The sequence below is a fragment of the Streptomyces sp. CC53 genome (assembly GCF_001865245.1).
Classification (GTDB): Bacteria; Actinomycetota; Actinomycetes; order Streptomycetales; family Streptomycetaceae; genus Streptomyces.
Window position 1 is genome coordinate 1 of sequence record NZ_MKXB01000155.1, and the last position, 47,044, is coordinate 47,044.

General features: G+C 76.2%; 39 protein-coding genes and 4 pseudogenes. 25 read left to right on the forward strand and 18 right to left on the reverse strand.

Annotation, left to right across the window (positions count from 1 at the left end):
* Positions 1 to 128: 128 nt before the first annotated feature.
* Both BJP40_RS17545 and BJP40_RS17550 read right to left on the reverse strand, forming a co-directional pair.
* Entirely contained in the window at positions 129 to 1,721 is a 1,593-nt protein-coding gene (locus BJP40_RS17545) for an alpha/beta hydrolase (RefSeq protein ID WP_071281181.1), read from the reverse strand.
* A gap of 223 nt (positions 1,722 to 1,944) precedes the next feature.
* Positions 1,945 to 2,250, reverse strand: a pseudogene (locus BJP40_RS17550) (radical SAM protein); the annotation flags it as partial.
* Position 2,251: 1 nt separating this feature from the next.
* Here BJP40_RS17550 and BJP40_RS36345 point away from each other — a divergent pair.
* Positions 2,252 to 2,458 (forward strand): annotated as a pseudogene (locus BJP40_RS36345) (transposase); the annotation flags it as partial.
* Positions 2,459 to 2,589: 131 nt separating this feature from the next.
* On the opposite strand, the pseudogene BJP40_RS17555 reads toward BJP40_RS36345, so the two are convergent.
* Positions 2,590 to 2,811, reverse strand: a pseudogene (locus BJP40_RS17555) (radical SAM protein); the annotation flags it as partial.
* 164 nt (positions 2,812 to 2,975) lie between these two features.
* Here BJP40_RS17555 and BJP40_RS17560 point away from each other — a divergent pair.
* From BJP40_RS17560 to BJP40_RS17575, 4 genes are all read left to right on the forward strand, one after another.
* Complete coding sequence (locus BJP40_RS17560; protein WP_071281184.1) at positions 2,976 to 3,431, forward strand: SRPBCC family protein; 456 nt, start codon at positions 2,976 to 2,978, stop codon at positions 3,429 to 3,431.
* A gap of 277 nt (positions 3,432 to 3,708) precedes the next feature.
* Positions 3,709 to 6,873 (forward strand): MFS transporter, encoded by a 3,165-nt coding sequence (locus BJP40_RS17565; protein WP_071281185.1) that lies wholly within the window; start codon positions 3,709 to 3,711, stop codon positions 6,871 to 6,873.
* A gap of 128 nt (positions 6,874 to 7,001) precedes the next feature.
* The gene (locus BJP40_RS17570; protein ID WP_071281186.1) at positions 7,002 to 9,572 is read left to right on the forward strand and encodes a SpoIIE family protein phosphatase; all 2,571 of its coding nucleotides are present in this window, start codon (positions 7,002 to 7,004) and stop codon (positions 9,570 to 9,572) included.
* A gap of 31 nt (positions 9,573 to 9,603) precedes the next feature.
* On the forward strand, positions 9,604 to 10,356 hold the full coding sequence (locus BJP40_RS17575) for a class I SAM-dependent methyltransferase (RefSeq protein ID WP_071281187.1): 753 nt from the start codon (positions 9,604 to 9,606) through the stop codon (positions 10,354 to 10,356).
* A gap of 139 nt (positions 10,357 to 10,495) precedes the next feature.
* Here BJP40_RS17575 and BJP40_RS17580 read toward each other — a convergent pair whose 3' ends face one another.
* Positions 10,496 to 11,053 (reverse strand): hemerythrin domain-containing protein, encoded by a 558-nt coding sequence (locus tag BJP40_RS17580; RefSeq protein WP_071281188.1) that lies wholly within the window; start codon positions 11,051 to 11,053, stop codon positions 10,496 to 10,498.
* A 111-nt stretch (positions 11,054 to 11,164) separates the two neighbouring features.
* Between BJP40_RS17580 and BJP40_RS17585 the strand changes: the two genes are divergently transcribed.
* Entirely contained in the window at positions 11,165 to 11,725 is a 561-nt protein-coding gene (locus BJP40_RS17585; RefSeq protein ID WP_071281189.1) for a hypothetical protein, read from the forward strand.
* 481 nt (positions 11,726 to 12,206) lie between these two features.
* Here the strand turns inward: BJP40_RS17585 and BJP40_RS17590 are convergent, their stop codons facing one another.
* Together BJP40_RS17590 and BJP40_RS17595 are read right to left on the reverse strand one after the other, a co-directional pair.
* The gene (locus tag BJP40_RS17590; RefSeq protein WP_071281190.1) at positions 12,207 to 13,382 is read right to left on the reverse strand and encodes an aromatic amino acid transaminase; all 1,176 of its coding nucleotides are present in this window, start codon (positions 13,380 to 13,382) and stop codon (positions 12,207 to 12,209) included.
* Entirely contained in the window at positions 13,375 to 14,508 is a 1,134-nt protein-coding gene (locus BJP40_RS17595) for an EamA family transporter (protein WP_226962364.1), read from the reverse strand. Before BJP40_RS17595 ends, BJP40_RS17590 begins: the two co-directional genes overlap by 8 nt.
* Positions 14,509 to 14,713: 205 nt before the next feature.
* Here BJP40_RS17595 and BJP40_RS17600 point away from each other — a divergent pair, with 205 nt between their 5' ends.
* The 5 genes from BJP40_RS17600 (at position 14,714) to BJP40_RS17620 (ending at position 20,950) form a co-directional block, all read left to right on the forward strand.
* Positions 14,714 to 15,181, forward strand: a complete 468-nt coding sequence (locus BJP40_RS17600) for an Lrp/AsnC family transcriptional regulator (protein WP_071269054.1) — start codon at positions 14,714 to 14,716, stop codon at positions 15,179 to 15,181.
* A gap of 540 nt (positions 15,182 to 15,721) precedes the next feature.
* Complete coding sequence (locus BJP40_RS17605) at positions 15,722 to 16,555, forward strand: M55 family metallopeptidase (RefSeq protein WP_071269053.1); 834 nt, start codon at positions 15,722 to 15,724, stop codon at positions 16,553 to 16,555.
* On the forward strand, positions 16,548 to 17,963 hold the full coding sequence (locus BJP40_RS17610; RefSeq protein WP_079171266.1) for a M20/M25/M40 family metallo-hydrolase: 1,416 nt from the start codon (positions 16,548 to 16,550) through the stop codon (positions 17,961 to 17,963). Before BJP40_RS17605 ends, BJP40_RS17610 begins: the two co-directional genes overlap by 8 nt.
* A 54-nt stretch (positions 17,964 to 18,017) precedes the next feature.
* On the forward strand, positions 18,018 to 20,009 hold the full coding sequence (locus tag BJP40_RS17615) for a prolyl oligopeptidase family serine peptidase (protein ID WP_071281191.1): 1,992 nt from the start codon (positions 18,018 to 18,020) through the stop codon (positions 20,007 to 20,009).
* Entirely contained in the window at positions 20,006 to 20,950 is a 945-nt protein-coding gene (locus BJP40_RS17620; protein ID WP_071281192.1) for an LD-carboxypeptidase, read from the forward strand. Before BJP40_RS17615 ends, BJP40_RS17620 begins: the two co-directional genes overlap by 4 nt.
* Positions 20,951 to 21,324: 374 nt before the next feature.
* On the opposite strand, the gene BJP40_RS17625 is transcribed toward BJP40_RS17620, so the two are convergent.
* Both BJP40_RS17625 and BJP40_RS17630 read right to left on the reverse strand, forming a co-directional pair.
* Entirely contained in the window at positions 21,325 to 22,404 is a 1,080-nt protein-coding gene (locus BJP40_RS17625; RefSeq protein ID WP_071281193.1) for an adenosine deaminase, read from the reverse strand.
* Positions 22,405 to 22,680: 276 nt separating this feature from the next.
* Positions 22,681 to 23,418, reverse strand: coding sequence for a GntR family transcriptional regulator (locus BJP40_RS17630; RefSeq protein ID WP_226962363.1), 738 nt, complete (start codon positions 23,416 to 23,418; stop codon positions 22,681 to 22,683).
* Between the two features lie 211 nt (positions 23,419 to 23,629).
* Here BJP40_RS17630 and BJP40_RS17635 point away from each other — a divergent pair, with 211 nt between their 5' ends.
* Complete coding sequence (locus BJP40_RS17635) at positions 23,630 to 25,096, forward strand: MFS transporter (RefSeq protein WP_071281194.1); 1,467 nt, start codon at positions 23,630 to 23,632, stop codon at positions 25,094 to 25,096.
* Positions 25,097 to 25,142: 46 nt separating this feature from the next.
* Here the strand turns inward: BJP40_RS17635 and BJP40_RS17640 are convergent, their stop codons facing one another.
* Both BJP40_RS17640 and BJP40_RS17645 read right to left on the reverse strand, forming a co-directional pair.
* Complete coding sequence (locus tag BJP40_RS17640) at positions 25,143 to 25,496, reverse strand: VOC family protein (RefSeq protein ID WP_071281195.1); 354 nt, start codon at positions 25,494 to 25,496, stop codon at positions 25,143 to 25,145.
* A gap of 117 nt (positions 25,497 to 25,613) precedes the next feature.
* Positions 25,614 to 26,453 carry a methyltransferase domain-containing protein gene (locus BJP40_RS17645; protein ID WP_226962362.1) on the reverse strand — a complete coding sequence of 280 codons (840 nt, stop codon included), beginning with the start codon at positions 26,451 to 26,453 and terminating at the stop codon, positions 25,614 to 25,616.
* Between the two features lie 153 nt (positions 26,454 to 26,606).
* Between BJP40_RS17645 and BJP40_RS17650 the strand changes: the two genes are divergently transcribed.
* The 3 genes from BJP40_RS17650 to BJP40_RS17660 all read left to right on the forward strand — a co-directional run bounded on the left by BJP40_RS17650 (position 26,607) and on the right by BJP40_RS17660 (position 30,274).
* A complete protein-coding gene (locus BJP40_RS17650; RefSeq protein WP_071281196.1) occupies positions 26,607 to 26,990 on the forward strand; it encodes a hypothetical protein in 384 nt (127 codons plus the stop codon).
* Between the two features lie 75 nt (positions 26,991 to 27,065).
* Positions 27,066 to 28,418, forward strand: a complete 1,353-nt coding sequence (locus BJP40_RS17655) for an NAD(P)/FAD-dependent oxidoreductase (RefSeq protein WP_071281197.1) — start codon at positions 27,066 to 27,068, stop codon at positions 28,416 to 28,418.
* Between the two features lie 5 nt (positions 28,419 to 28,423).
* Entirely contained in the window at positions 28,424 to 30,274 is a 1,851-nt protein-coding gene (locus BJP40_RS17660; RefSeq protein WP_071281198.1) for a transketolase, read from the forward strand.
* Positions 30,275 to 30,368: 94 nt separating this feature from the next.
* Here BJP40_RS17660 and BJP40_RS17665 read toward each other — a convergent pair whose 3' ends face one another.
* Together BJP40_RS17665 and BJP40_RS17675 are read right to left on the reverse strand one after the other, a co-directional pair.
* Complete coding sequence (locus tag BJP40_RS17665) at positions 30,369 to 30,536, reverse strand: hydrophobic protein (RefSeq protein WP_071281199.1); 168 nt, start codon at positions 30,534 to 30,536, stop codon at positions 30,369 to 30,371.
* Positions 30,537 to 31,162: 626 nt separating this feature from the next.
* A complete protein-coding gene (locus tag BJP40_RS17675; RefSeq protein WP_071281201.1) occupies positions 31,163 to 32,326 on the reverse strand; it encodes a Vms1/Ankzf1 family peptidyl-tRNA hydrolase in 1,164 nt (387 codons plus the stop codon).
* 144 nt (positions 32,327 to 32,470) lie between these two features.
* Between BJP40_RS17675 and BJP40_RS17680 the strand changes: the two genes are divergently transcribed.
* Positions 32,471 to 33,046: a TIGR03086 family metal-binding protein gene (locus tag BJP40_RS17680; protein ID WP_071281202.1), complete on the forward strand. Its 576-nt coding sequence runs from the start codon at positions 32,471 to 32,473 to the stop codon at positions 33,044 to 33,046.
* Between the two features lie 682 nt (positions 33,047 to 33,728).
* Here the strand turns inward: BJP40_RS17680 and BJP40_RS17685 are convergent.
* From BJP40_RS17685 to BJP40_RS17695, 3 genes are read right to left on the reverse strand one after another with little or no spacing between them, the layout of a single operon-like run.
* Positions 33,729 to 34,283 (reverse strand): type 1 glutamine amidotransferase domain-containing protein, encoded by a 555-nt coding sequence (locus BJP40_RS17685; RefSeq protein WP_071281203.1) that lies wholly within the window; start codon positions 34,281 to 34,283, stop codon positions 33,729 to 33,731.
* Between the two features lie 15 nt (positions 34,284 to 34,298).
* Positions 34,299 to 34,727, reverse strand: a complete 429-nt coding sequence (locus tag BJP40_RS17690; protein ID WP_071281204.1) for a CBS domain-containing protein — start codon at positions 34,725 to 34,727, stop codon at positions 34,299 to 34,301.
* Positions 34,728 to 34,771: 44 nt separating this feature from the next.
* On the reverse strand, positions 34,772 to 35,137 hold the full coding sequence (locus BJP40_RS17695; RefSeq protein ID WP_071272881.1) for a DUF2795 domain-containing protein: 366 nt from the start codon (positions 35,135 to 35,137) through the stop codon (positions 34,772 to 34,774).
* A 194-nt stretch (positions 35,138 to 35,331) separates the two neighbouring features.
* Between BJP40_RS17695 and BJP40_RS17700 the strand changes: the two genes are divergently transcribed.
* The 3 genes from BJP40_RS17700 (at position 35,332) to BJP40_RS17710 (ending at position 38,179) form a co-directional block, all read left to right on the forward strand.
* On the forward strand, positions 35,332 to 35,565 hold the full coding sequence (locus tag BJP40_RS17700) for a hypothetical protein (protein ID WP_071281205.1): 234 nt from the start codon (positions 35,332 to 35,334) through the stop codon (positions 35,563 to 35,565).
* A 333-nt stretch (positions 35,566 to 35,898) separates the two neighbouring features.
* Positions 35,899 to 36,690, forward strand: a complete 792-nt coding sequence (locus tag BJP40_RS17705; protein WP_071272887.1) for an RNA polymerase sigma factor SigF — start codon at positions 35,899 to 35,901, stop codon at positions 36,688 to 36,690.
* A 109-nt stretch (positions 36,691 to 36,799) separates the two neighbouring features.
* Positions 36,800 to 38,179, forward strand: coding sequence for an aminotransferase class I/II-fold pyridoxal phosphate-dependent enzyme (locus BJP40_RS17710; protein WP_107416805.1), 1,380 nt, complete (start codon positions 36,800 to 36,802; stop codon positions 38,177 to 38,179).
* Between the two features lie 237 nt (positions 38,180 to 38,416).
* Here the strand turns inward: BJP40_RS17710 and BJP40_RS17715 are convergent, their stop codons facing one another.
* Both BJP40_RS17715 and BJP40_RS17720 read right to left on the reverse strand, forming a co-directional pair.
* Positions 38,417 to 39,031 carry a DedA family protein gene (locus BJP40_RS17715; protein ID WP_071281214.1) on the reverse strand — a complete coding sequence of 205 codons (615 nt, stop codon included), beginning with the start codon at positions 39,029 to 39,031 and terminating at the stop codon, positions 38,417 to 38,419.
* 35 nt (positions 39,032 to 39,066) lie between these two features.
* Complete coding sequence (locus BJP40_RS17720) at positions 39,067 to 39,846, reverse strand: MBL fold metallo-hydrolase (RefSeq protein WP_071281206.1); 780 nt, start codon at positions 39,844 to 39,846, stop codon at positions 39,067 to 39,069.
* An 84-nt stretch (positions 39,847 to 39,930) separates the two neighbouring features.
* Here BJP40_RS17720 and BJP40_RS17725 point away from each other — a divergent pair, with 84 nt between their 5' ends.
* From BJP40_RS17725 to BJP40_RS17735, 3 genes are all read left to right on the forward strand, one after another.
* Positions 39,931 to 40,335 (forward strand): hypothetical protein, encoded by a 405-nt coding sequence (locus BJP40_RS17725; RefSeq protein ID WP_071272893.1) that lies wholly within the window; start codon positions 39,931 to 39,933, stop codon positions 40,333 to 40,335.
* Positions 40,336 to 40,501: 166 nt separating this feature from the next.
* Positions 40,502 to 42,814, forward strand: coding sequence for a phage holin family protein (locus BJP40_RS17730; RefSeq protein ID WP_226962361.1), 2,313 nt, complete (start codon positions 40,502 to 40,504; stop codon positions 42,812 to 42,814).
* Positions 42,815 to 42,880: 66 nt separating this feature from the next.
* Entirely contained in the window at positions 42,881 to 44,302 is a 1,422-nt protein-coding gene (locus tag BJP40_RS17735) for an amino acid permease (protein ID WP_071281207.1), read from the forward strand.
* 68 nt (positions 44,303 to 44,370) lie between these two features.
* Here the strand turns inward: BJP40_RS17735 and BJP40_RS17740 are convergent, their stop codons facing one another.
* Entirely contained in the window at positions 44,371 to 44,919 is a 549-nt protein-coding gene (locus BJP40_RS17740) for an ABATE domain-containing protein (RefSeq protein ID WP_071281208.1), read from the reverse strand.
* Between the two features lie 125 nt (positions 44,920 to 45,044).
* Between BJP40_RS17740 and BJP40_RS17745 the strand changes: the two genes are divergently transcribed.
* The 3 genes and pseudogenes from BJP40_RS17745 to BJP40_RS17755 all read left to right on the forward strand — a co-directional run.
* The gene (locus BJP40_RS17745; protein WP_071272901.1) at positions 45,045 to 45,347 is read left to right on the forward strand and encodes a hypothetical protein; all 303 of its coding nucleotides are present in this window, start codon (positions 45,045 to 45,047) and stop codon (positions 45,345 to 45,347) included.
* A 27-nt stretch (positions 45,348 to 45,374) separates the two neighbouring features.
* On the forward strand, positions 45,375 to 46,481 hold the full coding sequence (locus BJP40_RS17750; protein ID WP_071281209.1) for a DNA alkylation repair protein: 1,107 nt from the start codon (positions 45,375 to 45,377) through the stop codon (positions 46,479 to 46,481).
* 310 nt (positions 46,482 to 46,791) lie between these two features.
* Positions 46,792 to 47,044 (forward strand): annotated as a pseudogene (locus tag BJP40_RS17755) (hypothetical protein); the annotation flags it as partial.

The following is a 47,044-nucleotide window of genomic DNA, read 5'->3' on the forward strand; positions in this document are numbered from 1 at the left end:
CGCGAGGTGGCGGAGGAGACCGGCTACACCACGGAGGTCACGGCGCTCCTCGGCGTGGCGGGGCGAGGCGGGGCCGGGAGCCGCGGGCCCCGGGGCCTCCGTGCGGCCCGCCGGCCCGCCGCGCGGGGTCAGAAGCGGGCGAACAGCGGGGTGACGCCGCGGCCGGGACCGGCTGCGGCGCCGGGCGCCCGCGGGGCCTCGGCGGAGCGGGACTCCGCCTCGGGCCGCGGGTCCGGACGGGCCGCGCACACCGCGTCGGCCTCCGACCCCTCCGCGGCCCGCGGGAGTTCCCCGCTCTCCAGGTACCGGACCAGGTGCCGGTCCACGCAGGCGTTGCCGCGCAGGGTGACGCCGTGGTTGCCGCCGCCCTGCTCCACCACGAGCCGCGACCCGGCCATCAGCCGGTGCAGGGCGACCGCTCCCTCGTACGGCGTGGCCGCGTCCTCCGTCGCCTGGACCAGCAGCACGGGCGGCACGGCGTCGTTGGTCACGTCGACCGGGGTGCGCGAGGCCACCGGCCAGAACGCGCACGGCGCGTTGTACCAGGCGTTGTTCCAGGTGGAGAACGGCGCCTTCGCGTGCGTCGCCCAGGTGTCCCGGTGCCAGGTGCCCCACGCCCTGGGCCAGCGGGCGTCGCGGCACTCCACGGCCGTGTACACCGAGTAGCCGTTGCCGATGGCCTCGTCCGGTCCCGCCACGGCCTCGTACGCCGCGACCAGCGGGGCCGCGTCCGCGTCGTTCGCGTACGCGGAGAAGGCCGCGGCCAGGAGGGGCCAGAATCCGTTGTGGTAGCCGCCCGGCAGGTAGGTGTCCTCCAGCTCGGCGGCGCCGACCTTGCCGCCGGCCGGCTCCTCCCGCAGCTCCTCCCGCATCGCGTACCAGCGGGCCTCCACCGCCGCCGGGTCCGTGCCGAGCCCGTAGACGGCGTCGTGCCGGGCCACCCAGGCAGCGAACGCCCGGTGACGGGCGTCGAACGCGTGGTCCTGCGCCAGGTTCGCGTCGTACCAGACGCCGCCGGGGTGGACGACCGAGTCCAGGACGGCCCGCCGCACCCGGTGCGGGAACAGCTTCGCGTAGACGGCGCCGAGGTAGGTGCCGTACGAGTAGCCGAGGTAGGTGATGCGGGGGGCGCCGAGGGCGGCGCGGATCGCGTCCATGTCCCGTGCGGCGCTGACGGTGTCGACGTGCGGCAGCATCGCCCCGTGCCGGTCGCCGCACGCCCGGGCGAAGGCGGCGGCCCGGGCCGTGCCCTTCCGCTCCTCCGCCGCGTCCCGCGGCACCGACGCGTGCCGCACCGGCGCGAAGTGGCCGGGCAGGCAGTCCAGCGCGGGCCGGCTGCGGCCCACTCCGCGCGGGTCGAACCCGATCACGTCGTACTGCGCGGCCAGCCCCGGTGGCAGCGTCGCCGCCACGTAGCCGGCCAGCGTGCGGCCGCTCGCCCCGGGGCCGCCCGGGTTCACGAGCATCGGCCCCTGCGACGTGGTCGCGGTGTGCGGGATCCGGGAGAGGGCCAGCGTGATCCGCTCGCCGTCCGGGTAGTCGTGGTCGAGCGGCACCGGCACCGAGGCGCACTCCAGCTTGGGGAACTGCTTCGTGCCGCACTTCTCCCAGGCGAGGCGGGGCGGTTCGGCGCCGGGCGGTGCGGCGCTCGTCGGGGCCGCGGTGACCGCGCCCGCGACGAGCGCACCCGCGGCGATCAGGACTGCTGCGCGTTTCTGCATCCGGTCAGTGTCGACGCGCCGGACCGCCGATCCCCGGCGGACGGCGCCCGGACGCCAGGAGTTGACCCGAACGGGGGTCGGTCCGGCGCGCCTTCACGACGGTCCGCGGGTGGGCACTGCGCCGGCGCGCGTGACGGCGTCCGGCGGGCCGCCGCAGCCGGCCCGCCGCGGCCCGCCGCGGCCGGTCGCCGGGAGGTGCGCCGCTCCGCGGACCGCCGCGCTGTCACAACAGGCTGAGGTGCGTGCCCTCCTGCGCGGGCGGCGTGGGGACCGGCGGCCGTGCCGGGACACCGTCCCGGCGGGCCTCGCCGCGCCGGGTGGCGGGGCCGATGCCGTGCTCGGCGGCCAGCTCGTGGACCTGACGGGTGACCCTGCGCTGGTACCAGGTGGGAGCGTAGGCCCCGGAGGCGTACAACCGCTCGTAGCGGCCCACCAGTTCGGGATGGTGCCGGTGCAGCCCTGCCATGAACCACTCCCGTGCCCCCGGCCGCAGGTGCAGCACCAGCGGCGTGACGGAGGTGGCGCCGGACTGGCTCGCCGACCACAAGGACCGGGTCGAGCTGCACTTCCTGCCCTCGTACTCACCCGAGCTGAACCCCGACGAGCTGGTCAACGCCGACATCGAACGCAGCCTGCCCCACACCCACCGGGCCAGGAACCAGGCGGAACTCGCCACCGAAACCGGCAGGTTCTTCCACCGTCGACAACGCCAGCCCCACATCGTCACCGGCTACTTCTGGCTGGCCCCACCCGAGAGCGTGAAGTGCGCTTGGCGCCCCCATACGGCCCCGTCCGGCGACGGCGAGCAACACAGTCGGGCGGGGCTTTCTCGTGGTCATCGGATCCGTTGCGAGACGCTGCACTACGGGCAGGCGTGGGAGCAGCCGCGGTACGGGTTGACGGTCCACTCGAACGGCATGCGTGAGGCGCCGGGCACGCGGTTCAGGACCGAGCGGGAGCGCACCTCGTGGAAGGTGATTCCTCGGAACTCGGGCGTGTCGAAGGTGCGGGTCCGCACAGCGGCCGTGCCGAACAGCGCGGCGTCACCGGACGGGGCGGGGGAGTCGTCCGCCAGGTTGTCCCACCGCATGGCGCCCTCCTCGGCGGTCTCGGGAGGCCGCGTCCGTGCCCGTGCCTCGGGGACGCCGCAATAGAACAACTGCTCCCATGATCGCCTCCCGGTGGATTTGGGTCCGCCTCCCCGCAGGTGGTTGGCTGGTGCCCCCTGACGGACGAGTGCTGGAGGACAAGGCAATGGCGCAGGTCGAAGCCACGACGGAGCGGGTCATCGCGGCGGACGCGGAGACGGTGTTCGACGCCCTGGCCGACTACAAGGACACCCGCGCGAAGCTCCTGCCCGCGCACTTCAGCGAGTACGAGGTGCGCCAGGGCGGCGACGGCGAGGGCACCCTCGTCCACTGGAAGCTCCAGGCCACCAGCAAGCGTGTCCGGGACTGCCTGCTGGACGTCACGGAGCCCACGGACGGGCAGCTCGTGGAGCAGGACCGCAACTCCTCCATGGTCACCACCTGGATCGTCACGCCCGCCGGGGAGGGCCGCTCCAAGGCCGTCGTCACCACCGTGTGGAACGGCGCCGGCGGCATCGGCGGCTTCTTCGAGCGCACCTTCGCCCCCAAGGGCCTCGCCCGCATCTACGACGTGCTCCTGGCGAACCTCGCCGCCGAAGTGGAGAACCAGCAGGGGGAGTGACCCCGCTCCAGCCGCCCGCCACCTCCCCCGTACGGGTGGTTCCTCCGCTCGTCCGTCCCGCGTGCCCCGCACGCGGGACGGACGGCGCTCTCCCCGCAGTTCCCCGGCGTACGGCCTGCTGAGCCCGGTCCGGGGCGGGTGGTGCGCCTGCGCCGCGCCCCCGTGCGCCTCCTCGCCCGCCCTGCACCACGTGATCCACGTACGCGCCTGATGCGAAGAATGGCCGCGCGTACGTGGGCGCCGCAGCGCCGCGGAGACGGACGAGGGGAGCAGGCCCGTGGACGGGACGACGCCGGCGAGGGACGACCGGGGGCCCGACCGCCCGCCCGGCGGAACGCACCGGGCGACCGGCGGCTCCGGCGGGCCCCGCGGCGCCTCGGGGCCCCGGGTCCGGGGCGCCGCTCCGGCACGCCCCGGGCCCGCCGCCCCCCGGTCGGCGCCCGGCCACGGGCGCGTCCGCGTCGCCCTCGCCGTCACCGGCCTCGCCCTCGGGCTGCTCCTCGCCGCCCTCCAGCAACTCGCCCCGGCCGCCGCTCTCCCGGCCCTCGCCGCCGACCTGCCGGGACACACGGGCCACCCCGGGCACACCTCCTGGGCCGTCACCGCCTACCTCCTCACCGCGACGGCCTCCCTGCCCCTGCACGGCAAGCTCGGTGACCTCCACGGCCGCAAGGGCATGATCCTGCTGGCCCTCGCCCTGTTCACCGCAGGCACCGCCCTGTCCGGCTGGGCCCGCTCACTCGACGAACTCGTCGCCTTCCGCGCCGTCCAAGGGCTCGGTGCCGGCGGGCGGCGGACGGGCGTCCAGGCACTCGCCGCCGAAGCCACCCCGGCCCGCAGCCGGGCCCGCCTCATGGGCCTGATCGCCGCCGTGTACGCCACCGGCTCCGCCGCCGGCCCGCTCCTCGGCGGCCACCTCGCCGCCGTCGCCTCCTGGCGCTGGAGCTTCCACCTCACCGTCCCCCTCGCCCTCACCGCCCTGGTCCTGGTCGCCGCCGCCCTCGCCACCCGGCCCGCGGACGGTCAGGCAGCCCGGCGGGCCCGCCCCGACATCCTCGGCGCGCTGCTGCTCACCACCGCCACCAGCTGCACCGTCCTCCTCCTCGCCTGGGGCGGCAGCCAGTACGCGTGGTCGTCCCGCCCGGTCCTGGGCCTGGCCTGCGGCGCCGTCGGCACCGCCCTGCTCCACCTCGTCGTCGCCCACCGGGCGCCCGAGCCGGTCGTGCCGCTGCGCCTCCTGCGGGACCCCACCCTCCTCGTCTCCGGTCTCGTCGCCGCGGCCCTCGGTGCCGCCCTGACCGGCGCCGCCGTCTTCCTGCCCGCCTTCCTCCAGCATGCCGCCGGCCCGGGGACCGGCGCCCTGCGCACGGCGCTGCTGCTCCTGCCGTTCCTGGCCGCGCTGGGCACCGCCTGCCTGGTCGCCGGACACCTCGTCGCCCGCACCGGCCGTCCCAGCGCGTACGCGGTGACCGGCGGGGCCGTCGCCGTCGTCGCCATGTGGTTGCTGACCCAGCTGCGCCCCGACACGCCGCGGCTCGACCACAGCGTCTGGCAGGCCCTCCTCGGCATCGGTGTCGGGCTGGCGCTGCCCGCCCTCTCCGTGGCCGTGCAGCAGGCCGCCCCGGCCGCCGACCTCGGCGCGGCCACCGGTGCCCACGTCCTCTTCCGGCAGCTCGGCGCCTGCGCGGGCGCCACCCTGTCGGCCACCCTCGTCACCGGACGGCACGACCGGTCCGGCGCCCTCCGGGAGGGTGCCGCCGCCTATACCCGGGTGTACGCCGAGGCCGCGCCGCGCGCCCTGCTGCACCTGCTGCCGGTGCTGATCGCCGGACTGCTCCTCGCCTTCTTCCTGAAGGACAGGCCACCCGGGCCGCGCGGGGCGCAGGGCACCGTGCTCCCGGCGCGGACGATCGGCCGCGTCCCGCCTCCCGGCCCCACCCCCACCCTCGCTTCCCGACACGTTCCGCAGGCCCGACCCGCCCCGTCTGCCGCGGGTGCTTCCGAGGGCCACACCGCCTCCGGCGCCGCGCCCGCCCCCCGGACGTCCGAAGCGCCCGCCGCGGACGCAGCCGGGCCCACCGGCCGGTCCGCGGCAGGCCCCGGGACGGACACGCCCGCCGGGGCGGAGCTCGTGACGGCCCCCCTGAGGCGCCCGGCGTTCCATGCGCCCGCCGGGCCCTGGAGCTCGGCTGCCGCCGGAGCCCCGACGGCACCGGCCACCGGGTGCGGACCCGACCGGGCGACCGGTGCCGCACCGGAGGGCACCGCGGTGAACGGGCCCGCCCGTGCCTCCGTGCCCGTCGGGACGCCCGAGCGGGGAGAGGCGCCCGAGTGGGGAGAGGCCCTCGGATTGCCAGGGGGCACCGGAGCCGAGCCGGCGCCCCCGCGCCCCCCGGCCGCCGAAACAGCACCCTCGCCCCCGCACCGCCTGACGGCCGGGCCCACCCCCTCGTCCTCACGCCCCTCGCCAGCCCGGCACCCGGCCACCGGGTCCGTCCGGGGGCCCTCGCAGACCCCGGCCACGGGGCCCCACGGCGCGCCGCACGTCTCCGGACCCGGGCCGTACGCCGAGCCGGACCCAGCGCCGCCCGGGCGTCCGGCCGCGAGGGCCGAGGCCGTGACGCCGCCGTCAGGGGCCCCGTGTGCCCCGGCCGCCCGGCCGGGCGGCGGGCCGCACTGCGGCGGGGTGCCGCTGTTCGGCACCGTCCGTCACCACGACGGCTCCGGCGTCCCCGGTGCCGCGCTCACGCTCGTCGACGCGGGCGGCGGCCAGGCCGGCCGCACGGCGAGCGGCCCCGGCGGGCGCTACGCCCTCAACGCCCCCGCACCCGGACCGTACGTCCTGATCGCCTCCGCCGACGGGCACCCGCCGCAGGCCCTCACCGTCACCGTCGGCACACCGACATCCGCCGCGTACGACGTCGTGCTGGGCGGCGCGGGCCGCCTCTCCGGCACGGTCGCCACCACCGGCGGCACCCCGGTCCCCGGCGCGACCGTCACCCTCACCGACGGACGCGGCGACGTCGTCGCCTCGACCCGCACCGGGTCCGGCGGCGGGTACGTGCTCACCGACCTCGTGGCCGGCGCGTACACCCTTGTGGCCGGCGCGTCGGCGCTGCGGCCCACCGCCCTCCCCGTGAGCGTGCGCGCCGGCCACGAGACCCGGCAGGACGTCGAACTGGTCGGCGGGGCGATGCTCCGCGGCACCGTGCGCGCCCCCGGCGGCCGGCCCGTGGAGGCGGCCCGCGTGACCCTCCTCGACGCGGCCGGGAACGTCGTCGACACCCTCACCACCGGCCCCGACGGCATCTTCCGCTTCGCGGACCTCGGCGGCGGCGCGTACACCGTCATCGCCTCCGGATACCCGCCGAGCGCCACCGCCCTGCAGGTGGCGGGCGGCGGCCGGACCGAACGCGACATCCACCTCGACCACCGCGACTGAGGACCGGTCAGTTCCGTACACGCCGCCGGGGATTCGCCTGATGGCCCCCGCACGGCGGCCGCGCGGTCGTACGGTGGTGTGCGGACAGCCGTGCCCGACCAGCGCGGCAGGGAAGGAGCCAGCCAGTCATGGACAGCGGCGCACCGGAGCAGCAGCCGGGGTGGTCCCCCGAGGAGGGCCGCGTTCCGCTCGCCGTGGTCGTCGTCGACCGAGACGGCAGGGTGTCGCACTGGTCCACCGGCGCACGCCGGCTCTTCGGCCCCGACCGGAGCGAGGCCGTGGGCCGGCCCGCGGACGAACTGCTGCCCGTCTCCGGCCTGCTCGACGGGGGACCGGGCGACGACCCGTGCGCAGCATGGCGCGCGACCGGCACCTCGGCCGCCCCGGGACCGCACCGCGCGGCGCCCGCGGTGCCGCGCGCCCGTCCGGCCCCCGACCACGTCCCCGGGCCCGACGGCGCACCCGGCCGGGCGGCCGGACGCGCTCAGGGACCGGGCACCGCGTCCGGCCGTAGCCTCGCGCCGGGTTCCGGCGCCTGGTACGGCGGCGCACCGGGGGACGAGCCCTGCCCGGTGTCGGGGCGCGCCCGCCTCCCCGGACCGGGCGGCGACCGCACGGACGTCCTGTGGTGGGCATACCCGCTGGCCGGCCCGGGGACCGGGCGGCTCCTCGTGCTCGCCGCGGACGCCGCCCGCTACGGAGGCGACCTTGAGGTCGCACCCGGCTTCGCCCTCCACACCGAGTTCGACGGCTCCGACGAGCTGGCGGCCCGGCTGCCCGAGATCCTGCCCAGCACGAGCGTCGGCGAGGCCACCCGCATCGTCGACCAGATCCTCGAACAGGGTTATCCGGTACTGGAGTTCAGCCACCGCCACCGCATCCCGGTGACGCCGGACTGGGGAGTCCCCCGGCGCCCCGGCCGCCGCCCGCAGCGCACCACGCCCCTCGGGGAGGGGAGCGCCGCGCAGGCGGCGGCCGCTGCGGAGGCGGCCGGCGACCTGGAGTACGCCGCCGTGCGGGAGCGGCTGGAGTTCCTCAACGAGGTCAGCTCCCGCATCGGTTCCTCCCTGGACCTCGCCCGGACGATCCAGGAGGTCAGCACCGCCGTCGTCCCGCGCTTCACCGACGTCGCCGGCACCTACCTGCGGGAGCAGGTCGTGGCGGGCGAGGGCTTCCCCGAGGGGCCGCCCGACGCCACCACGATGTGGCACCGCGTCGCCGTCGAGCACGTCGACGAGCCGGGCCGCTGGGACGACGTGATCCCCGTCGGGGAGGCCATGCCGTTCCCCGTCCACACGCCGTTCTTCCAGTGCATGACCACCGGTGAGCCCGTCCTCGTCCCCCGGATCAGCGAGCAGGCCGGCACCGCCATCGCCGCCCAGTTCGAGAAGCGGGACATCAGGCCGCTCATCACCGGCCGCTCCATGCTGGTCGTGCCGCTCAAGGCACGCACCGTCGTCCTCGGGTTCATGATCCTGCTGCGCCACCCGGGGCGCGCGCCCTTCGACGACATGGACCGCGTCACCGGTGCCGAACTCGCGGCCAGGGCCGGCCTGGTGCTGGACAACGCCCGCATGTACACCCACCAGGAGAACGTCGCCGAGACCCTCCAGGACTCCATGCTGCCGAAGGTCCCGGCCCGCCTGCCCGGCTGCGACACCGCCACGCGGTACCTGCCTGGCACGCTCCTCGGCCGGGTCGGCGGCGACTGGTTCGACACCGTCAAGCTGTCCGGGGCCCGCACCGCCCTCGTCGTCGGCGACGTCATGGGGCACGGCATCCACTCGGCCGCGATGATGGGTCAGCTGCGCACCGCCGTGCAGACCATGGCCGGCCTCGACGTGCCGCCCGCGCAGCTGCTGCGCAAGCTCGACGACCTCGCCCAGCGGCTCGGCGAGCACTACCTCGCCACCTGTCTGTACGCGGTCTACGACCCGGTGGCCGGCGTACTGGAACTCGCCAACGCCGGCCACGTGCCGCCGGTGCTGGTGCGTGCCGCGGACGGGCGCAGCGAACTGCTCGACCTGCCGCCCGGGGCGCCCGTCGGCGTGGGCGGCGTGCCCTTCGAGGCCGTCCGCGTGCCGGTGGAGCCCGGTGACCGGCTGGTGATGTGCACGGACGGGCTGGTGGAGATGCGCGGCGAGGACATCGGCGTGGGCCTCGCCACGCTGTGCGAGTCCGCGGCCCATCCGGCCGCGTCCATGGACGACGCCTGCGACACCGTCATCCGCGCCCTGGCCCGCCGCGGCGGCCGCAAGGACGACGTGGCGCTGCTGATGGCGCGGCTGAACGGCGTCCCCGCGGACGACGTGGCCCGCTGGCGGCTCGACGCCGAGCCCCGATCGGTCCGGCAGGCCCGCGAACTGGTGCGGGCACAGCTCGCCGAGTGGCGGCTCGACCCGCTCGCGGACACGCTGCAGCTGCTGGTCAGCGAGCTCGTCACCAACGCCCTGCGGCACTCGGGGAGCCGCCGCCCGGTCGACGTGCGGCTGGTGCGGACGGAGTCGCTGATGTGTGAGGTCGCCGACGGCGGCCGCACCCTGCCCGCCCTGCGGGACGCCGGCCCGGACGACGAGGCCGGGCGCGGCCTGCACGTGCTGAACGCCCTGGCGCAGGAGTGGGGCACGGGACGCGCGGGCGACGGCACCGCGGTGTGGTTCGAACTGCCCCTGCCGAGGAAGGGAACGTCAGGAACCTGACAGCAGCCGGACAGCGTGTGGGGAGCACCAGATGAGCCTGACGGACGACAGCCGGAACCGCAGCCGCCACCGGGACGCCTGGGAGGGCTTCTGGCGGGCGGCGCCCACCGGGCCGGGCGCCGTCTTCTGGGACGCCGTCCCCGCCCGTACGGCCGCCCCGCACCTGGACCTCCTCACCCCCCACCTCACCGAGCCCGCGCTGCCGCTGGTCGACCTCGGCTGCGGCAACGGCACGCAGACCCGGTACCTGGCGGGGCGCCTCCCCGGCCCGGTCGTCGGCGTCGACGTGTCGGCCGCCGCCCTGGAGCGGGCGCGTGCCCAGGACCCCGCGGGGACGGCCCGTTACCGGGAGCTGGACGCCACGGACACCGGCGCGGCCACCGACCTGCACCGGGAGCTCGGCGACTGCAACGTCTACATGCGCGGCGTCCTGCACCAGACCGCGGCGCACGACCGGGACGCCCTGGCCGCCACGGTCGCCACGCTGCTCGGGCGCCGGGGCCGCGCCTTCGTCGTGGAGCCGGGCGAGGCCGCGGGACGGGCGATGGGCGCTCTCATGCGGGACCCGGCGGGGCCGCCCGCGAAGCTGCGGCCGGTCGCCGAGCACGGCATAGTGCCGGCCGCGGCGGCCGACGCGGACGTGCCGGAGCACTTCCGGGCCGCCGGGCTCGACGTGCTGGCGTCCGGCGAGGCGCCCCTCGCCACCACGGAGGTCGGGGCGGACGGGTCTCCCCTTGAGCTTCCGTCCCTGTGGCTGGTGGTGGGCAGGGCGGGCCGCGCCTGAGCACAGGTGGGCCCGCGCCTGAGCACGGGTGGGCCCGCGGGGGCGGGGCGGGCCGCGCCCTGCGCAACGGCCCGCCCTGGCGAGGGGGGCGGGGCCCCGGCGTCCTGCCGACGACCCCGCCTCCCCGCGTGCCCGCGGCTCAGCTGCTGCTCTTGCCCCGGCCCGTGATCGCGTCGCGCAGCCGGTCGACGAGGCCGGCGCCCGGAGCGAGAAGCTTGTTGGCCGGCGGCCTGTCCGGCGCCGCCGGGTGCGGCCGCGTGGGGGCCGTCTTCTTGGCGTGGCGCACCTTGTCGCCGAGCTTGTCCAGTTCCTCCTGCGGGCACACCGACCGCAGCTGGGGCAGCAGGTTGTTCTCCTCGTCCTCCCGGATCTCACTCATGAGCTGGGTGATCAGCGCGTCGAACCGGTCGTCCCCGGCCTCGCAGTCCTCCAGGTCCTTCATGACGCGTTCCGCGGAGGCGTGGTCCTCCAGCTCCTTGTCGGCGAGCGCGTCGCCGTTCGGCAGGTGCTTGCGCACCGCCGGGTACAGGTACTCCTCCTCGGCGATGGAGTGCCGTACGAGTTCGATGGTCACCCGGTCCGCGAGCTCCTTGCGACGGTCGTCCCCGTGCGGTAGCTCCTGTATGCGGGTGAACATCTCCTCCACCTCGCGGTGGTCACTGATCAGTTCGGCGATCACGTCTCCGCCGTGGCCCATAGCTTGACTCCTCCGTGGTCGGGGGTAGCTGACTGCTACGTGGCGAATACCACCCAACGGGAGGGATATGCGACATTCCCTCGTGCGGGTGCGGCGGCGTACCGTGCCCGTGTGCATCCGGCTCTGTCCCCTCTGGTCGCCGCCACGACGCGGTGGCTGACCCGCGCGTACCCGTCCGGCGGGGGCGCCCTGCAGCGCGCCCTGGCCGAGGGCCAGGCCCGGCAGGCGGTGACCCTGGCCGCCGCGCTCCGCTACCCGACCGACCTGGACGCCGGTCTCGTCGCGATGACTGGCGCGGGCGGCACCGACCGACTCGACTGGATCACCGGCGCCGACGCCCCCGCGGACACCGACGGTGAGGACCCGCAGGGCGGGCTCCTGCGGGGCGAGGGGCACGAGGAGTACCCGGACGCCTGGCGCACCTGGGTCGACGAGACCGTGGCGAGCTGGGCGGCCTGCCTGCTCGGCGACCCGGAGCTCGCCGCGGCGGCCGTCGCTGCCGTCGGGGGACCGGGCGCCCCCGACGCCCACCGGCGCCTGCTCGCACCCGGCGAGCACGACCGGAGGGCGGCCGTGCTCCTGCGTCACCCCGACCTGCTGGCCCCGGTGGCCGACCTGCACCGCGCCGAACTGCTCGACTTCGTCGCCCCGTCCCCCGACCGCCACGGCTGACCCCCCCGCCGCACCGCCGGCCGCGGCGCTCCCCGCGCTCCCGCGCGGCGGCGGCTCCGGACGGTCCCCGGGCGGTGGCGCGTCCGGCCACCGGGCCCGGTACGTCCCCGCCCCGGCACGGGGGCGGCCATGCCCGAACGGTGGTGCAGCACCTCGTCCGGCACCCTGACCACCGAGCTCACGCCGACCGTCGGAGGCGGAGCGGTCGGGGCGCGGAAGCGGTCCGGTGGGCCGCGAACCCGGCGCAGGGGCGGCGGTCCGCCCGCGGGTGCGCCACGCCACCGACCGGTGTCGCGGCGTACGCCCGCTCCGGGACGAGGGCGCGACACGCGCACGGCGTGCCCCCTGTCCCTTGGTACGGCTCCGGTGAGCCGCCTCGCCCTCGATCGGCGCCGGTGCGGGCCGAATCCGGTCGGAGCGAGGGGATCGTACTGCGGCGGACCGCCTCCCCGGGGGCGGCCCGCCGGCCCGGCGGGAGCGCTCAGACGCCGACCGGCTCCAGCACCGCCACGATCCCGCGCGCCAGCTGCGGCACGCGGTCCGCGGGGAGGCCCGCGATGTTGATCCGCCCCGATGCGGTGCCGTAGACCGCGTGGTCGCGGCGGAGCGCCGCCATCTGCGCGGGGCCCAGCGGCAGCCCCGCGAACATGCCCTTCTGCCGGGCCAGGGGCGCGGCGGCGGCGCCGTGGCCCAGCGCCTCCAGCGCGGCCACCAGCGCGGCGCGGTTCGCCGCGATCCGGGACCGCATCCCGTCCAGCTCGGACCGCCACGAGGCACGCAGCGCCGGGTCCTGGAGGATGGTCGCCACGATCGCGGCGCCGTGCTCGGGCGGCATCGAGTACAGGGTCCGGGCCGCGTTCTGCAGCGCCGTCTCCACGTGCCGCAGGGCCGAGGGGGACGAGCCCAGCACGATCGCGCAGCCCGTGCGGTCCGCGTACAGGCCGAAGTTCTTCGAGCAGCTCACGGCCACCAGCAGTTCCGGCAGCCGCTCCGCCAGCATCCGCACCGCCCACAGGTCGGCCTCCAGGCCGTCGCCCAGGCCGTGGTAGGCGAGGTCCACGAACGGCACCCAGCCCGCGCGCGCCGCCAGGGCCGCCAGCGCCTCCCACTGCTCCCGCGTCGGGTCGACGCCCGTGGGGTTGTGGCAGCAGCCCTGGATCAGCACGACGTCGTCGCGGCCCGCCAGGGCAAGGTCGGCGAGCAGGCCGTCGGGGTCGGTCCACCGGTACGGGCGCACGGCGAGGCCCGCGGCCTCCAGGATCGGCCGGTGGTTCACGTAGGCGGGGTCGCTCACCCACACCGTCGTCCCGGGGCGGGTCTGCCGCACCAGGTCGGCGAGGAGCCGCAGCGCACCGGTGCCCGCCACGGTCTGCACCGCGGTGGACCGGGCGACGAGCGCCTCGCCGCCGAGGACGGTCGCCTGCATCGCCCGGTTGAAGGCCGTGTTCCCGGACAGCCCCCGGTACTCCTTCGACGCGGAGCGCTCCGCGAGCCGTATCTCGGCGTCGCGCACGGCCTCCATCACCGGTGTGACGCCGGACTGGTCGCGGTAGACGCCGAGGACCAGGTTCAGCCGCTCCGGGCGCGGGTCGGCGCCGTACTCGGCCGTCAGGTCCCACAGCGGGTCGGCGGGCGGGGCGGGCAGCAGCTCAAGCATCGCGGGAGACCTCCGGGACGACGGTACGGGCGGGCGGGTCGGTACGGGAGGGGCCGGCGGCGTCCGCGCGGGCGGAGGCCAGCGGGGCACGGGTCGCGTCACCGTGCGGGGCCGGGGCGGCCGCGCCGACGGGCACCGAGGGCGGATCGTCCGTTCCCGTGCGGGCCCCGGACGGTGCCGTGCCGCCCGCGCCGGCGGGCGTACCGGACGCGGTCGGGCCGTCCTCGGCGGAGCGGACGCGGGGGACCCGGTTGGCGAGGACGACCCCCGCCGTGATCAGCGGCACGCCGACCAGCACGGCGACGGTCGGCCGCTCGCCCAGCAGCGGGATCGCCAGCAGCACCACGGCCACCGGGCTGAGGCTGCCGACGACGGAGGCACGCTCGGCGCCCAGCCGGCGGATCGCGAACGCGTACAGCAGCCCGGCGCACAGCCCCACGCCCAGTCCCTGCACCACCAGGAACAGCGCGATGTCGGCGCCCGCCGCGTGCGCCAGCCCCGTGGGCAGCACCCCGGCCGCCACGAGCAGGCCGATCACCGCGAACGACGGCAGGCACAGCAGGCCGATCGACCCCACCGGGTCGAGGTCCACCTCGCGCAGCCCCACCGTGTACAGCGCCCACAGGCCGCTCGCCACCAGCAGCGTCCCGGAGCCGAGCATCACGTCCGCGTCGAACGGCACCGCGTACCGCGACACCAGGGCCACGACGCCCGCGGCGATCAGCAGCAGCCCCGCCGACTGCGTGCCGCGGGGCAGGCCCCGCCCCCGCGCCACCATCAGCGCGGACACGAACAGCGGGACCATGCCCGGCACGATCGCCCCGACGAACGAGGCGGACGTGAGGGAGCCGCCGAACATCGCGGCGAGGAAGAACGGCACCCCCGCACCGCACACGATCTTCGCCGCGGGGCCGGGCCGCACCGCCGCGAGGGCGCGCCTGCGCCGCCACAGCGCGGGCGCCAGCACCACCAGCGGCACCCCGAAGCGCAGCAGCGCCGCGTCGGCCGGCAGCAGCGTCGACGCGGCCAGCGCTCGCGCGCTCAGCGCGAACGCCGCCCAGATCGACACGGTCAGCAGCAGCGCCGCCAGGCCCACCGCCTGCGGCGACGGTCGCACGCGGGTCACGCGAGCCCCCCGCCCGGCGACGACCGGCGTCGCCGTATCCGTCGCGACCACACGACCTCCCTACGATCCGGTCATCCGCCCACCACACCGCGGGCGCCGCAAGACTAGGGCTTACGCCGAGGCAGCCGATTGCTTGTTCTGCTTCCCGAGCCTATGTTTGGGGCAGGATCTGCCAAGAATCCGTAGGGAACGGCCGGGAGGGCCCATGGACGACACCGATCTGCAGATTATCCGCGAACTGCAGGCCGACGGGCGGCTCTCCAACCAGGACCTCGCCGACCGCGTCCGGCTCTCGCCCTCGCCGTGCCTGCGCCGGGTCCGCCGACTGGAGGACGCCGGCCTCATCCGCGGCTACACGGCGATGGTCGACCAGGTCGCCTTCGGACTGCCCATCACGGTCTTCGTCCGCATCCGCCTGGAGCGGCACACCGCCGAGGCCGTCGCCGTCTTCGAGGAGCACGTCGGCCTCATCGAGCACATCCAGGACTGCTACCTGATGGCCGGGAGCAGCGACTACCTGCTGCGCATCGTCATCGAGAGCCTGGAGGCGTACGAGCACCTCGTGCGCCACCGCATCCACGCCATCCCCGGCATCGCGTCCATCGAGTCGAGCTTCGCCTTCGGCAGCGTCAAGCAGACCCGCACCTACCCGCGGCCGAAGCCCTCCCGCTGAGCCCGCGCGGCACGGCCCGGCTGCCCCCGCGGTGCCCGGCCGTACCCGGGGTCTTCTCAGTGAGCCTGCGCGGTACGGCCCGGCCGCCCCCGCGGTGCCCGGACGGCACACCAGGTTCTTCCTCCTGAGCCTGCGCGGCACCGCCCGGCCGCTCCCGCCGCGCCCGCCCGGCACCGAAGCCCCGCCGCCGCGCCTCCGCGGCACCCGGGTCTCCCGCCGCGCCTGCCGGCGACCCCACCCTCCCCCGGGTCTCCGCGACGCGGAACCCTCCCTCGGGCCTCCGTCCCACCGAAGCCCTCCTCCCGCGTCACCCTCGCCCACTCCGAGCCGTCGCACCCGACCGGGCACGGCCCGGGGCCCTCCCGTGCGCCCCGGTACCGCCGGGCCGCCGCGCTCCTCAAGGGCTCCGCGACCCGCGGCGGGCGGCCGGGCGGGCCGCCCCGCTCCCGCAGCCGAGGGCCGCACGCCCCGCCGCCGCTGACGCGCCGTCGGCGCGGCGGCAGCCTGGTACGGCCACCGGCCACCCCGTAACGTGTGGGCATGAAGATCCTCGTCAGCGCCGACATGGAGGGCGCCACCGGCGTCACCTGGCCCGCGGACGTCCTGCCCGGCACGCCCCAGTGGGAGCGCTGCCGCGCCCTGTTCACCTCCGACGTCAACGCGGCCGTCCTCGGCTTCTTCGACGGAGGCGCCGACGAGGTCCTCGTCAACGAGGCACACTGGACCATGCGCAACCTGCTGCTGGAGCGCCTCGACGAGCGCGCCCAGATGCTGACCGGCCGCCACAAGGCGCTCTCCATGGTGGAGGGCGTGCAGCGCGGCGACGTCGACGGCGTCGCGTTCGTCGGCTACCACACGGGCGCCGGGAGCGAGGGCGTCCTCGCCCACACCTACCTCGCCAACTCCATCACGGGCGTCTGGCTCAACGGCAGCCGCGCCAGCGAGGGGTACCTGAACGCGCACGTCGTCGCCGAGCACGGGGTTCCGGTCGTCCTCGTCACCGGCGACGACCTGACCTGCCGTGACGCGGACGGCTACGCCCCGCGGGCGCGCAAGGTCGCCGTGAAGGACCACGTGTCGCGGTACGCCGCGGTGTGCCGCACGCCCGCCCGCACCGCCGCGGACATCCGTGCCGCGGCGAAGGACGCGACGCGTCTCGCCGTACGGTACGAACCGGTGCCGGGCGGCCCGTACACCGTGGAAGTGGAGTTCGACGCCGAACACCTCGCCGCCGCCGCCACCGTCGTGCCCGGCGTGGCCGTCGGGGGCGAGCGCCGCGTCGCCTACACCAGCACGACGATGTACGAGGCCATCCGCACCTTCAAGGCCGTCACCACGATCGTCTCGGCAGCAGTGGAGGAGCAGTATGGCTGAGCCCGTCACCGGGGGTCCGCACGCGCCCGGACCGGCCGCACGGGGAGCGCACGCACCCGGCGGGGACCCGCGGGCAGCGGACGTGCCCGGTCCGGACGCGCAGGCGTTCGACGAGGTCGTCGCGTTCACCTCGGACCTGATCCGCATCGACACCACCAACCGCGGCGGCGGCGACTGTCGCGAGCGGCCCGCCGCCGAGTACGTCGCCGAGCGCCTCGCGGCCGCCGGACTCGACCCCGTCCTGCTGGAACGCACCCCGGGCCGCACGAACGTCGTCGCCCGCATCCCCGGCACCGACCCCTCCGCCGACGCCCTCCTCGTCCACGGCCACCTCGACGTCGTGCCCGCCGAGCCCGCCGACTGGAGCGTGCACCCCTTCTCCGGAGAGGTCCGCGACGGGGAGGTGTGGGGCCGCGGCGCGGTCGACATGAAGAACATGGACGCCATGGTCCTCGCCGTCGTCCGCGACTGGGCCCGCCGCGGCATCCGCCCCCGCCGCGACATCGTCCTCGCCTACACCGCCGACGAGGAGGACAGCGCCGCCGACGGCGCCGGCTTCCTCGCCGACCGGCACGCCGGGCTGTTCGAGGGCTGCACCGAGGGCATCAGCGAGTCCGGCGCGTACACCGTCCACGCCGACCCGCACCTCGCCGTCTATCCGATCGGCGCCGGCGAGCGCGGCACCGCCTGGCTGCGGCTCACCGCCCGGGGCCGGGCCGGGCACGGCTCCAAGGTCAACCGGGAGAACGCCGTCAGCCGGCTCGCCGCGGCCGTCGCCCGCATCGGCGACCACGCCTGGCCCGTACGGCTCACCCCCACCGTCCGCGCCGCCCTCACCGAACTCGCCGCGCTCCACGGCATCGAGCCCCCGGACCTCGACGACCCCGCCGTCGACGTCGACCTGCTGGTCGGCAAGCTCGGTGCGGCCGCCCCCCTCGTGGAGGCCACCCTCCGCAACAGCGCCAACCCGACCATGCTCGACGCCGGCTACAAGGTCAACGTCATCCCCGGCACCGCCGGCGCCCACGTCGACGGGCGCATGCTGCCCGGCGCCGAGGACGAGTTCGCCGCCACCCTCGACGAGCTCACCGGACCCGACGTCGACTGGGAGTTCGTGCACCGCGAGATCCCCCTGCAGGCGCCCGTCGACGGTCCCACCTACGCCAAGCTGCGGGCCGCCCTCGAACGGTTCGACCCGGACGCCCACGTCGTGCCGTTCTGCATCTCCGGCGGCACCGACGCCAAGCAGTTCGCCCGCCTGGGCATCACCGGCTACGGCTTCACCCCGCTGAAGCTGCCCTACGGATTCGACTACCAGGCGCTGTTCCACGGGGTGGACGAACGCGTCCCGGTCGACGCCCTGCACTTCGGCGTCCGCGTCCTCGACCACTACCTCCAGTCCGCCTGACCACCGCCCGACCCACCGACCAACCGACCGCGCAACCCACAGGGGGAGTCGTCCATGGTGCCCACGGGGGCCTACGGAACCTGGCCGTCACCGATCGGCGCGAGCCTCGCCGCCGCCCACGGCGGACATCCCGAGTTCGTCGGCGTCGTCGGCGACGAGGTGTGGTGGACGGCGCCCCGCCCCGCCGAGGACGGCCGCCGCACCCTTGTCCGCCGCACCGCGGACGGCACCGAGCACACCGTGCTGCCCGCGCCGTGGAACGTCCGCAGCCGCGTCGTCGAGTACGGCGGCCGCCCCTGGACCGGCACCGCCCGGCAGGACGGCGCAGGGCCCCTCGTGGTGTTCAGCCACTTCCCCGACCAGCGGCTCTACGCGTACGCACCCGACGGCGACGCCCCGCCCCGCCCCCTCACCCCCGTCTCGCACACCGGCGGCGGACTGCGCTGGGCCGACCCCGTCCTGCACCCCGCCGGCCGGGAGGTGTGGTGCGTCCTGGAGGAGCACACCGGCACCGGGCCCGGCGACGTGCGCCGCGTCATCGCTGCCGTGCCGCTCGACGGCTCCGCCGCGCACGACCGGTCCGCGATACGGGAACTCACCGACGACCGGCACCGGTTCACCACCGGGCCGAGGCTCTCCCCGGACGGGCGGCACGCCGCCTGGCTCGCCTGGGACCACCCGCTCATGCCGTGGGACGGCACCCTGCTGATGACCGGCGACGTCCCCGCCGACGGTGGGCCTTTCACCGGCGTGCGCCCCGTCGCCGGGGCCGTCGACGAATCCGTCTGCCAGGTCGAGTGGGCCCCCGACGGCTCCCTCCTCTACGCCTCCGACCGCGGCGGCTGGTGGGAGCTCCACCGCCTGCCGCCCGGCGGCACCGGAGCGGTGCCCCTCTGCCCGGGCCGCGAGGAGGAGTTCGGCGGCCCGCTGTGGCGCGTCGGCCTCACCTGGTTCACCCCCCTGGACAGCGGGCTCGTCGCCGTCGTCCACGGCCGCGGCGCCACCGCGCTCGGCATCCTCGACCCCGAGACCGGCGAACTCGTCGACGCCGCCGGGCCGTGGACAGCCTGGGAAGCCACCCTCGCCGCCCACGGCAGCCGCGTCGTCGGCGTCGCCGCCAGCCCGCGCAGCGCCTACGAGGTCGTGGAGCTCGACACCGGCACGGGCCGCGCCCGCGTCATCGGCTCGCCCCACGAGGACCCCGTCGACCCCGCGTACTACCCGGAACCCCAGATCCGCACCTTCACCGGGCCCGACAACCGCGACGTCCACGCGCACATCTACCCCCCGCACAACCCCGACCGCGTCGCCCCCGACGACGAACTCCCGCCGTACGTCGTGTGGGTGCACGGCGGCCCCACCAGCCACGCCCCCCTCGTCCTCGACCTGGAGATCGCCTACTTCACCTCCCGCGGCATCGGCGTCGCCGAGGTCAACTACGGCGGCTCCACCGGCTACGGCCGCGCCTACCGCGAGCGGCTGCGCGAGCAGTGGGGCGTCGTCGACGTCGAGGACTGCGCCACCGTCGCGGAGGCCCTCGCCGCCGAAGGCACCGCCGACCCCGCCCGCCTCGCCGTCCGCGGCGGCAGCGCCGGAGGCTGGACCGCCGCCGCGTCCCTCGCCACGACCCGCGTCTACGCCTGCGGCACCATCAAGTACCCCGTGATCGACCTCGCCGGCTGGAGCGAAGGCGAGACCCACGACTTCGAGTCGCACTACCTCGACTCCCTCGTCGGCCCCCGCGCCGAGGTGCCCGCACGCTACCGCGACCGCTCGCCCCTCACCCACGCCGACCGGATCGCCGCGCCCTTCCTGCTCCTCCAGGGACTCGACGACGTCATCTGCCGGCCCAGCCAGGCCGAGCGCCTCCTCGCCGCGGTCGCGGGGCGCGGTGTCCCCCACGCCTACCTCGCCTTCGAGGGCGAGGGCCACGGCTTCCGCCGCGCCGACACCGTCGCCCGCGCCCTGGAAGCCGAACTGTCCCTGTACGTCCAGACGTTCGGCGTCCACCGGACGGACGTGCCGCTGCTGGAGCTGAAGAAGTGACCCCTGCCGAGCCGCTCGCCCCCCTCACCCGCCCCGCCCGGCTACGGCCCGGCGCCCGCGTCGCCGTCGTCTCCCCCAGCGGGCCCGTCGCCGAGGAGCGGCTGCAGACCGGCCTCGACATCCTGCGCGGCTGGGACCTCGACGCCACCGCCCTGCCGCACGCCGTGGACCGCCACCCCTGGGCGCGGTACCTGGCGGGCGCCGACGAGGACCGGGCCCGCGACTTCCAGGCGGCGTGGTGCGACCCGGACGTCGACGCGGTGATCTGCGCCCGCGGCGGCTACGGCGCCCAGCGGATCGTCGAACTGCTCGACTGGGACGCGATGCGTGCCGCCGGGCCCAAGGTCTTCGTCGGCTTCAGCGACGCCACCGCCCTCCACGAGGCGTTCGCCCTGCGCCTCGGGATCGCCACCCTGCACGGGCCGATGACCGGCGCGGTCGGCTTCCTCAAGGACGCGGACACCCAGGCGTCCCTGCGGTCCGCGCTGCTCGACCCGGAGTCCGTACGGGTACTGGGCGGGCCGGCCGCGTGTCCCCTGGTCCCGGGGCGCGCCCGGGGCGTCACCGTGGGCGGCTGCCTCTCCCTGCTGACCGCCGGCCTCGGCACCCCCGACGGGCGCACCGCGCTGCGGGGCGGACTGCTGCTGCTGGAGGACGTGGGGGAGGAGCCGTACCGCGTCGACCGCATGCTCACCCAGCTCGGCCGCGCCGGGCTGCTGGCGGGTCTGGCGGGCGTCGCCCTCGGCTCCTGGGAGGACTGCGGGCCGTACGCGGAGCTGCGTCCGGTGCTGCTCGACCGGCTCGGCGGACTCGGTGTGCCCGTCGTGGAACACCTGGGCTTCGGCCACGGCAGCCCGGCGCTGACGGTTCCGCTCGGCGTGGCGGCGGAGCTGGACGCCGACGCGGGCACCCTGACGCTGGAGCGGGGCGCCCTGCGCTGAGGCGCGACCCAAGCACCCGGCGGCGGGGAGTGCTGCGCTGCCGGACTGAGCGGACCGCTGCGTGCCGGCCACTTCCGGGGCCGCGTCGAAGGCGACGGCCGGACGGTGGTCTGCGTGCGGGGGCGTTCCGCTCGACTGCCCCGCACCGGGCGGAGGTCTGGGACCGGCTGCGGGTCATGAGGACCGTGATGCGCCGAGACCTCGGGGTGGGCGGTGTGGGCTCTGCGACGGACGACGTGTCGGATCGCCTCCCCGTCCAGCCGACCGCTCCGCGCAGCCGGCGCTGAGTGGTCCCGGTGCCCGCGGAGTCCTGCGGGCACCGGGACCGCCGGGGCCACGGCGCCCGGCGGGCGCTCCGGGTGAGCGGCGCTGTGTCAGCGTCCCGAGCGGAGCGCCGCGTATCCGGGACGGACGATCTCCTCGATGATCCGCTGCCGCTCCGGCAGCGGCAGGAACGCGGCCTCCACGGCGGCGACCGTGAACTCCTCGAACACCTCGGGGCCGTACCCGAAGGCGTCGACCATGTGCTGGAACTCCGCGCTCATCGTGGTGCCCGACACCAGGCGGTTGTCGGTGTTCAGGGTGATGCGGAAGCCGAGGCGGCGCAGCTCGTCGATCGGGTGCGAGGCGTAGTCCTTCGCGGCGCCCGTCTGGAGGTTGGAGGTCGGGCAGACCTCCAGGGCGATCCGGTTGTCACGGACGTACGCGGCCAGGTGCCCCAGCGTGCCGTCCTCGGCGATGTCGTCGGTGATCCGGACCCCGTGCCCGATCCGCTCGGCACCGCAGACCTGCACGGCCTCGTGGACGGACTCGGCGCCCACGGCCTCGCCCGCGTGGATCGTGAAGTGGCAGTTGTGCCTCTTGAGGTGCTGGAAGGCCGGCAGGTGGCGGGCCGGCGGGTTGCCGATCTCGCCGCCCGCGATGTCGAAGCCCGCGACCCCGCGGTCGCGGTGGGCGACGGTGAGCTCGGCTATCTCCAGGGACCGGTCGGTGTGGCGCATGCCGGTGAGCAGGGCGCGGACCGTGATCCGCCCGCCCGTGCGCCGCTCGCCCTCGCGGAGCCCCTCGTTCACCGCGTCGACGACCTCGTCCAGGCTCAGACCGGCCGCCTGGTGCTGCTCCGGCGCGTAGCGCACCTCGGCGTACACGACGCCGTCGGCGGCCAGGTCCTCGGCGCACTCAGCGGCCACGCGGTACAGGGCGTCGCGGGTCTGCATCACGGCGCAGGTGTGCGCGAAGGTCTCCAGGTAACGCTCCAGCGACCCGGAGTCCGCGGCGTCACGGAACCACGTGCCCAGCGCGGCCGGGTCCTCGGTGGGCAGTCCGGTGTACCCGCAGTCCCGGGCCAGCTCGATGATCGTGGCGGGGCGCAGGCCGCCGTCGAGGTGGTCGTGCAGCACGGCCTTGGGGGCGCGGCGGATCCAGTCGGCGGCAAGGTTGTCAGACAAGTCCATGCGGGGAGTGTAGGGCAAGTGGCGCGGACCCCGTCCGGCACCGGGCGCCACCCGCTGCCGCCGCCCTCACGCCGCCCGCCCGCGCGGTCTGCGCGCCCGCGCCGCCCGGGCCGACGGCCACGGCGCCGCCCGTCCCGCCTGCCTGCACCACCTGTGCGGCCCGCCGCCCGGGCGGCCTGTGCCGCCCGCCGCCTCGCCCGCCCGCCGCACGCGCCGATGTCACGCCGCCCGGTCCGGTCCGCGGCCCCCGCCCTCCCGGCGCCGCACGCGGCCGGGTCAGCCCGACTGGAGGACCGGCAGGGCCGGGGCGCCGGTGGGCAGCATGTGCTTGGCGGCCAGCACCGGTGTCTCACCGGCCCGTACCACCTGGGTGACCAGCACCGCGGGCGTCTCCGCGGCCCGTCCCAGCTGCTGCCCCCGCCGCTGGCCCAGCAGCGTCGCCGTCACCGCGCAGTGGCCCGTCAGCGGCACGTCCCGGGACGCCCCGGAGAGCACGGCGAGCATCGACCCGCGGGGCGCCGCCGAGAGGGCCGCCGCGAACGCCGGGTGCGCCTGCGCCAGCACGGCGTCCGGAGCCGCCCACTCCTGGCTCAGCACGCCCGCCGTCCCCTCCGCCACCAGCAGCGACTCCCAGAACCGCAGCTCGGCCCCGGCCGGTGCCAGCAGGTGCTGGGTGGTGAAGTCCGTCGGCTCCTCCACCGTCCGCAGCAGGGCGCGGACCGCCAGGGGCGCGCCCTGGGCCAGCAGCTCCTCCAGGGGCCGCAGGTGCTCGAAGCCGCGCCGCGGCGGGCGGTCGTTGACGGTGCGGCCCACCCCGCGCCGTACGGTCAGCAGGCCGTCCTCCTGGAGCAGCAGCAGCGCCTCCCGCAGGGCCGGGCGGCTCACCCCCAGCTCGGCGGCGAGCCGGGGCTCGGACGGCAGGGTCGAACCGGGCGGGTACACACCGGCGTGGATGGCGTCCGCGATCCGCTCGTACAGGACCACGACCGGTCGCCGCCGCTCCGCACTGACCACCGCTGCTCCTCCTCGGCTCACTTGTCGGCAGGACATGCGCACCGTAGTCGGCGCCCCCCGGTGCGGCAATCCGCTCCCGAGCGCGGCGGCTTGCGGCGGGGCCGGAGGTCCCTTGACGTTTTACGCGCGTAGATCGGAGAGTGGTGCCGGGCTACTTGTCTGACAAGTGGCCGCGCAGTAAGCGTTCGACATCCAAGGCAAAGGGGCCGACATGTCCACCACGTCCGCCCGGACCCGTCCGTCCGGGGCACGATCCGATCTCGCGGGGCGCGGCCCCCTGCTGCTCGCACTGGTCATGGCCGTGCTCGGCTACCAGATCAACGCGACGATGCTGAGCCCCGCGCTCCCGGACGTCATCGAGCGCCTGGGCACCACCACCGGAGCGGCGGGGCTGTCGCAGACCCTGTTCTTCCTCATGGCGGCCATCGGACAGGTCACCCTGGCCCGGCTGAGCGACCAGCGCGGCCGCAAGCCGATGATGCTGGTCTGCGCGGGCGTGCTCATCGCCGGCAACCTGCTGTGCGTGTTCGCCCCGAACATCGAGGTCTTCATCGCGGGCCGGGTCCTGCAGGGCGTCTCCGCCGCGATGTTCACCCTCGCCTTCCTCACCCTCAACCAGATGCTGACCCCGGCCGGGTTCGGCAAGGCGGCCGGCATCATCACCGCCGTCAACGGCGGCCTCGCCGGCGTCGACGCCGTCGCGGGCGGCCAGATCGCCGACACCATCGGCTTCCGCGGCATCTTCGTCTGCTCCACCGTGATCGCCGTCCTCGGCCTCCTGGGCATCCGCCACCACGTGCCGGACCTCCCGCCCACCACCGACCCCGGGGCCCGCTTCGACGCGCGCGGCATCACCGCCCTCGCCCTCGGCCTCACCGGCGTCCTCGTCGGCCTCGCCCAGGGCGCCACCTGGGGCTGGACCTCGCCGCTCACCCTGGGCTTCCTGCTGGGCGGCCTCGCCGCGCTGGGCTTCTTCGTGGTCTCGCAGCGCACCGCCCCGAACCCGGTCATCGACCTCGACGTGCTCGCCTCGCGGCGCGCCTGGCCGCTGCTCCTCACGACCGTCTGCACCCTCGGCGGTGCCTTCGGGGCCGTGGCCCTCACCATCCCGCTGTTCTCCCAGGACGCCCGGGTGGGCCTCGGGCTGTCCGCGGTGACGTCCGCGCTGCTGTTCCTCACCCCGATCCAGCTCATCGGCGTCGTCTCGGCCCCGCTCACCGGGCGTCTCGGCCCGCGCATCGGCTGGCGGAGGATCGTGGTCGCCGGTGCCGCCGCCAACTTCGTGATCTTCGCCGTGGCGACGGTCTTCCTGCACAGTGAGTGGATCCTCGTGGCCGCCCTGGCCGCGCTCGGCGTGACGTACGGCGGTTTCATGCTCACCGGCCTCAACGGACTGGCCGTCACGACCGCGCCGAAGGACAAGCCCGGCTCGCTGTCCGGGCTCAACGGCGCCTGCTTCGGCATCGGCGCGTCCCTCGGCATCGCCCTCGCCTCCGCGATGATCACCGCGGGCAGCGACGCCCAGGGCGTCACCGAGGCCGGCTACCGCAACGCCATGACTGTCGCGCTCGTGCTGCTCGGCGTCGGCGTCGTCAGCTCGCTGCTCATCCGGCGCCCCGAGGCGGAAGAGGGTGCCGGGCAGGACGACGGCCGGCCGCTCGTCGTCGCCCACCACTGAGCCGGACGGGCGCCGGGGCGGCTCCTCGCCCCGGCGCCCCGGCGCCTCACGCGGACGGCCGCCGGTCCGCGTACTCGAACACCGCGCCGTCCGGGTGCACCGCGATCAGGTTGCGGCCCACCGGCGTCGCCACCGGTCCCGCGAGCACCCGGGCCCCGCCCTCGGTCAGCGCCTTGTGCGCCGCGTCCACATCGTCCACCGCGATGGTCGCCGCCACCCTCCGCAGCACCTCGATCTCCACCTCGGGCCCGCTCATCAGCAGGAAGCAGCCGACGGCCGCCACGCGGACGCCACCGCGTTCGAACCGCAGGGCCTCGCTGCCGGTGAGCCCCTCGTAGAAGGCCACCGAGGGGTCAAGGTCGTCGACGTAGATGCGCAGTGTGGTGCCGAGGATCTCCATGCCGCCACAGGGTAGTTGGGGCCGCTCGGCCGTGGCAGGGCGCCTCACGGGCCGGACGCGCCGCCCTCGGCCCCGCCGGCGCCGGTCGCACGGGTCCCGCGCCGGGGGCCGTGGACCCTATGCCCGGCACAGGAGTTCGCCGTGCGGCACCAGGAACCAGCCGTCCGCGCTGCGCCCCCACTCCCGCCACCCCTCGGCGACCGCCGCGAGCTCCTCCGGCGTCGCGTGGCCGCCGTCCACCGCCAGCCGCGCGTACGCCGACCGCGTCGTGCGGTCCGCCCACAGCCCGCTCCACCAGGCGCGCTCCTCCGGGGTGGCGTAGCACCACGCGGAACCGCCCGGGGCGATGTCCGTGAAGCCCGCCGCCCGGGCCCACGACAGCAGCCGTCGGCCCGCGTCCGGTTCGCCGCCGCCGGACCTGGCCACCCGCCGGTACAGCGCCCGCCAGGTGTCCAGCGCCGGCACCTCGGGGAACCACGTGAAGCCCGCGTAGTCGCTGTCGCGCACGGCGACGATCCCGCCGGGGCGGCACACCCGGCGCATCTCCCGCAGCGCGCCCACCGGGTCGCCCACGTGCTGGAGCACCTGGTGGGCGTGCACCACGTCGAACGAGTCGTCGGGGAAGCCCAGCCCGGCCACGTCCGCCACGGCGAAGCGGACGTTGTCCAGACCGCGTTCCGCGCTCTCCGCGCGCGCCTGCGTGAGGACTCCCGCGGCCGTGTCCACCCCCGTCACCCGGCCGCCGGGCGCGACGAGCGCGGCCAGGTCCGCCGTGATCGTGCCGGGACCGCACCCCACGTCCAGGACGTCGAGCCCGGCGCGCAGTTCGCCCAGCAGGTACGCCGCGGAGTTCCCGGCCGTGCGCCACCGGTGCGACCGCAGGACCGACTCGTGGTGGCCGTGCGTGTAGACGGCGTCCGTCATCGCCCGCCCCTTCCCGTCGTTGCCGACGCTCATGCCGGTGCCCCGCAGCGGCGCAGCCGGCCCCTGCGGCCACCGTACGCCTCATGGTCACATCATGAGACTGGCGTCTCTTCATTCGGACAGGCGTCCTGTCCGGCGCCGTGATACCCGCGTTATCCGCGGGCGCCCCCGGGTACCCGCGGCCCCATGGAGAACAAGTCCTCGCCCTCCCGCGCCCCGCTGCGGGTGTCGGCGGCGGCGCTCGGCGGCGCCCTCGTCGCCGTGGCCGTCGCGCTGATGCGCCGGCGTGCCGCCGCCAAGGCGACGGGCGGCCCCGACGGGCACCCGCCCACCCGCCCCGGGCCGGGGCCCGTACCGGTGGGTGCGCCCCTCGAAACGGACGGGGCCGACGACGGCGACGAGGTGCACGTCGTCGCCCCGGGCACCCCGCCCGCCGAGCCGTCGCCGCCGGCCCGCCCCGGCTCCGGCACCCCGCGTGAGGAACCGCCGCCGGTCACCCCCGCGCCCGACGCGCCGCCCGCGGCCCCCCAGTCGCCGGCCGACCCGGAAGGGCCGCACCACCGCGCCTGAGCACGGGGCCCACAGGAGCACCTCTGCCGTGCCGCCCGGCCCCCCGTCAACCACCCGTCCGTCACCGGAGGTCCAGTGACCAGTCCGACGCGGCGCAGGCCGCGCATCGTGATCGTCGGAGCCGGATTCGCCGGCTACCACACCGCCCGGGAGGTCTCCCGCCGACTGCGCGGCCGCGTCGAGACCGTCCTGCTGAACCCCACCGACTACTTCCTCTACCTGCCGCTGCTGCCCCAGGTCGCCGCCGGCGTCCTCGAACCGCGCCGCGTCACCGTCTCGCTGCCCGGCACGCTGCGCCACGTGCGGCTCGTCCTCGGCCAGGCCGAACGCGTGGACCTCGACGCGCGCACCGTCCACTGCACCGACCCCGAAGGCACCCCCCGCGCCCTGCGCTACGACCGGCTCGTCCTCGCCGCCGGCAGCGTCAGCAAACTGCTGCCCGTCCCCGGGGTCGCCGAGCACGCCACCGGCTTCCGCGGCCTGCCCGAGGCGCTGTACCTGCGCGACCACATCACCCGGCAGATCGAGCTCGCCGCCACCGAGAGCGACCCGGCCGCGGCCGCGGCACGCTGCACCTTCGTGGTCGTCGGCGCCGGATACACCGGCACCGAGGTCGCCGCCCACGGAGCCATGTTCACCGACGCGCTCGTACGCTCCCAGCCCGGCCGCCCCGGCGGCCTGAACCCGCGCTGGATCCTCGTCGACGTCGCCGACAGCGTCCTCCCCGGGCTCGACGAACGCCTCTCCGCCACCGCCGACCGCGTCCTGCGCGAGCGCGGCGTGGAGATCCGCACCGGCACCTCCGTGCAGGAGTCCACCGCCGACGGGGTACGGCTCTCCGACGGCGACTTCCTGCCGACGCGGAGCCTCGTCTGGTGCGTCGGCGTCCGCCCCGACCCCCTCGTCGCCGGCCTCGGCCTGCCCCTGGAACAGGGCCGCCTCGTCGTCACCCCCGAGCTGTCCGTACCCGGCCGCCCCGAGGTCTTCGCCTGCGGCGACGCCGCCGCCGTCCCCGACCTCACCCACCCCGGCGCGCTGACGGCCATGACCGCGCAGCACGCCTCCCGGCAGGGCAGGACCGCCGCCCGCAACGTCGCCGCCTCCCTCGGCGTCGGGACGGCTGCCCCCTACCGGCACGACTCCCTCGGCTTCGCCGTCGACCTCGGCGGGGTCAAGGCCGCCGCCAACCCGCTCGGCGTACCGCTGTCGGGACCGGTCGCCGGAGCCGTCACCCGCGGCTACCACCTGGCCGCCATGCCCGGGAACCGGGTCCGGGTCGCCGCCGACTGGCTCCTCGACGCCGCGCTGCGCCGCCAGGCGGTCCAGCTCGGCCTGGTCAGCTCCTGGCAGGTCCCCCTCGACACCGACGCACCCGAGCTGGCCCGCACCCCCGGCGGCAGCGGCGGCACCGGCACCAGGAAGGACTGACACCCATGCCGTACGAGGAACTCGCCGAGCTCGCCCAGCAGCTGCGGGCCGACGCGGTCCGCGCCGCCGACGCGGCCGGCTCCGGACATCCCACCTCCGCCATGTCCGCCGCGGACCTCGCGGCGGTGCTCCTCGCCCGACACCTCCGCTACGACTTCGACCGCCCCGACCACCCCGGCAACGACCGGCTGGTCCTCTCCAAGGGCCACGCCTCGCCCCTGCTGTACGCGATGTACCACGCGGCCGGCGCCGTCGACGAGGAAGAACTGCTCGGCTACCGCACCCTCGGCAGCCGCCTCGAAGGCCACCCCACCCCCCGCCTGCCCTGGGTGGACGTCGCCACCGGCTCCCTCGGCCAGGGACTGCCCGTGGCCGTCGGCATGGCCATCGCGGGACAGCGCCTCGACCGCATCCCGTACCAGGTGTACGTCCTGTCCGGCGACAGCGAGATGGCCGAAGGGTCGGTGTGGGAGGCCGTCGAGCACGCCGCCGACAGCCACCTCGACAACCTCACCCTCATCGTCGACGTGAACCGCCTCGGCCAGCGCGGCCCCACCCGCCACGGCCACGACCTCGACGCCTACGCCCGGCGGCTGCACGCCTTCGGCTGGCACGTCGCCGAGATCGACGGCCACGACCTCCAGGCGGTCGACGCGGCCCTTGCGGAGGCCCGCAGCACCACCCGGCAGCCCACGGCCATCCTCGCCCGCACCCGCAAGGGGCGCGGGGTCGCCGCGGTCGAGGACCGCGAGGGCAAGCACGGCAAACCGCTGCCCGACGCCGAGGACGCCCTCGCCGAACTCGGCGGCGTCCGCCGCGCCCGGGTCGCCGTCCAGCGGCCGCCCGAGCTGTCCGAGCCGGTCACCGCCGACGAGCGGCGGGACCCCGACCTGCCGCGCTACGACCCCGGCGACAGCGTCGCGACCCGCAACGCCTACGGCGAGGCCCTCGCCGCCGTCGGATCGGCCCGCCCCGGGGTCGTCGCCCTGGACGCCGAGGTGAGCGACTCCACCCGCGCCGAGTTCTTCGCCAAGGCCCACCCCGAGCGCTTCGTCGAGTGCTACATCGCCGAGCAGCAGCTCGTGGCGGCGGCCGTCGGCCTCGCCGCCCGCGGCTACGTCCCGTACGCGTCGACGTTCGCCGCCTTCCTCACCCGCGCCCACGACTTCCTCCGGATGGCCGCCGTCAGCCGCGCCGGCATCAACGTGTGCGGTTCCCACGCCGGTGTCTCCATCGGTCCGGACGGCCCCTCCCAGATGGGCCTGGAGGACCTTGCCATGATGCGGTCGGTGCACGGCAGCACCGTCCTCTACCCGTGCGACGCCAATCAGACCGCCCGGCTCACCGCCGCCCTGGCGGACCTCGACGGCGTCCGGTACCTGCGCACCACGCGCGGCGCCACGCCCGGCCTCTACGGCCCCGACGAGGAGTTCCCCGTCGGCGGCAGCAAGGTGCTGCGCCGCCACGACCACGACCAGGTCACCGTCGTGGCCGCGGGCATCACCGTCCACGAGGCGCTGAAGGCGGCGGACCGGCTGGAGGCCGAGGACGGCATCCGGGCCCGGGTCATCGACCTGTACTCGGTCAAGCCCGTCGACGCGGCCACCCTCAACGACGCCGCCGGCCAGACCGGCTGTGTCCTCACGGTGGAGGACCACCACCCCGAGGGGGGCCTCGGCGACGCCGTCGCCGAGGTGTTCGCCGACGGCCGTCAGGCTCCCCGCACGGCCCGCCTCGCCGTCCGCACCATGCCGGCCTCCGCCACCCCCGAGGAGCAGCTCCACGCGGCCGGCATCGACGCGGACGCCATCGCATCGGCGGTGCGGCTGCTGGTGGAGCGGATCGTCGCGCACTGAGGCGCGGCGGCCCGCACCCCGCCGCGCCGCCCGCGCACACAGAACGGGCCGCCCCGGACCTCACCGGTCCGGGGCGGCCCGTTGCCGCGCGGTCCTACCAGCGGTACCAGCGCGAGCGACCGCCCCCGGAAGAGTTCGTGAGGAAGAAGCCGAGCAGCCAGATGACCAGCACCGCCACGGCGATCCACCACAGGACCTCCCAGGCGAAACCGACACCGAAGAGGATCAGGATCAGGAGCAGAACAAGCAGAAGGGGAACCATGATGCACCTCCTCCTCTCGGGTGCCCGGTCGCCGCCGCCGTAAGCAGCAGGGGCGCCGGGGGCCGGGCGGCGGGCACGCCGTCGCCGCCGGCCCACAGCCGGAGGCCCGTCCGGAAGGACGCCCCGTGCCGTGCGGCCGTCTTCCGGTGCGCCGCTGACCCCACAGGTGCCCTGCCCCGGCCCTGACGGGCGCCGGGACAGCCGCCGCGCCCCGCGCGGTCCCGCGGCGGCGCACGGGCACGACCCCGTACACCGCGTCCGACCCCGCACACCGCGTCCGCGGTGCACGGCGGACGTCCCGGTGAGGCAGCCGACGGCGGACGTCCCGGCGGATGCAGGGATACGGCGGCTCGGCGCCGCCGCCGCGGAACGGGCCGCCAGGCCGGCCCCGCGCAGGGCCCGGGCCATCGCCGCGACCGCGGGCCGGCGGCAGACGGGCGACCGGACGGTGGCCGGGCCCGGGACGGGCCGCACGCGGACGAGGGAGATTCCGGATGCCGCATGAGGGCCTGCCGCAGGAGCCCGGGCGCGCACCTGGCGGCACCCCGGGCCGCACAGCGGACGTCCCGGTGACACGGCCCCGGGAGGGCGGCGTCACCGGGACGTTCCCCGGCAGGGCCGGCGGCTCACATCGTCGCGGCCTCGGTCTCCTTCTCGCTGTACGGCCACCGCAGCAGCGCCCCGAGCCCGCCGACCGGCAGATCGTCCTCCAGCTCGGGCCGCACCCGCAGCACCTCGGCCCCGGCGCTCACCGCGGCCCGCAGCAGCGCGTCGTCGGCCCGCGCCGGCACCGGCTCGGTGTCGCCCAGGTACTGACTCTCCGAGCGGCGCACGGCCACCTGGTCGGGTTCGGCGCCCACCCAGACCTGGCGGTGCGCGTCCGGGCCCTCACTGCGGATGAGGAGCTCCATGATCCGGTGCTCCCGGGCGGCCTCCACCAGCGCCGGCAGCCCCTCGGCCGCCGCCGCCCCGGCGGCCTTTCCGCCCTCCGGGGCCCGCACGGACCGGAACCGGTCCAGCTCGGCCTCCTCGTTGTGGCGCAGGAGCCGCTGCCGCGCCTCCTGAACGTCCTCGTCCAGCCGCACCCGGGAGGCGCCGGCGCCGCGTCCGCCGTGCTCGGTCTCCACCGTCACCGACCGGCACTCGCCGGGCAGCCGGTCGAACACCGAGCGCCGCTCCCGCGGATCGCCCGCGAGGACGACCAGGTCCGCGCCGGTGTCCGCCACGCACTCGGCGATGGCGTCGGCGACCTCGGCGGCGTTCTGTTCCCAGGTGTTCTCCACCCCGAGCTGCCAGTGCCGCACGGACCAGGTGTTCTGCGAGGTGCGGTGGATCGGCCACTCACGGCCGGTCACCGTGCGCAGTCGCATCTCCCCGATCGCGGAGCGCAACTCCAGGTCCGCACCGGTCCGGTCGATGTACGCCACGAGACAGACAGGCTCCCGTGCGGCCAGGTCGAGCAGCGGGCCGACACGGGGCAGCGACGACCAGTACACCTGCGCCGGCGCGGACGGCCGTACCGACAGGGAAGGGTCGAGGACGACCCGGCCGTGCGACGCGAACACCGCACGCCCGGCTTCACCCGGCGGGCGGGGCCAGGACGCCAGCGCCTCGTGCACGGCCTGCACGGTCGCCTCGTCGGCGCCCTGCGCGGCCAGGTCGTCGCAGGCGTTGCGCGCCTGGAGCTCCATGCGCCAGCGCGCGGACTCGTCCATCCGCGACGTGTCGAGATACACGCTGGCCCAGGGGCCCGGACGGTCGTACAGACTGGTCAGATAGGCGAGCTGCATGGCTCCCTCCCGTCAGGCGGGTCGTGTCCGTCGCCCACGGGTACCCGTGCGGCCGCTGTGCACACTGCCGGTCTGCTGTCGCGTGCGGACCGGGCCGGACGCACAGTGGAACTGCCCGCCCCCTAGCTCCGGAGGTGACGCCGGATGTCCGGCAGCCCGCTCCTCGCCCGCCACGCGGAAGCCCTCGACCTGTTCTCCTCGCACGTCCACGCCATCAGGGACGACCAGTGGGACGCCCCCACGCCGTGCACCGAGTGGACGGTCCGGGACCTGGTGAACCACCTCACGGGCGAACAGCTCTGGGTCGTGCCGCTGGTCAGGGACGGCAACACGATCGCCGAGATCGGCGACGCCTACGACGGCGACCTCCTCGGACAGGACCCGGTGGCGACGTGGGACGCGTCCGAGGCGGCCGCCCGGGAGGTCCTGAGGGAGCCGGGAGCCCTGGACCGCACGGTGCACCTGTCGTACGGCGACGTGCCCGCCGCGGCGTACTGCGCGCAGATGACGGCGGACGCCGTCGTCCACGCCTGGGACCTGGCCCGCGGCATCGGCGCTGACGACACGATCCCGGAGCCGCTCGTCGACTTCGCGCTGCAGGAGTACGGCCCGCACGTCGAGGACTTCGCCGGCAGCGGTCTGTTCGCGCCCGCGCTCCCCGTGCCGTCCGACGCAGACGCCCAGACGAAGCTCCTCGCCCTGCTGGGCCGCGCGGCCTGACCGGCGGCGCCGTCCGACCCGCCCGGGCCGGGAACGGCGCGGGTTCCGCCGGCAGCGGCCGGGTCATCACCTGACAGTGGGGCAGCCGGCGCCCCGAGCGCGGGTGTCCTGCCCGCGGGGCCGCACTCCGGGGCCGCCCGACCGGCCGGCGGACGGCGCCCGGCGGAGGACGGCCGACGGGCGCGGCGGGGGAGGGCGCGTGTGGGCCGGAGGACGCCGAGCGGAGGACGGCCGGGTCCGCCGGATCGCGGCTGGTCACCACGCCCCTCGATCCCCCGGCGGCAGCGGTGCCCGCCCGCCCCCACGGATCCTGGCGCCGCTGCGGCGAAGTACGCCCCGGCCTGGGGCGAGGCCCCGCAGCGCCGCGCCTCCGCCGTCCTATGGGGAGGCCCGGGTCCGGCGACCGCCGCCCTGTGGGGAGCCCCGCGCCGCGCCTCCTCCGCCCCCTCGAAGCCGCGCCGCGGGTCCGGATCCCCTGCGCCGCGCATGCCCCGCCGTCCCGCTGCGGCGCCCGCTGGTGCCCGTGTTGCGTGGGCGCGCGGGGCAGACCGGGCACCCGCCGTGAGGCTTCCGCTGCCGTCCGGTGCCGCGGGGGCAGGGCCGGGTCGTGCGGGCGGCCCGCCCGCACGACGAAAGGACCCGCCGCGGGTGCCGCGGCGGGTCCTCGGGCGTCAGCGCGCGTTCAGGCGGCCCGCGCCGGGCGCTCGGCGTGGAACTCGGACAGGAACGTGGCGCAGAAGGCGTCCAGGTCCGCGGGCTTGCGGCTGGTCACCAGCCGGTTCGGGCCCGCGTGGCACACCTGCACCTGTTCGTCCACCCAGGTGCCGCCGGCGTTGCGGATGTCCGTCCGCAGGCTCGGCCAGGACGTCAGCTCCCGCCCGCGCACCACGTCGGCCTCCACCAGCGTCCACGGCGCGTGGCAGATGGCCGCGACCGGCTTCCCCGTGTCGAAGAAGGCCCGCACGAAGGCCACGGCCTGCTCGTCCATCCGCAGGAAGTCCGGGTTCGCCACCCCGCCCGGCAGCACCAGCCCGTCGTAGTCCCCGGCCGAGGTCTCGCCGACGGTCCGGTCGACGGGGAAGGTGTCCCCCTTGTCGAGGTGCTGGAATGCCTGGATCCGACCCGACTCCGTCGAGACCAGGACGGGTGTGTCACCGCCGTCGGCCACGGCCTGCCACGGTTCGGTGAGTTCGACCTGCTCGACGCCTTCGGGCGCCACCAGGAACGCGATACGCACGATGTTCCTCCTCCGTCAGTCCTGCTCGCTGTCGGGTGCCGCGCGGCTGATGTCCGCCAGCACGGACCCCGGTTCCTCCGTGACCGCCAGGTCGCCCAGGCTCACCACGCCCAGCGGCCGGCCGTCCGCCACCACGGGCAGCCGGCGCACGGCATGCCTCCGCATGAGCGCGGCGGCGGCCGGGACCGCGTCGTCGGGGGACACGCACACCGGGTCGGGGGTGCACACGGTGCGGGCGTCCACGGTCAGCGGATCGGCGCCCTCGGCCACGGCCCGCACGGTGATGTCGCGGTCCGTGAGGACCCCGACCAGCAGGTCCCCGTCAGCCACCAGCACGTCGCCGACGTCCTGGGTCCGCATCAGGCGGGCCGCCTCGACGAGCGAGGCGTCGGGGCGCACGACCGCCACGCCGGTGGTCATGACCTCTCTGACGAGCCGGGCCATGTCCGTCGGTCTCCTCCCTTCCCCCTGGGCTGCCTGCTCGGGCGTCACCCGCGGTGCAGGGCCTTCGCGACCTCCTGCACGCTGCGGTAGGTGTGGTCACCGGGCAGGCTCTCCACCCGCTCCCGCAGCGGGTCCGGTGCGTGCCGCTCGCGCAGGATGCGCAGCAGGTCGCCCCGGTGGGCGGGGAACGGTGTCCTGGCCAGATGCCTGGCGAGTTCCAGACGCAGCGCCTCGAACGTGTCGGACGGGACACGGCCACCCATCGCCAGCTCCGGGTCGTCGTCGGCCGTGGGCTCCGGGTCGTGCCACTCCTCCACGCGGGTCGGGTGGCCGGACCGCAGCAGCCCTTGGAGCTGGTGCTTCATCTCGTCGTCGTGATGGCGGCTGAGCCGATCGCTGCCTCGCTGCATGGCGCCCTCCACGGCGTCCGCGTGTGTCGGTCGCCGGGCGGGTACCCGGCGGCGGCGCCGTGAATCACGTGCGCTGCGGGCCTGCCCCGGGCGGTGCGGGCCCTGGTTTGAGTCAGGCGGCGCAGGGGACTCGCCGCTGCGGTTCCCGGCGGTTCGGCGCGGACCCGGAGGGGTTCAGACGGGAGGACGGCTCGATGGGTCTCATCTCCGTACTGTTTCCGTTTCTCCTGCCGCCCGCGATGCTGGGCGCGGTGATGGCGATGGCGCGTTACGAGGACCTGGTCCTGCCGTACCCGGAGCAGCCCCGCGACCCTGAGGACCCGCTGATCGACCCCGCCGCCCCGGACGACGCCCCGCCGCCCGTGCCGCTGCCGCTGGGTGAGGCCACGCCCCGCCGCGGACCGCGGGGCCAGGCCGACGCCGCGTAGCGCAGCGACACGCTCCGCATCACCCGGACAGCGGTACTCCCGCTCCTCGCCCGATTCCGCCCCGCGCCCCCTCCCACCTGCGGCTTCACCGCTCCGATGCCGGTGGGGGCCGAGCGCCGCGCACGTGCGGCAGGCCGCGGGGGCGATCCGGGCGGACAGTGGAACCAAGGCGTTTGCCACCGCGGACCCCGGGCAGGCGAACCTCGTGCTTCGGACCGGAGGCACGACCGGGAGAGCGGCCCGCCGCCCCGGACGTACGTGCCCGACACGGTCCCGTGGCGATCCCCGGGGTGACAGCCAACCATCAGCGCCGTTCGAGGAGCTGGACACACCATGCGAACCCTCGCCCCCACGAAGCATCCGCACGACGACGCACCCGACACGACCGAGGCGTTCCTGCGCCTGGCGACCCTGCCGCCGGGGCCCGAGCGGGACGCCGTGCGCCAGGACATCGTCCGCGCCTGGCTACCCATGGCGGACCGGCTCGCGGGCCGCTTCCGCAATCGCGGCGAGGCGCTGGAGGACCTGAGGCAGGTCGCCGCGCTCGGCCTCGTCAAGGCGGTCGACCGGTACGACCCCGAACGCGGGGCCGCCTTCGAGAGCTTCGCCGTGCCCACGATCACCGGTGAGATAAAGCGCCACTTCCGCGACCACATGTGGACCCTGCACGTGCCCCGCCGGGTCCAGGACCTCCGCGGGCGCGTGCGCATCGCCTACCAGGAGCTCTCCCACTCGGTGGGCGGCCGCACCCCGACCGTCGCCGAGATAGCCAAGAAGGCGGGGATGACGGAGGAGGAGGCCGTGGCCGGTCTCGAAGCCCTCGACAGTTTCACCGCGCTCTCCCTGGACGCCGAACTGCCGGGCACCGAGGACGGGTACACCCTCGTGGACGCGCTCGGCGGACCCGACCCGGCCCTGGACGTGGTGGTGGACCGCGAGTCGGTGAAGCCGCGGCTGCAGAGCCTGCCGGAGCGCGAGCAGCGGATCCTCTACATGCGGTTCTTCCGGGACATGACGCAGAGCAGCATCGCCGAGGACCTCGGCATCTCCCAGATGCACGTCAGCCGGCTGATAAGCCGCTGCTGCACCCGGCTCCGCGAGGACATCATGCGGGACGCCGCCTGACCCCCGGGCACGCGGCACACGATGCAGAACACCGCGCAAACGGCACAGCGTCCGTAACCTCCTTTGGAGGGCCGCGGACGGCGGGCCGGACCACGTGGAGGCGGCGCACATGCAGCACACCACCCCCGGACCCGTTGACCCCGCCGGACCGCCCGACCGGTCGGCGGGGTCCGCCGGTGCCCGGACGGCCGCCCCCGGGGGAGGACGGCCGCCGGCCCCCGCAGACCGCTCCCGCGCCGCGTCGGAGCGCCGGGAGCCCCCCGAGCGGTTCGGGCACGGCCAGGTGCGGTACGCCCCGGCGGACCCCGGCAGCGGCATGCCGGTGGCCGGCGAACTCGTCGCCGTGCTGGCCGCCGCGGCCGACCGCTCCGAACCCGAACCGCCAGGGGGCGGTGCCGTCCTGCGGGAGGCCGCCTGCGGCTACTGGTGGCGGCGCGGACTGCGCTGCCACCCCGAGGACCTGGTGGCGGCCCCGGGTGCGGGGCCGCTCCTCGCCGCCGTGCTCGCCGCCCACGGCGGGGACGTCCTGATGCCCCGGCCCTGCCCCCTCGGCTGGACCCCGCAGGCCAGGCTGCTCGGCCGCACCGCCTATCACGTGCCCACGCCCGCCGAGTGCGGCGGGGTCCCGGACTCCTACGCCCTCCTGGAGACCGTGCGGAGGGTGCGGGCCGAGGGCGGCCACCCGGCGGTGCTGCTGCTGTGCGTCGCCGACGATCCCACCGGCACGGTCGCCCCGCCCGAGCTGGTGCGCGAGGCGTGCGAGGCGGCGGTCGCGGAGGGCCTGCACATCGTGAGCGACGAGACGTGGCGCGACACCCTGCACCGGCCCCACACCACCGTGATGGTCAGCCCCGGGGAGATGTGCCCGGACGACGTGACCGTGCTCTGCGACCTGTCCGGCGCGGTCGCGCCCGCCTCCTGGCCGGCGGCAGTCGCCCGCTTTCCCGCGGGCGCCGCCGCGTCCGCCGCGTACCGGGCCCGCACCCTCGACGTGCTCACCGCCCTCGGCGCGCGCGTGCCCGGCCCGCTGGCCGCGGCCGTCGCCCACGCCCTCGACGAACCGGAGCCGGTGACCGCGCAGGCCGCGGCCGCGGCCGCCCTGCACGGCCGGCTGGCCGCCGCGGTGCACCGCACGGTGCAGGACGCCGGAGCCTTGGCACTGCCACCGGAGGCCGGCCGGCACCTGTACGCCGACCTCGACCCGCTGCGCGAACCCCTCACGGAGCGGGGGGTCACGGACTCCATCGCGCTGGAGGAGTACCTGAGCGAACGGCTCGGCACGCCGGTGCCCGGCGGTCACCGGTTCGGCGACGAACTGGGAGCCCTGCGCGTCCGCCTGGCGACCCTCCCGTTGCTCGGAAGGACCCCGGGGGAGCGCGCGGAGGCCGTGGCGGCCGACGACCCGCTGGACGTGCCGCACGTCGCCCGGGCCCTCGACCGTCTGACCGCCACGCTCCGCGACCTGCCCCCCGACGACCCGCGCCCGTGACGGCACGGTGCCGCCTGCCGTCGGCGAACCCGGCCGTACGCCCCGGGCCGTGGGCATTGCCTGTACGCCTCCGGGGCCGTGCGCGCCGGCCGTACGGCCCCGGGGGCGCGGGGTCCCGTACGGCCCCGGGCCGCGACAGGCACGCCCCGGTCCCGAGCACCGGGCGGGTCCCGGGCGCCGCGCGACGGCGGCGCCGCCGCTCGTGCCCTCCGCGCCCGGCTGCCTCCACCGGAAGCCTCAGCCCACCGGCGTTCCGGCCCGCCTCCGCAGCCGCCGCCACACCACCGGGGCCCCGCTGATCAGCACTGTGAGCGCCACCACCGCCACCACGCCCTGCCACGGCTGGGGGAACAGCGACCCGCCGGCCACCCCGATCAGCTGGTACGTCGCCGCCCACACCAGGCACGCCGGGATGTCCCCGACCAGGAACCGCCGCAGCGGCATCCGCGCCAGCAGGCACGCCAGCATCACCGGGATCCGCCCCGCCGGGACCAGCCGGGACAGCACGAGCACCGGCACCCGGTGGTCCCGCAGCCGCGTCTGCGCCCACGCCAGCCGCTCCGGCGCCGCCCTGGCCCGGAGCGCGTCCAGCCACGCCGAGCCGCCCCGGGACCGCACTCCGCGCTGCCCCAGCGCGTACAGCGCCGCGTCCCCGACCAGCGCCGCGCACGCCGCCACCAGGAACACCGCCAGCAGCGCGGAGGGCGCCGTCTGGTGGAAGGCCACCACCGCGGCCGAACTCACGATCGCCCCCGTCGGCACCACCGGTACCAGCGCGCCCAGCGCGACCAGCAGGAACAGCGACGGGTACCCGACCGCACGCTGCGTCTCCTCCGGCGGCAGCCGGTTCATGACGTCCGCGAACAGCCCCGCCGCCACCGCGCCGGTCACCGGACCGCCCCGGGCCGCACCCGTTCGCCGTGCGCCGGCAGGTGCACCGCGACCTCGGGTGCCGCCCGCGCCGCGAGCCGCGCGAACTCGCTGCCCGGCGCGTGGAACTCGTGCGGACGCACCGCGTCCATGCCGATCGGCCAGTACGTCCCGTAGTGCACCGGCACCGCCGCCCGCGGCCCCAGGGCGGCCAGTGCCCGCGCCGCCCGCCCCGCGTCCAGGTGGCCGTGGCCCAGGAACGGCCCCCAGCCCCCGACCGGCAGCAGCGCCACGTCGATCTCGCCCACCGCCTCCGCCATGCCGTCGAACAGGCCGGTGTCCCCGGCGAAGTACGTACGGGCCGCGCCCTCCACCACGTACCCCAGCGCGGGGGACCGGTGCGGCCCCAGCGGCAGCCGCCGCCCGTCGTGCGCCGCGGGAACCGCCCGCACCACCACCGGGCCCGCCTTCACCTCGTCGCCCCACCCCAGCTCGGCCAGCCGCACCCCGCCCGGGCGCTCGGCCAGCCGGCGCAGTGCCGGCACCGCGCGCGGCGCGCCCCGCGGCACGACGACGAGCGTGTCCGGAGCCAGCCGCGCCAGCGACGGCAGGTGCAGGTGGTCGGCGTGCAGGTGCGAGATCAGCACCACGTCGGCGCGGGCCGCGTCCGGCGGCGGCAGGGCGCCGCGCCGCCGCCGCAGATGGGCCAGCCGGCGCGTGAACAGCGGGTCCGTGAGCACCCGCACGCCGGAGTCCTCCACCGTGCAGGTGGCGTGCCCCCACCAGGTGACCTCCATCAGGCGCCCTTCCGTCCGCGGCTGCTGCCTACGAGCGTAGAGCCACGTCTCCTCGGAGGGCGGCCGTCGGAGTAGGGTCGGGACATGGAGGACGTACGCGTGGCGGCGATCGCCAGCCTGACGCCGCTGGAGGAGCTCGACTCCGACCCCTTCCTGGTGGACACCCGCAGCCAGCACGCCATGTGCGCGCGCTGGGCGGCCGACAAGGGCTACGTGGTCATCCGGGAGCTGCTGTTCTACGGGCTGCCGCCGGACCACCGGATGCTCTGGGCCGATGTCGAAGCCGGCGACGTCGACGTCTTCGTCGCCCCCAACGAACGGGTGCTGGAACGGGCCGTGACCTGCGCGCGGGCGTTCTTCGAGGAGTGCGAGCGGCGCGGGGTGCGCCTGGAGACGGCCGGCCTGGACGAGCCCGCGTACGACGCGGTGACGAAGGCGCGGGTGCACCGGCGGCTGTCGATGCCCACCGCCGGCTACGACGGCTGCTGAACCCGCCGGGCCCCGGCCCGCGGGCCCGGCGCGGGTCTCCCGGCGCGCGACCGGGCCCTCCGGGCCCCGCCCTGTGCCACGCTGGACCTCCCGGCGGAAAGCGGGGCGAACCAGTCGACCCGGAGGGTCGGTGCGGGCGGCGGGCGGCGGGCGGAGGGCGAACCGCGTGGACGCAGGACACGGGCGCGCAGCGCGCTGGCGGACGGTCGGCGGCGCCGTGCTGCGCGTCGTCGTCGTGTGGGTGGTGTCCACGCTGACGCTGCTCGTCCTCGCGGGCATCCTGCCCGACGTGCAGCTCCAGTCCGACGACGGTGACAGCATCACCCGCACGGCCCTGACCGCCGCCTGGGGCGCGGGCGCCTTCGGCCTGCTGAGCGCGCTCGTGTGGCCCCTCGTCGTGCGGGCCTTCCTGCTCGTCCCCGCCCTGGTGCTCGGCCTGCTGGTGTTCTTCCTCAACGGCTCCCTGCTGCTGGTCGCCCTGTGGCTGATCCCCGACGGGCGCGGCGAAGCCGACCCGGACAACGCCGTGGTGGTGGCCGCCGTCATGTCCGCCGTCGCGTCCGCCACGTCCACCGCCCTCGCCGTCCGGGACGACACCGCCTACCGGCGGCGGCTCTACCGGCTCGCCGGGCGCAGCCACACCCGGGCCGGCGACGCCGCGGCCCGGCCACCGGGCACGGTGTTCCTGCAGATCGACGGCGTCGGCCACGACACGCTGCGCTCGGCGCTGGCGGCCGGGGCCATGCCCACCGTCGCCGCCTGGGCCGGCGCCACCCACCGGCTCACCCCGTGGCGCACCGACTGGTCGAGCCAGACCGGGGCCAGCCAGCTCGCCCTGCTGCACGGCAGCAACCACGACGTGCCCGCCTTCCGCTGGTACGAGAAGGACACCGGGCGGCTCATGGTGAGCAACCGGCCCGCCAGCGCCGGCGAGTTGCAGCGCCGCGCCGCCGCCCGCACCGGCTACCCGGGCCTCCTCGCCGACGGCGGGGCCAGCCGCGGCAACCTCTTCACCGGCGGGGCCGACCAGCTGGCCCTGGTCCTGTCGGTCACGGCCCGGCGCGGTCTCGGCAGCCGCTCCCGCGCCGGCTACTTCGCGTACTTCCGGGACCCCGCCAACGCCACCCGCACCGCCGTCTCCTACCTCGCGGAGCTCGGCCGCGAGGTCGCGCAGTCCCTCGGCGCCCGGCTGCGCGGCGACCGGCCCCGGGTCCCGCGCGGCGGGCTCTACCCCTTCGTGCGGGCCTTCGCGACGGTCGTCGAGCGGGACGTCGTGCTCGCCGCCGTCATGGGCGACGTGCTGGCCGGGCGCCCGGCCGTCTACGCCGACTTCGTGGCGTACGACGAGGTGGCCCACCACTCCGGCCCGCACAGCCGCGACGCGTTCAAGGTGCTGGAGCGGATCGACCGCTGCGTCGCGCTCGTCGCGAAGGCGGCCGGGCACGCGCCGCGCCCGTACCGGATCGTGCTCCTCTCCGACCACGGGCAGAGCTTCGGGGAGACCTTCGAGTCCGCGTACGGGCTCACGCTGCGCGATCTCGTCCGGGTCTGTTGCGGTCTGCCCGTCCCGCGCCGCGTCCGGCACAGCCCGAGCGGCGCCGAGGCCCGCGGCGCCCTGCGCACCGCCCTGCACCGGCCGGAGGAGGGTTTCGAGCCCCCGCCCGGCGAGCGCCCGGCGCGCGGGGCGGGGCCGATCGTGCTGGCCTCGGGCAACCTCGGGCTGGTGTCCTTCCCCGACGTGCCGCACCGGATGTCCCGGGAGGAGATCGACCGCCGCTACCCGGCGCTGCTGCCCACGCTGGCCGAGCACCCCGGCATCGGTTTCCTGCTGGTGCGCAGCGAGGAGCACGGGTCCGTGGTGCTGGGACCCGGCGGCTTCGCCGAGGCCGTCGACCGCGTCACCGACACCTCCGGGCCGCTCGCCGCCTTCGGGCCGGGCACCGCCGACGCCGTCCGGCGCACCGACTCCTTCCCGCACGCCGCGGACATCATGGTCAACTCGATGTACGACCCGGAGTCCGGGAGGGTGCACGCGTTCGAGGCGCAGATCGGCTCCCACGGCGGACTCGGCGGCGAGCAGTCGCGTCCCTTCCTGCTGTGGCCGGCCGACCTCAGCCCCCCGACCGCCGACGGGGAGCCCTTGGCCGGGGCGGAGGTGGTGCACGCGGTCCTGCGCCGCTGGCTGGAGGAGTCCCGGGAGCAGCCGCCGTCCCCGGTGGCGCCCGGGGCCGAGGAGCCGCCCGCGCCGGGGCGCGGCCCGCACGAGCCGTCCACGGCGGGGGCCGGGGCGCAGGAGCCGCCCGGGCGCCGTCCGGAGGGGCCTCCCGCGGCGGAGCTCCGTGCCGAGGGGCCGCACACGACCGGGCTCAGCGCCGAGCAGCCACCCGTGACCGAACGTGTGAAGGATTCCCGTCTCGAAGGGCGAGACGCTGGAGGTCTTGCGGTGGGGGACGGTCCTTCGCCGGACAAAATCGGCTGATTTGGTGGCGTGTTCTCCGTAGCCCACCCTGGTTGCGTTTGTACGGAGAAAGGCGCACCACCCCTCATGTCCACGGTCACCACCCCCCACGAAGCCCCCGCGGCGACCCCGTCAGGCGAGGAGGGGGTGCCGGGCGGCGGCGACGGACCGGGCCGTGACGGGCAGCACGGCCGGCGCTTCGGGCTGCCGGTCGCGACCGCCCTGGTCATGGGCAACATCATCGGCGGCGGCATCTTCCTGCTGCCGGCCTCGGTCGCCCCGTACGGCACCATCAGCCTGGTCGCGTTCGGCATCCTCACCGCCGGAGCGATCGCCCTCGCCCTGGTCTTCGGGCGGCTGGCGGAGCGCCACCCGCGTACCGGCGGGCCGTACGTCTACGCCCGCGAGGCGTTCGGCGACTTCGCCGGCTTCCTCGCCGCCTGGTCGTACTGGATCACCGCCTGGGTGTCGAACGCGGCCCTCGCGGTGGCCGCCGTCGGCTACCTCGACGTGCTGCTGCCGCTGCACGGCTCGACGGCGGCGACCCTCGCGGCGGCCCTGTGCCTGCAATGGCTCCCGGCGGTCGCCAACCTCGCGGGGACCCGGTACGTCGGCGCGGTGCAGCTGGTCTCCACGGTCCTGAAGTTCGTGCCGCTCCTGCTGGTCGCCCTGGGCGGGCTGTTCTTCTTCGACCCGGAGAACCTGGGACCGTTCCAGGCCGGCGGCGACGGGGCGCTCGGCGCGGTGTCGGCGTCCGCCGCGATCCTCCTCTTCAGCTACCTGGGCGTGGAGTCGGCCGCCGTCAGCGCGGGGGAGGTGCGCGACCCGCGCCGCACCGTCGGGCGGGCCACCGTCCTCGGCACCCTCGGTGCCGCCGCGCTCTACCTCCTGGGCACCGTCGCGGTCTTCGGCACCGTGGCCCACGACCGGCTGGTGGACTCCTCGGCGCCCTTCTCCGACGCCGTCGACGCCATGTTCGGCGGCTCCTGGGGCGGTGCGGCCATCGCCTGCATGGCGGTCGTGTCGATGGTCGGCGCCCTCAACGGCTGGACCCTGCTCAGTGCCCAGACGCCGTACGCGGCGGCGCGGGACGGGCTGTTCCCGCGCGTCTTCGCGCGGCGCCGGAGGGGTGTGCCGACCGCGGGCGTCCTCGTGACCGTGGTCCTCGCGTCGCTGCTGACGGTCTACAACTACACCTTCGGGTCGGGCGGCGTCTTCGAGGTGCTGGTCCTCGTCACCACGTTCACGGCGACCGTCCCCTACCTGCTGTCCGCCGCCGCACAGGTGTACTTCCTGCTGTCCGGCCGCGGCGAGCGGGTGCACTGCCCGCGCCTGGTGCGGGACCTGCTGCTCGCCCTGACCGCCTTCGGCTTCTCCCTGTGGCTCGTCGCCGGGTCCGGCTACGCGGCGGTCTACCAGGGCGTGCTCTTCCTGTTCGCCGGTGTGCTCGTCCACGCCTGGCGGTCCGCCCGCAGGCGGGGCGCGCCGGAGGCCCCGCAGGAGGGCTGAGGGCCCGGGGCGCGGCCCGCAGCGGAACGCACGGCGGCGGGGCCGCGCAGCGGCAGCGGCCCCGTGGCTCAGTCCCGTGCGGGCTTCGGCTGACGCCGGGTCGACCTGGCCCGGTTGCCGCAGCCCAGGGAGCACCACGCCTGGTCGCGGCGCCGGGCCTGGAAGAACATGCCGCAGCTCGGGGCGGAGCAGCGGCGCACCCGTTGCCGCTGCTCCCCGGCGACCATGACCAGGGCCTCGCGGGCGGCCACGGCCTCGGCCGGACCGCCCGTCTCCTCCTCCGCCAGCCCGCCCTGCTCGGTGATGCGCAGCCGCACGGGCGCCGCCGCGGCCAGCCGGTTCAACTCCGCCCGTACGTCGGCGGGCGGCACGCGCTGCTCGGCCACCGCTTCCAGGGCCGCGCGCACGGGGGCGCGCAGCCGTGCCAGCACGTCCAGGGGCAGGGCCGCCATCCGCCGGTCGGCGGCGCGGGCCCGCCACTGCTCGGTGAGCTCCGGTTCGGCGAAGAAGTCGACGTCCTCGCGCCCGGGGCCGGCCTCCCGGACGACCGTGTTGGCCAGGTCGAGCACGGGGTCCTCGCCGATCCACGGCATCGCGCGCAGGCTCTTGAGCGTCATGGGCCCAATCTAGCCCACTCACGGCTTGCCGCGCGTAAACCCGTGATAGATTGCGATCACCGAATCGATCACGGTTTCGGTATGTGAAATCCGTGAGTATGTTGCTCCTCCGAAGGGATGCCGTCATGGGCGCCACCATCGAGTACGTACGCTTCGACACCGACGACGTCGCGGACCTGACCGCCCAGCGGGACGCGCTGATCGACCGCCTCCGGGAGCGGTACGGCGCCGACTTCCTCGGCGCGCACCTGGTCCGCTTCGACGACGGCAGCCTGGCCGACCTGCTCCTGTGGGCCTCGCCTGACACCGCCGCGAGGGCGGCCGAGGAGATGCCCGGCGACCCGGCCGCCGCGGGCTTCTTCAGCCGCATCGGCACCGTCCACGAGATGCGCCACGCCCAGGTCCTGCACTCCGCCGACCGCGGCTGACCCCGCTCGCCACCACGAGGAGCCGCCGTGCCCCTGGCCGAAGACCTTCTCGGCGCCGACACCGTCGACGCCCTCGCCGACCGCCTCGGCCGCGCGCTCGGCGGCCGGCCCGCGCAGACCGTCAGCCGGTGCGGCGCCTCCCTCGGCGGCCTGAGCTTCAGCGCCCGCACCGCCGCCGTCCGCGACGCCGTCCTCAGCGACCTCCCGGACCGCTGGCCGGACGTCGAACGGGTCCTGCGCACCGCCCTGGAGGACCCGGAGTTCACCGGCTGGATGACGTACCCGGTGAACGAGGCCGTCGCCGTCCACGGCCTCGCCGCCCCCGACGCGTTCGAACCGGCACTGCGCCTGCTGGGCGCGCTCACCCCGCGGCTCACCGCCGAGATCGCCGTGCGCCCCTTCCTCCGCGCCGACCTCCACCGGGCGCTGCGCGTCATGGCGCCCTGGACCGAGCACGACGACCCCCACGTGAGACGGCTCGTCAGCGAAGGCACCCGCCCCCGGCTCCCCTGGGCGCCGCGCCTCCCCGACCTCGTCGCCGACCCGGCACCCGCACTGCCCCTCCTCCACGCGCTGCGCGGCGACCCGTCCGCCTACGTGCGCCGCTCCGTCGCCAACCACCTCAACGACATCAGCCGCGACCACCCCGCCGTGGCCGTGGCCACCGCGGACCGCTGGCTGGCCGCCGACGCGGGCAGCGACACCGAGCGCCTGGTCCGGCACGGACTGCGCACCCTCGTCAAAGCCGGTGACCCGGCCGCGCTCACCCTGCTGGGCCACGCCCCGGACGCCCCCGTCGAGGTCACCGGGCCGCTCGTGCACACGACAGAGATCCGGATCGGCGACCACCTCGTCTTCGACTACGCGGTCGCCAACACCGGAGACCGGCCCGCCTCCGTCGTCGTCGACTACGTCATCCACCACGTCAAGGCCAACGGCTCCCGCACACCCAAGGTCTTCAAACTGACCACCAGGACCCTCGCACCCGGCGAGCGCTGGAAGGCCACCCGCCGCCACTCCTTCCGGGCGATCACCACCCGCCGCTACCACCGGGGCGTCCACCTCGTACGGCTCCAGGTGAACGGCGTGCCGCGCGGCGGGGACGTGCCGTTCCTGCTGGCCGACGGCACGTAGAGGCACCGGCCGCGGCAGGGACAGGAGGAGGCGGGGGAGGAGCAGCAGGCGGGAACGGACGCGCAAGCAGCAGCGCCCGAAGCCGGGACAGCGGTGCAGGCGGACGGAGGGGCCGGGGCGGCGACCGCTGCGGGCACGGAACCAGGGGCGGAGGCGGCGGCCGTCAGCACGGAACGAGAGGCGGAGGTGGCGGCGGAGGCACGCCCGCGCCCGGCGTAACGCGCTACGCCGAGCGGGCGGATCTCGTCCCCCGGCCGCCGACCGCGCGGCCCGGCGGGGCACAGGACCTGGTGTCCAGGAGGTCCGCGCCATGAACCCCAGTACCCGCGCCGTCACCCGCATCGGGCACCGCGCCCGGCGGCTGGGCATGCTGGTGGCGCTCCTGGCCCTCGCCGTACTCCTGGGCCTGGCCCCGGGCGCCGCCGCCCTGTCCCCCGAGGCGGAGCCGCTGCCCGCCTCGGCGCCCGCACTGCCCGAACCGGCGGGCGAGGGAGCCGCGCAGGAACCCGCCGAGGGCGAGCCCGCCGCGCCCGCCCGGCCCCGGGGCCGCGGCCGAGCCGCCG

Bases quoted from the DNA above. Each gene is read 5' to 3' on its own strand.
- BJP40_RS17735 (WP_071281207.1), top strand. From the start codon at position 42,881: ATGTCCACGGTCACCACCCCCCACGAAGCCCCCGCGGCGACCCCGTCA.
- BJP40_RS17680 (WP_071281202.1), top strand. From the start codon at position 32,471: ATGTCCGGCAGCCCGCTCCTCGCCCGCCACGCGGAAGCCCTCGACCTG.
- BJP40_RS17605 (WP_071269053.1), top strand. From the start codon at position 15,722: ATGAAGATCCTCGTCAGCGCCGACATGGAGGGCGCCACCGGCGTCACC.
- BJP40_RS17660 (WP_071281198.1), top strand. From the start codon at position 28,424: ATGCCGTACGAGGAACTCGCCGAGCTCGCCCAGCAGCTGCGGGCCGAC.
- BJP40_RS17705 (WP_071272887.1), top strand. From the start codon at position 35,899: ATGCGAACCCTCGCCCCCACGAAGCATCCGCACGACGACGCACCCGAC.
- BJP40_RS17715 (WP_071281214.1), bottom strand. From the start codon at position 39,031: ATGAACCGGCTGCCGCCGGAGGAGACGCAGCGTGCGGTCGGGTACCCG.
- BJP40_RS17590 (WP_071281190.1), bottom strand. From the start codon at position 13,382: ATGCTTGAGCTGCTGCCCGCCCCGCCCGCCGACCCGCTGTGGGACCTG.
- BJP40_RS17575 (WP_071281187.1), top strand. From the start codon at position 9,604: ATGAGCCTGACGGACGACAGCCGGAACCGCAGCCGCCACCGGGACGCC.
- BJP40_RS17710 (WP_107416805.1), top strand. From the start codon at position 36,800: ATGCAGCACACCACCCCCGGACCCGTTGACCCCGCCGGACCGCCCGAC.
- BJP40_RS17580 (WP_071281188.1), bottom strand. From the start codon at position 11,053: ATGGGCCACGGCGGAGACGTGATCGCCGAACTGATCAGTGACCACCGC.
- BJP40_RS17725 (WP_071272893.1), top strand. From the start codon at position 39,931: ATGGAGGACGTACGCGTGGCGGCGATCGCCAGCCTGACGCCGCTGGAG.
- BJP40_RS17570 (WP_071281186.1), top strand. From the start codon at position 7,002: ATGGACAGCGGCGCACCGGAGCAGCAGCCGGGGTGGTCCCCCGAGGAG.
- BJP40_RS17545 (WP_071281181.1), bottom strand. From the start codon at position 1,721: ATGCAGAAACGCGCAGCAGTCCTGATCGCCGCGGGTGCGCTCGTCGCG.
- BJP40_RS17740 (WP_071281208.1), bottom strand. From the start codon at position 44,919: ATGACGCTCAAGAGCCTGCGCGCGATGCCGTGGATCGGCGAGGACCCC.
- BJP40_RS17650 (WP_071281196.1), top strand. From the start codon at position 26,607: ATGGAGAACAAGTCCTCGCCCTCCCGCGCCCCGCTGCGGGTGTCGGCG.
- BJP40_RS17745 (WP_071272901.1), top strand. From the start codon at position 45,045: ATGGGCGCCACCATCGAGTACGTACGCTTCGACACCGACGACGTCGCG.
- BJP40_RS17560 (WP_071281184.1), top strand. From the start codon at position 2,976: ATGGCGCAGGTCGAAGCCACGACGGAGCGGGTCATCGCGGCGGACGCG.
- BJP40_RS17640 (WP_071281195.1), bottom strand. From the start codon at position 25,496: ATGGAGATCCTCGGCACCACACTGCGCATCTACGTCGACGACCTTGAC.
- BJP40_RS17720 (WP_071281206.1), bottom strand. From the start codon at position 39,846: ATGGAGGTCACCTGGTGGGGGCACGCCACCTGCACGGTGGAGGACTCC.
- BJP40_RS17675 (WP_071281201.1), bottom strand. From the start codon at position 32,326: ATGCAGCTCGCCTATCTGACCAGTCTGTACGACCGTCCGGGCCCCTGG.
- BJP40_RS17615 (WP_071281191.1), top strand. From the start codon at position 18,018: ATGGTGCCCACGGGGGCCTACGGAACCTGGCCGTCACCGATCGGCGCG.
- BJP40_RS17695 (WP_071272881.1), bottom strand. From the start codon at position 35,137: ATGCAGCGAGGCAGCGATCGGCTCAGCCGCCATCACGACGACGAGATG.
- BJP40_RS17665 (WP_071281199.1), bottom strand. From the start codon at position 30,536: ATGGTTCCCCTTCTGCTTGTTCTGCTCCTGATCCTGATCCTCTTCGGT.
- BJP40_RS17645 (WP_226962362.1), bottom strand. From the start codon at position 26,453: ATGAGCGTCGGCAACGACGGGAAGGGGCGGGCGATGACGGACGCCGTC.
- BJP40_RS17625 (WP_071281193.1), bottom strand. From the start codon at position 22,404: ATGGACTTGTCTGACAACCTTGCCGCCGACTGGATCCGCCGCGCCCCC.
- BJP40_RS17700 (WP_071281205.1), top strand. From the start codon at position 35,332: ATGGGTCTCATCTCCGTACTGTTTCCGTTTCTCCTGCCGCCCGCGATG.
- BJP40_RS17600 (WP_071269054.1), top strand. From the start codon at position 14,714: ATGGACGACACCGATCTGCAGATTATCCGCGAACTGCAGGCCGACGGG.
- BJP40_RS17635 (WP_071281194.1), top strand. From the start codon at position 23,630: ATGTCCACCACGTCCGCCCGGACCCGTCCGTCCGGGGCACGATCCGAT.
- BJP40_RS17690 (WP_071281204.1), bottom strand. From the start codon at position 34,727: ATGGCCCGGCTCGTCAGAGAGGTCATGACCACCGGCGTGGCGGTCGTG.
- BJP40_RS17610 (WP_079171266.1), top strand. From the start codon at position 16,548: ATGGCTGAGCCCGTCACCGGGGGTCCGCACGCGCCCGGACCGGCCGCA.